Raw genomic sequence first — 57,671 nt, forward strand, 5'->3', positions numbered from 1 at the left:
GGTTTTAGAAACGGATAAATTTACGGTATTCGCTGAAAAGCTGGACCATACCATTCCTTGTGTCGGCTACCGTGTCATCCAGAAAGATTTGGAAGGGACCTTGGACGCAGAGGCTCTGCGCGCGGCGGGTGTACCATTTGGTCCCTTGTTTGGACAGATTAAAAATGGTCAAAATGTGATTCTTGAGGATGGCAGAGAAATTATTGCTAGTGACTATCTTTCTCCACCACGACCTGGTAAGGTGGTGACTATTCTTGGTGATACACGCAAGTGCTATGCTAGTGTACGTTTGGCAGTTAATGCCGATGTGCTGGTTCATGAGGCAACCTACGGCAAGGGAGATGAGCAAATCGCTCGAAAACATGGGCATTCGACCAATATGGAAGCCGCTCAGGTAGCTAAGGATGCAGGTGTCAAGCAACTCTTACTCAACCATATCAGTCCACGCTTTTTGTCCAAGGATATCAGCAAGTTGCGTAATGATGCAAGCAAGGTTTTTGAAAATGTACATATTGTCAAGGATTTAGAGGAAATCGAAGTATGAGAACCATTCTGATAACAGGTGCTTCTGGCGGATTGGTACAGGAAATGGTGCCCTTGCTGAAAGATGATTTTTTGATTTTACTAGGTCGTGATGTCGAAAAAATTGAACAGCTCTATGCTTACCATGAAAAAAAGGCTGTTTTTGATGTGGATATCCGAGATGAAGCAGCTCTGACGGCATTTTTTGATGAACTGGATAATCAGTTTGGTCAGATTGATATTTTAGTCAACAACGCTGGCTATGCCATTTATGATGATTTTGAGAATTTCTCCAGCCGGCAGGTGCAAGCTATGTTTGACATCAATACCTTTGCCCTGATGACCTTATGTCGTTTGGCAGGTAAGCGGATGAAGGCCAGACGGAGTGGGCAGATTATCAATATCATTTCCATGTCAGGTTTGATCGCTTCAGCCAAGTCCTCTGTTTATTCGGCGACCAAGTTTGCGGCCATGGGCTTTTCCAATACCATTCGTTTGGAGTTGGCTCCCTACGGTGTCACAGTTACTACGGTCAACCCAGGGCCTATTGCGACCAGCTTTTTCGACCAAGCAGATCCAGACGGAAGCTATCAAGAGAGCGTCAAGGCTTTCTTACTACAGCCAGATTATGTTGCCAAGAAGATTGTTTCAGCTATGGGGACGAAGAAACGAGACATCAATCTGCCTTGGTCACTAGCAGCTGCTCATAAACTCTATACACTCTTTCCGAGGCTGGCTGATTATTTGGCAAGTACTGTTTTTAATTTGAAATGAGCAGATTTTGATAAACTGTATAACCTAGTTGGGTTCACTCCCATTCTAGGTTTTTTGATCTAATCGGTTGACATTTTTTGACTACAAGTGTAAACTATAATTGTAAATCGATTACAAATGTAGAAAGAAATAGGAGTTGCCTTATGAACCATTCAAAAGAAAATAAGCAGGAACACCAGCATGCGATGCATTCTGAGGAAGTTGGTCAGACCCATCATGATTCCCACCAGCAGGAGCATTCCCATGAAGAGGGGGCTCACGCCAATCATCATTCTGACCATCACAAGCATCATGAAGGAGGCTCTGACGTCAGTCATCATTCTCATCATACTCATGATGCTCATCAGCATCACCAAGGGCATGACCATGACATGATGGAGCATGGTGGGCACATGATGCACATGGGGGATATGAATACAAAACTCAAAGTCGCAGTGGCAGTCATGATTCCCCTACTGGCCATTTCTCCAATTGCAGGTTTCACTCTTTTACGTTTTCCGGGTGTTGAACTTGTCCAGCTGATACTAGGTTCTATTATCTTCTTCTACTCAGGTACGCCTTTCTTTAACGGAGCGAGAGGGGAATTACGAGCTAAAAAACCTGCAATGATGACCTTGATTTCCATGGGGATTATTGTTTCCTATCTTTACTCAGTTTATGCAACAATTTTAGCGCTATTGGGACAAGAAAGCATGAACTTTTGGTTTGAGTTGTCTACGCTGATTGTCATTATGCTGATTGGGCACATTATTGAAATGAAGGCGGTTATGGGAGCAGGGGATGCCCTGAAAGACTTGGCCTCTCTCATTCCGAAAAAAGCCCATCTCAAGGATGGGACAGATGTTGCTGTAGAGGACTTGCAGATTGGGGATTTCCTCCTAGTCAAGGAAAATGAAAAAATTCCGGCTGACGGTAAGATTTTGAGTGTTGCTCATATTGATGAATCCATGATTACTGGGGAATCTCGAGCTGTCAAAAAAGAGGCGGGGGATAGGGTATTCGGTGGTTCGCTCAATCAAAACACGCCCTTTGAAATGGAAGTGACCACTCTTGGTAAGGACAGCTTTTTGGCGGAGGTGACCGAAATGGTCCGTCAAGCGCAAAACCAGAAATCCAAGCTTGAAAATATGGCTGACCGCGTAGCCTCTTGGCTCTTCTATGCAGCTTTAATTGTGGGGATTTTGGCCTTTATTTATTGGACCATGACGGCTAATCTTGCCTTTGCCTTGATGATGGCAGTTTCTGTTTTTGTCATTGCCTGTCCGCATGCCCTTGGTTTAGCCATCCCTCTTGTTGTGGCGCGTTTGACCACGATTTCTTCAAAAAATGGTCTTTTGGTTCAGAACCGAACAGCTCTTGAACAGGTTAACCAGATTCGGTTTGCCTTGATGGATAAGACCGGAACCTTGACCGACGGAAAATTTCAAGTTCGACACAGTCAAGATTTGGTTGAGGGAGCGGATGTGCTGGCCAAAATGGCAGCCCTAGAAGTTCATTCAACCCACCCAATTGCCCTTTCCATAGTGGAGGCGGCAGGTCAACATTCCTATCAAGTAGAGCAGGTTGAGAATATCCCTGGTAGTGGGATTCGAGGAGTCTTGGATGGAAGGGTTTATGAAATCATGTCCTACAAAGGTCTGCAGGAAATAGGTTTGTCAGTGGATCAGGACGTGATTGCTCCCTATCTTGATTTGGGTCTAACCGTGAGTTTTTTGGTGACTGATCATGTGGTCTTGGGATTTGTAGCCTTGGGAGACCAGATAAAAGAAGATGCTAAAGATTTTGTAGAAGGCTTGAAAGCGCAGGGCATTAGTCCTGTGATGTTGACGGGAGATAACCCAGCTACTGCACAAAAAGTGGCCAGTCAGTTGGGCATAGAAGATTACCGAGCTGAACTTAAACCAGAGGATAAGGCGAAGCTGGTCAAGGACTATCAGGCACGTGGGGCAGTTCTTTTCATCGGCGATGGGGTCAATGATTCGCCTGCTCTAGCGACGGCAGATTTAGGCTTTGCCATTGGCGCAGGAACTTCTGTTGCCATCCACTCTGCAGATGTAGTCTTGGTTCAATCCAATCCATCAGCGGTCTTGGATATGTTGAGCATTGCCAAGACAACCATCCGCAAAATGAGGCAAAATCTCTGGTTTGGGGCAGGTTACAACATCATCGCCATTCCTTTAGCTGCTGGAATCCTTTATCCAAGCATGGGTATTATGGTGGATCCTTTATTGGCGGCCGTGCTCATGAGTCTATCAACGGTTATTGTCGCTATCAATGCTATGGGTTTACGTTACAAAGGTGACAGAGAGTAGCTTGATACAGCCTGTTCTTGGTATACATTACATGAAGTCAATTTTCTTGACAGGCTTTGTGTAAGGGTTTATAATTTAAAGTATATAAGCTTCAGGAGGAAAAGTCATGCGAAAATATTTATTTCTTGTTTCCTGTTTGTTCCTCGTCTTTTTAGCAGCCTGTCAGGCAGAAAAAAGCCAAGAGGTGAATCTGGAACAGTACAAAACAGACTATGTTGGTGACAATAGCAAGGTCATTCAGTTAGCTGCTTTACAGGATTATCCTGAAGGTTATACTTATGATCGTATCGAAATCAAATCAGACAAGGAACCCTATCAATTAACAGTATTTTTGAAGGTAGAAAAAGCCTCTGACAAAGTGGCAGAGGAGCTCCAGTCAAACAGTCAGTCCCTATTTGACCTGATTGGCAATCTAGAGCAGGTGGCTTTTGTAGATGCGACCAGCCAAGGAGAAATTGCTCATTTTACTAGGAAAGATTGATCAGTTAAGCTGGTCAATTTTTTTATGAATTTTTTTCAATTTCTTTCTTGACAAGTTGCAGATGAAGTTATATAATTAGTACAATTCTAAATAAACTTTAGAATGATTACAATTTGAGGAGTATATAAGATGACAACGAAAGATTTTGGTAAAGCACCATTTGTAACAAATATTGAAGACGCAACCTTGGAAAATACAAACTACCGGACAGCCCTTTGGACTGGGGAACTCTTGCAGGTGACCCTCATGTCGATTCCAGTTGGTGGGGATATTGGCGCGGAAGTGCATGCTGAAAATGATCAATTCTTGCGCGTGGAGCAAGGGAAGGGACGGGTTATCATGGGAACAGATGCGGACAACATTACCCTTGATACAGAAGTAGTTCCAGAATTTGCCATTTTCATTCCAAAAGATACCTACCACAATGTTATCAACATTGGCGATGAGGACTTGAAACTCTATTCTATCTATGGTCCTGCTCACCATGCGCATGGCACTATTCACGAGACTCAGGCTATTGCAATGGCTGCGGAAGAGGCAGAGGAGGCAGGTCGCTAATGCCGATTTTTCAGCTAAATCACGTCGGCTTAGTTCATGCAGACACGACCATTTTGGCGGATGTGACGCTCAGTATAGATGCTGGTCAGCGCCTGACCTTGGTTGGTCCGTCCGGGTCTGGTAAGAGTTCGATTTTAAAACTGCTGGCAGGGTTGACTTCTCCTAGTCAAGGACAAGTCCTCTACCAGTCTCAGGATTTAGCACAAATGGATATGCCTCTCTACCGCAGAGAGGTTTCCTATTGTTTCCAGCAGCCAGTTCTCTTTGGGCAAACGGTGCGGGATAACCTTGCCTTTCCTTTTGACATTCGTCAGCTGGATGTTGATGAAGAAAGCACGGTTCAAGCTCTTGCCAAGGTAGATTTGCCAGCGACATTTTTAGACAAGAAAATCTCCGAATTGTCGGGCGGTGAAAAACAGCGCGTGGCCTTGGTCCGCAATCTTCTCTTTGAGCCCCAGGTGCTCTTACTGGACGAAGTGACGGCTGGATTAGACGCGATAAGCAAAGCCTTGGTGCATGACTTGATTGCCGATTACCACAAGGCAGGACATACCATTGTCGAAGTCACGCATGATGCGGAGGAAATAGCAGCAGCCAGCACCATTATCCAGGTAGAGAAGGGGAGGATTGTCCAATGAACCAAGTAAATGTAAGCAATCTTTCTCTGGCCTTGGTCTTTGGTCTGGTCTTGATTGCGCTTAGCATCAGCCAAAAGGAAAAGCTGGGAATTACCAAAGACATTGTGATGGCTGTCTTGCGGACGGTGGTCCAACTCTTTCTGGTCGGCTATGTCTTGAAGTTTGTCTTTCAAGTATCTAATGGCTGGTTGAGCTTGGTCATGGTCCTAGTCATTCTCTACAATGCTAGTCGTCAGGCCAATAAGCGTAACCCTGTCGTCAACAAGTCCTTCTGGCATCCCTTCTTTGCCCTTCTGATTTCTACTGGATTGACCTTGAGCATTTTGATTTGGTCGGGGGCTATTAAGTTCATTCCCTCGCAGGTCATTCCTATTTCTGGTATGCTAGCTAGTAATGCCATGTCAGCCATCGGCCTGTCCTATCGGGCTATGTATCGTCTCTTTACGGATAATCGTCAGCGGGTCTTGGAGAAATTGAGTTTGGGCGCGTCTGCCAAATTGGCTTCGCAGGACATTTTGCGCGAAAGTATCAAAACGGGAATGCAACCGACTATTGACTCAGCCAAGACGGTTGGTCTGGTCAGCCTACCCGGCATGATGTCTGGTCTGATTTTTGCAGGTGTTGACCCTGTAGCTGCCATTCGTTATCAGATTATGGTCATGTTCATGCTCCTGTCGGCTACCAGTCTGGCCTCCGTTATCGCATCATACGCAGCCTACAAGTCTTATTTTACGGACAAGGCGCAATTGGAATTTGAATAAGAATAAACTGATCTTGAAAAAGGTCAGTTTTTTCTATATCTGCATGATAAATTATGATAAAATAGACTTACATTTACATTGCAAAGGAGACAGTATGACAATCAATTTTAGAGCAGAAGTAGACAAACGCAAGGATGAATTCATGACGGATTTATTCGACCTCTTGCGCATCAATTCGGAGCGCGACGATAGCCAAGCGGATGCCCAACACCCATTCGGACCGGGTCCTGTCCGTGCCTTGGATAAATTTCTAGAAATTGCTGAGCGTGACGGCTATCCGACCAAAAATGTTGACAATTATGCTGGACATTTTGAGTTCGGTGAAGGCGATGAGGTGCTTGGTATCTTCGGGCATTTGGATGTAGTTCCTGCTGGTAGTGGCTGGAATACAGACCCCTACGATCCACAAATCATCGATGGGAAGCTCTTTGCGCGCGGTTCGTCCGACGACAAGGGGCCGACTATGGCTTGCTACTACGGTTTGAAAATCATCAAAGAATTGGGCTTGCCAATCTCTAAGAAAGTCCGCTTCATCGTAGGTACCGACGAAGAGTCGGGCTGGGCGGACATGGATTATTACTTCGCAAACGTTGGTCTCCCTCTGCCAGATTTCGGATTTTCTCCTGATGCCGAGTTCCCGATTATCAACGGTGAAAAGGGCAACATCACAGCTTATTTGCATTTTGCTGGGGAAAATAGCGGAGCTGCTCAGTTGCATAGCTTTACAGGCGGTCTTCGTGAGAACATGGTGCCTGAGTCCGCGACAGCAGTCATCTCTGGTCAGTTAGATAGTCTTGAGGATAAATTGGCAGCCTTCTCAGCGGAATACGGCGTGTCAGCTAGCGCGGAAAATCTGTCTGACGGTCGTGTCCAAGTGACCGTCATCGGAAAATCAGCCCACGGTGCCCACCCAGAAAATGGGGTCAATGGGGCGACCTACTTGGCTAAATTCCTCAACCAGTTTGCCTTTGAAGGTGCAGCCAAGGCTTATTTGGAACTTGCCGGAGAAACTCTATTTGAGGACCACGATGCGAAAAAATTAGGCGTAGCTATCTACGATCAGCAAATGGGTGCCCTGTCCATGAACGCTGGTGTCTTCAAGTTTGATGCAGGCGCAGCAGACAACACCATTGCCCTCAATTTCCGCTATCCAAAAAACACCAGTCCTGAAGTCATCAAGGCTGGCTTGGAGAAATTTGAGGTAGAAAGCGTCAGCCTGTCAGACCACGGTCACACACCGCATTATTGCCCGATTGACGACCCAATGGTAGCCATTCTCCTGTCTGTTTATGAGAAACACACAGGACTGAAAGGTCACGAGCAAGTCATCGGTGGCGGAACCTTTGGTCGCCTGCTAGAGCGTGGCGTTGCCTATGGAGCTATGTTCCCAGGCTACACAGATACCATGCACCAGGCCAATGAATTTGCGGATGTAGAAGACCTCTACCGCGCCGCGGCAATTTACGCAGAGGCCATTTATGAGTTGATTAAATAAGAGATGGAAAGACGGGATTTCCGTCTTTTTTAGGAGACACAATATGCAGCTATCCTCCATTCGTCGGGCTATTATGTCTGACCCTGCCAATCAAGTTTTTACACGTCAAGGGATTGAACCGCTCTTTCATGCGCCTGAGACTGCTCGCATTCTGATTATCGGGCAGGCGCCGGGTTTGAAAACACAAGAAAAAGGTCGACTTTTTGATGATGCTAGTGGCGATAATCTTCGGAATTGGTTGGGGGTGGACCGAGAAACCTTTTATGACTCAGGTCTGTTTGCTATTCTTCCTATGGATTTTTATTATCCTGGTAAGGGTAAGACAGGTGACTTGCCACCGCGCAAGGACTTCGCTGACAAGTGGCATCCGCTCATTTTGCAACATTTGCCTCATATTGATCTGACGCTTTTAATTGGGAGCTATGCTCAGGAAGCTATTTTTGGGAAATCCCAGAGGAACTTGACCGAAAGGGTCCGACATTTTGAGGATTATTTGCCCAGTTATTTTCCTCTGCCCCATCCTTCTCCTAGAAATAATATCTGGAAGGCCAAGCATCCCTGGTTCAAGGAACGTGTCTTACCCAGATTGCAGAGGGACATAAAAAATATTGTTCAACAGTACACAATATGATATAATTGTATATAGAAAATAGATGATTTCTTGTCTTTTTGTGCCGAAGGAGGTGTTGAGATGAGAAAGTATGTGGTATGGCTAGGCGGAATCTTGGTCAGTCTACTAGTTTTGCTGGCCTTATTTCCGCCAATTGTTAGAGCGGACCAGTTGCCAGATCGGCCGCTGGATACGACGGTAGTAGACCAACAAGGCTACCTATCAGCTGATACGATCGCCAGTATTGACCAAAAGAATCAAGAATGGGAGCGTACCGGTCAAAAATTGCAGGTGGGGGTCTATGTGACGGACCATCTGAATGATGACTTAGAAAGTTTTTCCAATGAGCTCTTTCGTCACTGGCAGGTGGGATTTTCTGGGACGGATAACGGGATTTTGCTGGTCATTGCCATAGATGACAGGCAGTTTCGGATAGAGACCTCGGACAATGCAGCCACCGTCATCAGGGATATAGAGGCCAAAGATATTTTAGATTCCTCCAGGGAGTTTTTCCGCCAGGAGGACTATGATGCTGGTGTCACCTACATTGTCAATTCCATCGGCGACCGCTTTTACGGGACAGACCTGGGAGCCCAGCAGCTGGCTAGCTTAGAAAATCAAGAAACTTATAGTGACGATGATGTCGGTTCATTTTTCATCCTCATTATTGTTCTGGTTATTATTTTTATCATTATTGATAAGTCCAGTCGTGGTGGCCGCGGAGGTGGTCCAGGTAGCCTACTTTGGATGTGGGTCGACGATTATCATTACCATCATCACCATCATTCTGACCATTCCTCATCTAGCTTTGGCGGCGGAGGTGGCTGGTCCGGTGGTGGAGGCGGCGGAGGCGGCGCCTCCTCTGGTTGGTAAGAAAAAGAAAGGAAATAGTATGAATAAAAAATGGTTAACCTTCCTCATCCCCCTAGTAGCTTTGCTATTTTTGGGAATAGGAGCAATCGGTCAGTACAATGGTCTGGTGGATAGCCACGCCGAAGTGGAGAACGCCCAGGCCAATGTCCAGACCCAGCTCCAGCGACGTTATGATCTGATTCCCAACGTTGTATCGGCCGTCAAGGGGGCCATGGAGCATGAGAAAGATATTTTTACAGCTATCGCGGATGCGCGTGCCAAGATTGGTTCCAGCCAGCAAGGTTCAGCAGAGTACAATCAGGCTCAGACTCAGCTAGATTCAGCAGTTTCTCGCCTTTTAGTAGTGGCGGAAAATTATCCACAAATCACAGCCAACCAGCAGGTATCGGACTTAATTACCGAGCTTGAAGGCACAGAAAATCGGATTTTAGTGGCCCGCAAGGATTATAATACGGTGGCAACAGCCTACAATAAAAAAATCAGGAAGTTCCCGACCTCTATCTACGCCAATCTTTTTGGCTATGAGAAAGTTAACCTCTTCCAAGCGACTAACGATGCCGCAACAACAGTACCAAGCGTTGATTTACAAGATAAAGAATAGAAGTGAAAAGGAACTCGAGCGAGTTCCTTTTTCTTAGGGGGTAAACCAGACACCAGCTACATATTCAGATGGCAGGCTTGTCTGATTGAGAATTTCAGAATGTTTGAAATTATAAATGATGACTTGATTATCCTTTGTGAACAGTAATCGTTCTTGATCCAACAGTTGAATATGTTTGATTGGGCTGTCGCTATCAGATAAGTTAGGAAAGGAATGGTAGCTCTCTTCTTGAGTTTCTAAGTTATAGAGGGTGAAATGAGGATATTTGCTAATATAACTATCATGTTCAATCAATAGGAGATGCTTGTCTCCCAGATTGTGAATGGTAGAGGGATGCGGATGAGAGAGATGGATTTTCCCGATTTCTTTTGTTTTAGGATCGAAGGTCTGCACATCATAAGAGGTTTCCTGTTGCCCATTACCATGATAATAGGTAAAAATTGGGTGATAGACAAGACCATTTTTCAAGATGCCTTGGTGGACTTGATGACTAAGTGGTACCTCAATCTCGTCTACAATTTTCTCAGATTTCTTGTCAAAAATCAGATAGTAAGCACGGGTTTCTTCAGGTTTATCAATTACATACCTGTGACCGTACAGAACAAGCAAATCGCCAGAATCGGTCATGATGCTAGGCAGGGTAGAAAAATCTTCAGGCAGAGTAAGCTGTCCAGCCTCTTTGCCACTCGTATCAAACCAAGTCAGGTGCCTACCAGCCATATAGAGATGGTGCTCGTCGCTCCCTGCAATGTAATCATGAAACTTGGTGGCTTTCTGGGAAATCGTACCTGTTTCAAAATCCAGCGAAGTGACATTTTCTGCGTAGGATTTTGGGGCGCTGCTTGAGAGCATCAGATAACGATTTTGGAGCTTGTGGCTATTTCCTAGAGGGAAAACAATGCCTCCCATCTCTTGTCGATTCAAGAGCTTGAGGTCATTTCCTTCTAGTTGATAGGTCTCAATCTGATTAGGATAAATAATATACATTGAAGCTGAATCTTGGAGTTCAAACTTGGCATGACCAGAGGTTAATAGTTTCCAGCTGATGACACCTAGCACAAGGAGAAAAACGGTAGATAGCAGAATGATAATTTTTTTCATAGGAAGACCTCCTTTATGACATTATTATAACAAATATTTTGTAAAAAAAACAATCAAAACAAAAATGAAAAAGCAAGAATAAAAAAGAAAAATCCATGTAAATAATTTGCATTACATGAATAGGGATTACTTGCTTATTTGCCTGAATAAATGCCACTAGACTGCTGTTTAGTCAAGCATTTTTCTAGGATGAGCGTTGTGAAAGTGCCATGGAAGCCTTGCAGCTCTTCAGTAAGCACGATCTCCACACCTAAATTTCCTTACTTTCCAAGACAGAATTGACTAAAGAGCTGGGTGATGAGTTCGTCTGGAGCGGCATCGCCTGTGATTTCTCCCAATATTTGCCAACAGCGGGTCAGGTCAACCTGTAACAAGTCGACAGGCATGCCCATTTCCAGTCCGTCATTGACAGCTTGCAGGCTTTGGACGGCTTGTTCAATCAAGGAAATGTGGCGAGAATTGGAGAGGTAGGTGGCATCTTGCTCTACCAGACCAGCATTTTCAAAGAAGAGCTGGTTGATTTTTTCTTCAATCTGGTCGATGTTCTGGTTTTTTAAGACGGAAATGCGGATGACCTCCTCAGGCAGCTGGTCTGCTTCAATCTGTTCTTCCAAGTCGGTCTTGTTGAGCAGGACAATACGGTTGGCCAAATCGGAAATGGCTAGTAGGTTGCGATCTTGCTCAGTCAGGTGTTCGGATGCGTTGAGGACTAGCAGGATGAGGTCGGCCTCCTCAAGGGCTTTTTTGGAGCGTTCCACACCGATTTTTTCAACGATGTCATCTGTTTCACGGATACCAGCGGTATCAATCAGCTTGAGGGGGACGCCTTTGATGTTGACGTATTCTTCGATAACGTCGCGGGTTGTTCCTGCGATGTCTGTAACGATGGCTTTTTCCTCGCGGAGGAGGTTATTGAGCAGGCTGGATTTTCCCACATTGGGACGACCAATAATGGCGGTTGCGATGCCTTCACGCAGGATTTTTCCACGGCGGGCAGTGCGGAGGAGATTTTCTAGAAGAGCTTGGAACTGGAGGGTCTTCTCACGGACCAGCTCTGTCGTCGCCTCCTCCACGTCGTCGTACTCAGGGTAGTCGATGTTGACCTCGACCTGAGCCAGTGTGTTGAGAATCTCCTGGCGGGTGTCGTTGATGAGCTGGGAAAGGGAGCCGTCAAGCTGGCGTACGGCATTGTGCATGGCCTTGTCGGTCTTGGCGCGGATAACATCCATGACGGCTTCGGCCTGGGTCAAATCCACACGACCGTTGAGAAAGGCACGCTTGGTAAATTCACCCGGCTCAGCCATCCGAGCACCTTGGCGAATCAGGAGCTGGAGAATTTCGTTGGTAACGGCGATGCCTCCGTGGGTATTAATTTCAATGACATCTTCGCGCGTGAAGGTCTTTGGGGAACGCATGACACCCAGCATGACCTCGTCAAGCACTTGCCCTGTCGCAGGGTCAATAATGTGGCCGTAGTTGAGGCTGTGGCTAGGAACTGTTGCTAAGTCCTTTCCCTTGAAAACCTTGCTGGCAATGGCAAAAGCATCTGTGCCAGATAGGCGGACAATGCCGATAGCGCCCTCACCCAAGGGAGTCGATATGGCAGTAATGGTGTCAAATTCTTTGGTAATCATAATTTTTACTTTCTAAGAAATTGTATTCATAAGTAAGGTGAACTTATATAAAAGTGCCAAGCTCTGAATGCAGCTTCTAACATTTCCTATGTATCAGTTTATCATGGAAAGCAAAAAATCGCATGAAATTGGAACGTCTATCGGATTTCTAGTATAACATAAAATAGACAATGGCGATATACTGCAGGGCTGAGGCTAGGAGAATAAACAAGTGCCAAATCATGTGAAAATAGGGTCGTTTCTTGGCATAAAAGAGAGCACCGATTGAATAAGATAATCCCCCTGCCAACATGAGGAGCCCGAAAGTCAGATTGGTCTGTTGGAAAATGACCGGCAGGATAAAAATAATGAGCCAGCCCATAATCAGATAGAGTGCCAAACTAAATTTTTCATTGATTTCTTTGGCAAATATTTTGTAGAGAATGCCGAAAATCGTAATGCCCCACTGCAAGCTGATAATCAGATAGCCCAACCAACCACCAACTAAGGAGAGAGCAACAGGTGTGTAGCTGCCCGCAATGGCGATGTAAATCATACTATGGTCAATCATCCGCAAAACATACTTATGGACCGAAGTATAGGGCATGGAATGATAGATAGAAGAAGAGAGAAACATCAAGAATAGACTGCTGACAAAGATGGACATGCCAACCACAGCAGTGACATTGTAATCTTTAAAGGCATGCACCGCGGTAATTGGTAGGAGAACTAGCATCAGAAGAGCCCCGACAGCATGCGTGACGCTGTTAGCGACTTCTTCACCGAATGTTAGGGGAATACTGAGTTTCATTTTGTAATCCATGACTAGCCTCTTTCTAATTCTAAAGCCAGCTGATGCGTCTTGTGGTAGAGTTTCAAGGTCTGGCAAGCATAACGAATGATTTCAGGAGCTGTCTCCATCTCATTTTCATTCATACAATCCACAAAATAATTGTAGAGCCTATCTGAAGAGTAGTGGGACTGTAAGATATTCAGGGTCTGGCTGATTTCTTGGATGGAAAATACATTCTTCAAACAAGTCAGCGCAATCAGTCGAGCCAATTGGTGTTTCTGGTATTTCTTTTTGATAGGCTTTTCCAAATGCTTGTGTTTGACATAATTGTTCACCATAGATGCAGTCAGCCCCTTGTCCTCCTTAGACGGTGAAAACTGCGTAGCCTGATGGACATAGAGCAAGACCTGATCTAGATACAAATCAATCTCTGGCAAGTCTTCCCAATAGGGCAATTGATGATCGCTTTCGTTTTTGTTTAATCTAGTATACATAACTAGATTATATAATCATGAAAATAATTTGTCAATTGAAAAGATAAAAATTCCTCCAGAACCATCTAGTCTGGAGGGATAATCTAGTTTAAGATAGCGTTAGGTCGCACCATTTTATAGAGAGAATAGGCACCGTCTAAGTTCTTTACATCGAAACCATGTTGTTTTAACAAACGTTCAGCAATATAAGAACGGAGACCGCTATGACAGCTGACGATGTAGCGCTCATTTTTATCTAATTCATTCATTCGGTCACGGAGTTGATCGAGTGGAATATGTATATAATCTTTAAAATGACCTTTTCGCACTTCATTATGATTCCGGACATCCAATAAAATAGCACCATTTTCCAACTCTAGCTCCAATTGATGCCACTGGATATTCTCACTCAATCCTTCTGCGATATTGAGGGCTGCGTAGCCAATCATGTTGACCGGATCTTTAGCCGAGCCAAATGGAGGTGCGTAGGTCAACTCAAGTTCTGGTAAATCAAAAATTGTCAAACCAGCCTTAATAGCTGTCGCAATTACATCAATGCGTTTATCAACCCCTTTTTGGCCAACAGCCTGCGCCCCATAAATTTTGCCATCAACTGGTGAAAAAATCAACTTGAGGACAATATCGGTTGCACCCGGATAGTAACCGGCATGATCCTTGCCTGTTGTATGTACGACCGCATGGTTAAATCCAAGCGTCTGAACCGTCCGTTCGTTTAGACCGGTTGAGGCTGCGACTAGGTCAAATACTTTAACGATGGCTGTCCCGATAGACCCTTTATTGATACGTTTTAAACCAGCAATGACATCAGCAACCTGTCTACCTTGTCGATTGGCAGGAGAGGCTAGAGAAATCAAAGCGTCTTGCCCGGTTATCTCTTGCTTAACCACGATAGCATCACCTATCGCATAAATATTTGGTAGATTGGTCTGATAATTTTCATCAACCAAAATACCACCGCGAAGTCCCACTGCGATTCCTGCATCAGCAGCTAATGTTGAATCTGGCTGTACCCCGACAGATAAGATTATCAAGTCAGAAGAAATTGTTTCCCCATTTGCTAAAGATAATACTTGTCCATTGTGGCTGAAACCTGTTACAGACTGACCCGTGAGGACACGAATTCCTTTCGATAGTAGTTCAGCCTCAATAAAGCTAGCCATTTCTTCATCCAAAGGCGGCAAGACATGAGGAGCTTGTTCAATCAGTGTGACGTCCAGTCCCTTGAGTGCCAAATTTTCAGCCATTTCCAAACCAATAAAACCAGCACCGATGACAACTGCTTTCCCATTTTCTACTTTCTTCAGTTGTGTCATGATTTTTTCCAAATCAGGTACATTTCGCAAAGTAAACAAATTGGTTGCATTTTCTATACCCTCTAGGGTAGGAATAAAGGGCTTTGCCCCTGGCGATACAATCAATTTATCATAAGTTTCTTCGACCTGCCCATTTGGAGTTTGGACAGTGACCGTTTGTTTGTCAGGGTGGATGTTAATGACTTCGTGAAAAGGCCGAACATCCAGATTAAATCGCTCTTGTAAACTTTCTGGTGTTTGGAGTAATAGACTGCTTTGATCTGCAATTTCTCCAGAAATGTGATAGGGAAGTCCGCAATTAGCAAAGGAGACGTATGGACCTTTTTCAAATACGATAATTTCGGCACCCTCCATCAGACGACGGAGACGAGTAGCAGCGGACATTCCTCCCGCAACACCACCAATAATTAGAATTTTCATTTATTGAACTCCTTTGATAGGACCGTTCCAGGCATTCATTCCGCCACGAACATTCAGTGCATGGTATCCACTACTAGTCAAATACTCAGTAGCTCGTTGACTGCGCATGCCTGATTGACAAATGACGAGATACTGTTTCGTTTTATCGCCTTTGAAGTTTTCGAGTTGACTCAGTGGGCTATTGATTGCTTGTGCAATATGTCCAGAATTAAATTCATTGACTTCTCTGACATCCAATAATATAGTATTGGGTTCTTGTAAGGCTTGTGGCAGTTCTGCCACAGTAAGACTCTCAGAAGATGAAAAGATTCCTGATAAGATTTGTTTAAGCATGTGTCCTCCTCTTAGATACCCTATAGGGTATTTTAAATATAACAAAGATGAGGATAACTTGTCAAGTTTTTGAATTGACTTTTTTACAAACAATCGGTACCATATAAAATATGAAGACAGATAAAAAAGATATGATGAACCGATTAAAACGCGCAGAAGGTCAACTTCGCGGTATTCAAAAAATGGTTGAAGAAGAACAAGAATGTATAGATATTGTAACGCAGCTTAGTGCAGTCCGATCCAGTATTAATAGCATGATGGGAATTGCCATTGCACAAAAAGTTCAATCCTGTATTGAACATCCTTCTGATGACCCAGAGGAGCAAGAGAGACGATTGCAAGAGGCAATCAAATTGATTATTAAAAAATAGGAACAATAGAATAATCTAACAATATTTCAGAGAATTTCTTAAGAATTTGTTAGTCTCAGAATAAAAATGTTTCAAAATTTTCTATGAATTTCTTCGGAGATTTATTTTTTTTACGAACAAATCAGGTAGAGAGGTAATTAATATGAATAATTTTGATATTTTTAAGTTGAAAAAGGCTGGTCTGACTAATCTCAATATTCACAAAATCTTGGTTTACCAAGAGAAGTACGATAAAAAGCTATCCTTGCGCAACATGGCTGTCGTCTCTGAATGCAAAAATCCCATTCTCTTTATGGAAAATTATAAAAATTTGGACATCAAGGCCTGCCGTGAGGAGTTTAATCGCTTTCCATCCTTTTCGATTTTGGATGACATTTATCCCTTGGCCCTCAAGGAAATTTACAATCCGCCAGTCTTGCTCTTTTACCAAGGAGACCTTGACTTGCTAGATAAACCAAAGTTGGGCGTTGTTGGTACGCGAAATGCCAGTAAAAACGGCATCCAGTCAGTCCAGAAGATTATTAAGGAACTTCAGAATCGCTATGTCATTGTCAGCGGCCTGGCGCGAGGAATTGACACGGCGGCCCATATCGCCAGCCTAAAAAATGGTGGACAGACCATTGCGGTCATCGGTACAGGCTTGGATGTGCAGTATCCCAAGGAAAATAAAGATTTGCAGTCCTATATAGGCAAGCATCATCTGGTCTTAACAGAGTACGGGCCTGGTGAACAGCCGCTCAAGTTTCATTTCCCAGAGCGTAATAGGATTATCGCTGGTTTGGTCGGCGGACTGGTGGTCTGCGAGGCAAAAATGCGGTCGGGTAGCCTGATTACTTGTGAGCGTGCCCTGGAAGAAGGGCGGGAAATATTTGCCATTCCAGGCTCCATTTTAGACGGAAAATCTGACGGATGTCATCATTTGATTCAAGAGGGCGCAAAGTGCGTCACATCGGGCTTGGACATCATTTCTGACTATCAATTTTAAAATAAGTTTTCCTATAGGAAAATAAAAATCTTGACACTAGCTGAAAAATAGTATATTCTTTGTGAGTTAAAAATATTTGTAAGGAATGAGAATGGCTACAAAAACAGTTAGTAAGAAAAAAACAGCGAACAAGAAAAATCTGGTTATCGTAGAGTCGCCTGCCAAGGCCAAGACCATTGAGAAATATCTTGGTAAAAATTACAAGGTAGTTGCCTCGGTCGGACATATCCGTGATTTGAAAAAATCCAGCATGTCCATTGACTTTGACAATAACTACGCACCAGAATACATCAATATTCGTGGTAAAGGGCCGCTCATCAATTCTTTGAAAAAAGAGGCCAAGAATGCCAAACAAGTCTATCTGGCGAGTGACCCGGACCGGGAAGGAGAGGCGATTTCCTGGCATTTGGCCCACATTTTGGGCTTGGATGAGCAGGACAAAAACCGTGTGGTATTCAATGAAATCACCAAGGATGCGGTAAAAAATGCCTTCAAGGAGCCGCGTGCTATCAACCATGACTTGGTCGATGCCCAGCAGGCCCGTCGGGTCTTGGACCGTATCGTAGGGTATTCGATTTCGCCAATCTTATGGAAAAAGGTCAAGAAAGGCTTGTCGGCAGGGCGCGTGCAATCCGTTGCCCTCAAGCTCATCATTGACCGAGAAAATGAAATCAACAATTTCAAGCCGGAAGAATACTGGACCATTGACGCTACCTTCAAAAAAGGAACGAAAAAATTCCAGGCATCATTTTATGGAGTGGACGGCAAGAAAGTCAAAATCGAAAACAATGACCAAGTCAAGGAAGTCTTGGATAGGCTAAAGGGTGATGATTTCTTGGTGGAGCAAGTCGAACGCAAGGAGCGGAGACGCAATGCGCCATTACCGTACACCACTTCCACCATGCAAATGGATGCGGCCAATAAAATCAATTTCCGTACGCGGAAGACCATGATGATTGCCCAGCAGCTTTATGAAGGGGTCAGTCTTGGAACAGGCGGCACGCAGGGTCTTATTACCTACATGCGTACCGATTCGACGCGGATTAGTCCAGTGGCTCAGGAGCAGGCTGCTGCCTTTATCACAGAGCGGTTTGGTCAAAACTATTCTAAGCATGGCAGCAAGTTCAAAAATGCCAGTGGTGCCCAAGATGCCCACGAGGCTATTCGTCCGTCCAATGTCAATCTGACCCCAGAATCCATTGCCAAATATCTGGATAAGGACCAGCTCCGTCTTTATACACTGATTTGGAATCGTTTTGTAGCCAGCCAAATGGCTGCGGCTGTATTTGACACCATGAGCGTTCGTCTAGGGAAAAATGGTGTTCTCTTTGCGGCTAATGGTAGCCAAGTCAAGTTTGACGGTTATATGGCGGTTTACAACGACTCAGACAAGAATAAAATGTTGCCGGATATGGAGCAAGGTGATACGGTTACTCGGACCGCTACCAATCCTGAGCAGCACTTTACGCAGCCACCAGCTCGCTATTCTGAGGCGACACTAATCAAGACCTTGGAAGAAAATGGTGTTGGTCGTCCATCTACCTATGCACCGACCATTGAGACCATCCAAAAACGCTATTATGTTAAACTGGCTACCAAGCGATTTGAGCCGACAGAGCTGGGCGAGATTGTCAATAAATTGATTGTTGAATTTTTCCCAGACATCGTCAACGTCAAATTTACAGCCGAAATGGAGCAGAAATTGGACGACGTTGAGGTTGGAAAAGAGCAGTGGCAGAAGATTATCGATAGCTTCTACCAGCCTTTCAAGATAGAGTTGACCAAGGCTGAGGAGCAAATGGAAAAAATCCAAATCAAGGATGAGCCTGCGGGATTTGACTGTGACGTTTGTGGTCATCCCATGGTCATCAAACTGGGACGATTTGGTAAATTCTACGCATGTAGCAATTTCCCAGATTGCCGCAATACCAAGCAAATCACCAAGGAAATCGGCGTGACCTGTCCAGTCTGTCATCAGGGTCAGGTCATTGAGCGCAAGAGCAAACGCAATCGTCTTTTCTACGGTTGTGACCGTTATCCAGAATGTGAATTTACATCTTGGGATAAGCCGGTCGGTCGCGCCTGTCCAAAATGTGACCATTATCTGGTTGAGAAGAAGGTTCGTGGTGGTGGCAAGCAAGTCGTCTGCCCGAACGGTGATTATGAAGAAGAAAAGATTAAGTAAACTTTTGTAGAAATCAAATGGATGAGCCTGTCGACTTGGTGGTGAAAAGCCTCAAGCCAAGTCTGCATTTTGGTCGTCTATTCAAAGATAAAGCAAAAATCCTGTAGTTTTGATGATATGCTCCCCATATAGTGGACAGTGAAAAAACAAAAATTTTCACTAGAAACTATAAGGGGAGTGTTATTATGTCCAAAAGAAGTCCAAAATCTGTATCTGAGAAACTAGAAATAGTTCTCATTCACTTGGAAGAAAGGAAATCACTTAGTTGGTTAACTAGAAACCAAGGCATTTCTAAAGACACCCTATCGAACTGGGTTCGGAAGTACAAAGAAGCTGGTGTTTAGAGGCTAGAGTAGAGTCGTCGCTGGACGAAATATAATAAGGAACTAAAGGAACAAGCTGTTTCCGACTATCTCAATGGCCAAGGAAGTTTAAGAAGTCTCAGTGAAAAGTACGATATTTCTGACCCTTATGTTCTCAGATCCTGGCTAAAAAGTTATACTAGTGGTAAAGAACTGAAAGCTACTAGTAAAGGAATGAGACGCATGAAACAAGGACGCAAGACAACATTTGACGAACGGGTTGAGATTGTGAATTCTACTCTTGCCCACGAGAAAGATTACCAAGGGGCTGTTGAGAAGTATGGTGTTTCCTACCAACAGGTCTATTCTTGAGTCAGAAAGTTCCAGAAGGAAGGTTCTAACGGTCTCCTAGATCGTCGTGGGAAAGGCCTGGAAAGCAAGCCTAATCTGACTCCAGAAGAAGAGTTACGCCTTAAAATCAAGCAACAGGAAGAGCGGATTAAGTATCTTGAAATGGAGAACGGCCTGCTAAAAATGGTAGAAGAAATCAAACGACGAAATCGACGGTAAGACTTGGTCGCCACTTGGAAACTTTTCAAACAATTAAAGAATATGCGGATGAGCATGAAGAGGCTTCTATCAGCCGCTTGTGCCGTATTCTAAAGATATCTCGCTCAGGCTACTACAAGTGGTTGCGTCATCAAGAAACTCCTTCTGAACAAGAAAATACAAGATTGATAGATGTCATAAAGGAAGTTCATAGCCAACATAATGGTATTGTCGCTTATGTGGTTGGTCAGTTTAGTGATAATGAGTTGGTGTTAGAGACGCTTCGTAAATCTCGAAAAGCTAATCCTGATGCGACACCATTGATTCACAGCGACCGAGGTTCGCAGTATACTTCGAAAGATTATTACTGTTTAACTACCCAGTATCAGATGACACGCTCTATGTCTCGTGTTGGTAAGTGTATTGACAATGTACCAATTGAGAGTATCTTTGGGCACTTTAAGACGGAGTGCTATGATTTGAAGAAATATAAGACTTTTGAGGAGCTAGTTTTAGATATTGATGCCTACATCTATTTTTACAATCATCAACGTTTTCAAGAGCATAACAATGGCCTTGCTCCTATTGAAATGAGGAACAAGGCCGTCGTCTAATCTTTTATTATTTCATTGTCCACTTGACAGGGAGCTGTTCATGAGAACCACAGGATTTTTCATTTTATTCAGGAGAATAAATTTGGACGAGTTGACCAATTGGTCTGATGTCGTCGTCCTCAGACAAGGGAATATCATCATAGTCGGGATTAAGGGATTCGAGATAGGTTCCCTTATTTTTTTTGACAAAATTTTCGCCGTTGACCGAAAAAATTCCTACAGTGTTGAGCTCGACTTGGTGAGAGAGACGGATAAAGAGATAGTCACCGCTGGCAATGTAGGGCGCCATTGAATCTCCGACCACCTCAGCAATAGCATCGTATTCCTGTGGAGCAGGAATAGTATCAGCAGAAAAAGTGACTAGGTTATCAAAGTCGCTGTCCTGCCAATAACCGCTACCAGCAGACACCTTGCCTTGGACAGGAAGTTGGACGGTTTCTAAGTAGTCAGACAGCTTGACAACCTCACCTGACGGTGCATCTGAATCTGCCATGGTAGCTACCTGCTCAAAGCCAAAGTGAATCCATTTATCACGGTAGTCACCTACCAATATTTGGTCTAGTTCTTGCACCTGATTTGACATTTTGTAATGGAATTGGGCAAATTGTCCAGGTGTCAGGGTCAGGGCAATATCCTGGTCCTGGTCCAATTGGGCAATCAGTTCATGCACTGGGATGCCCATCCCAATCGCAATCTTTTCCAGAGTTTCCATGGTTGGTAGAAGGGGCTTCTTAGTCTTTGGATGCTGATTTTTTTCCAGCATAGAAATGTAACCCTTTGTTAGGCCGGATTTTTCCGCAAATTTATCCATTGATAGTTTTTCGTTTGTCCGGTAGTTTTTTAAAATGTCACCTAGAATCATGGCTCTCCTCCTTGATTGTTTAACTTATTTTACCATATCTTGAATAAAATATCAAGTTTTATGTTTAATACGTTTGACAAAAATCAAAAATAATGGTAAGATGATGAAAACAGAAGGATTGGAGGATAGACAAATGGAAGTTCGGAGGACTGAGATTCAGTGGGAAACCTTGTATCGGGTGTGGGAGAATTATGCTGAGCATTTTGGACTAGATACGGGTGATGTGTGTGTTGACAGCTTGTCTGAGGGTACGGCTGGCCTCATGACCATGCGCTTGCTGGCTAAATACCAGGGGAATCCAGAGGTGAGGGCTGCGATTTGGTTAGCTTCCTTTTGCCGAGATGTAATGCAGGATTATTCCTATTTGTTAAATAGCAGAGCCTATCAGTTAGTCAATCAGATATATTTTCCTGCCTTTGATTTATTCAAAGAGGATGGGCTTGCCTGGAGCAGTCATCTGAGTCGCTTGCAGCCAAAATTATTTATATCTTATCGGATATTAGAAGGGCTTGATTTGACAAACTACCAGTCTATTGTGGAGTTGGCCATGTTGCAGGCCAGTTTAACCAATCAATTTTACAATCGTTCCCTGTTGAGTCGTGTATAAGGAGAAATCAAATGAAACATCAGACTGAGTACCAGTGGGTATTGAAAAGCATGGTTGAGTATGAGAGGCGCTATGGTATTACTATCTTGCAGGAGCTGTGGTCTATGGGAGTTCGAGATGGTGAGGAAGTCAGTCGTTTGGTAGATGGTGTCATGGAAGCAACTCGAACTAAGGAAATGGTTTTGGATGTATCAGCCCTGGTCGGGCAATTTCGCTTGCAGATTGAACGGATGCGCTATCTTTATCAGACCAATCTTGGGCAGGAGGAAAGATTGGCAAGCTAGTTGGATATGAAAAGCACCTGAGAGTGCGTCCTCAAGTGCCTTGTAGGTGAATCCTATTCTGCCAGGAATCTATTTTCTTTTCTGTCAAATTTGTGCCCGCAGTACCGACAGTAGTAGTAGGTTCGGTCAGCTTCGTAGAGGGTAGCAAACCAAGCTCCTCGACTACCATTCAATAGGTGGCCCATCATAGCTGCAGTTCGAGAGTAGCGCTTTCTAGCCGGCTTGTAGGCTTGAATAGATGTGGACGAACATTCTGGACATCGGCTGGGCAGGTGGTGCTTATCATCTTCTGTCGTCGGGTGGAGCCTCCTGTATATACTGTAGGCAATGATTAGGGTAATAAGTCCAATAGGACCAATGTATTCTAGGAGATTTTTCATGTATCTTAAAATGTCTTCCAGGATTAGATTTGGCTGGGTGGTCATTCTAAGTGCGCAACTGACTTAAATATTGGTCATACTTTTCTAGAGGCACTACACCTAAGAGGCAGAGTGTTCCAATTAAGATTCCACGAAGCAGTTGCTGCTGGTTGCCTTTGGACAGCCAAACAGTGACAAATGCCGCTAACAATAGCAGAAGAAGGAAGAGGAGTTTTCTCCAAGGCTTTGGTTGAAAAAATGTTGGAGATTTAGGAGTAGCTTTCTTAGAGAAACGGACACTGTAACGAATTAAGATTCCTAAACTAATTGAAATGGAAATATACAATGAGTAGGGCATTAAGTAGATGGCTATGAAACTGTGCACTAGAAAAAGGAATAGGAGCTGACTCCAAATAGGTATGGTTAGCAATAATTTTTTCATAGTTACCCGTCCTTCCACAATGATTGACCATCACATTTTGTGTAGAAATATGTCATAGTTTTCTATGATAGTGACATTGTTTAAGAGGGTTCAAGTATAAACAAGGCTGATAGGTTATCCAGTCTTGAAATTGACTATATCATTCTCCAGAATTATTAGTTATTTGCCTTTTTGGAGGCATGAAAATGTGGGTTTCACTAAGATAAGTATAGCAAAAATTTGCTTGTTTTTCAAGGGAAATCTGGTCGAATCTCCTTTGAGGATTTAGTATAAAACCATAAGAAATTGTTATAGGATTATATGTCGTTTACCAGACATTTTTTTAGATTTATGTTAATATAGATTTGGAAGAGGATGTTATGCAAAGATGATATTCTTTTGCAAAATATAGAAAGGGGGCAAAATATGAGCAATCGTAAAGAACAAGAGGAACTCAAGTACCTCGAATCTAAGAAAGTTCTATTAGAGGCCCAGCTAGAGAACCTTCGTGACCGTAAAGGTCAGGTGGGTAAAGAAATTTCTCTGGTCTCTTCCAAACTTAATTCAGTCAATCAGAGGATCCAGGCATTGAAAGGCCGAAGCGATTTGATTGTTTCGGAACATGCAATGCTGCGTTATTTGGAGCGAGTTGAGCAGCTTGATGTTGCTATCTTGAATCGAATAATAGCTGAAGACGAGGAATTACAGAGCGTTGTAAAAACCCTTGGAAATGGGATTTTCCCAGTCAAGGGTAGGGGATTTAAACTTGTCATAAAAGACAACGTAGTTGAAACAATTACCCTTGATGATTAGTTGACTGAAATAGGTATTACCCGATAATCCATGATTATTGGGTATTTTTTCTTGTTTCTTAGAATGGTATAGTCTATAACTATAGCCTTGGATTAAAAATTTCTATTGGTCAAGCCTGTGAAAATAGAGTACAATGTTCAAAAAGAACAAAGGAGATCCCTTATGACTAGAGAATTTTCGTTTGAGACCTTGCAATTGCATGCGGGACAGGAAGTAGATGCGGCTTCAAAATCTCGTGCTGTACCAATCTATCAAACAACCTCTTATGTATTTGATGATGCCCAGGAGGCGGAAGACTTATTTGCTCTTCGCAAATTGGGAAATATCTATACTCGAATTACTAACCCTACAGTAGCAACCTTTGAGAATCGGATTGCAGCGCTAGAAGGTGGTGTTGGAGCTCTGGCTACTTCATCTGGTATGGCGGCTATCACCTATACTATATTAGCTTTGGCTCATGCCGGTAATCATATCGTAGCAGCAACAACTCTCTATGGTGGTACCTTTAATCTTTTCAAAGAAACTTTGCCACGCTATGGAATCACAACCACCTTTGTTGATATTGATGACTTCGAGGCAGTAGAAGCAGCGATTCAAGATAACACCAAACTAGTTTTTATTGAGACCTTGGGTAATCCGGTTATCAATGTTCCTGACCTTGAAAAATTGGCGGACATTGCACATAGAAATCAGATTCCACTGGTATCGGATAATACGTTTGCAACGCCATATCTCATCAATGTCTTCTCACATGGTGTAGATATTGCAGTACATTCAGCGACTAAATTTATCGGTGGACATGGTACAACAATTGGTGGTGTCATTGTTGACTCTGGTAAATTTGACTGGGCAGCATCTGGGAAGTTCCCGCAATTTGTTGAGGAAGATCCTAGCTATCACAATATCAGCTATACCCGTGATTTGGGTGCAGCAGCCTTCATTGTGGCGGTTCGTGTTCAATTGCTCCGTGACACGGGTGCAGCCCTAGCTCCATTCAACGCCTTCTTGTTGTTGCAAGGGTTAGAAACTCTTTCTCTTCGCGTTGAGCGTCATGTGTCCAATGCAGAAAAAGTCGTTGATTTCTTGCTCAATCATCCTAAGGTAGAATCCGTCAATTATCCTTCGCTGGACAATAGCCCTTACAAGGCACTGGCGGATAAGTATTTGCCAAAAGGAGTGGGGTCCATCTTCTCCTTCCAGGTAAAAGGCGGAGCCGAAGAAGCGCGTAAAGTCATTGATAGTTTGGAAATCTTCTCTAATTTGGCCAACGTTGCTGATGCTAAATCTTTGGTGGTCCACCCAGCTACTACCACACATGCTCAATTGCCAGAAGAAGCTCAGCTCGCAGCAGGTGTCACTCCAAATCAAATCCGTCTTTCAATTGGTCTCGAGAATGTAAATGACTTGATTGAAGACTTGAAGATAGCCCTAGACAGCTTATCATAAAATAGAATCGACTTGGACGATGGTTCAAGTCTTTTTTCGTAGCAAAATTCTGCCAAAATGCTTTTTTTTTTGCTAGAATGAAGATAAGTAAATAATGTTAGGAGTGATCTCGTGGAACAATTTGATTTGTTGGTTATCGGATTTGGTAAGGCAGGTAAGACCCTGGCTGGGAAGATGGCCTCACTTGGTAAAAAGGTAGCTCTTGTCGAGGAAAATCCTGCCATGTTTGGTGGAACCTGTATCAATATTGGCTGTATCCCAACCAAGACCCTCTTGGTAGCAGCAGACAAGAACTGGACTTTTGACCAGGTCATGGAGCAAAAGGAAACTATCACAACTCGTCTGCGCAATAAGAACGAGATGGTGCTGAAAGGCAGCGGTACGACTCTTATCCAAGGTTCTGCGCGTTTTACGGCTGATAAGGTGGTTGAGGTTGTGGCTGGTGATGAGCGTTTGGAAGTGACAGCTGAGACTATTGTCATTAATACTGGCGCAACATCACGTGTCCTTCCAATTCCTGGTTTGACGGAAACTGCCCATGTCTACGATAGCACGGGCATCCAGAATCTGGAAACTCGTCCTGAAACCTTGGCAGTGATCGGCGGTGGCAACATCGGTCTGGAATTTGCAGTGCTTTACAACAAACTGGGCTCCAGCGTGACGGTATTTGAAGCTGGCTCTGCTATTCTTTCAAGAGATGAGGAAGGGGTGGCAACTATGGCCAAGGGCTATATGGAAGAGGCGGGCATCCGCTTTGTGTTGGACGCAAAAATCGAGCAGGTAGCTAGCCAGGGCGAGCAAGTGGCTCTCACGGTCAACGGTGAAACCCAGGTCTTTGATGCGGTTCTCTATGCGACAGGGCGCGTGCCAAATACGGCTGATCTGGGCTTGGAAAATACGGCCATTGAGACCTTGCCAAATGGTGCTGTTAAGGTGGATGACTACTGTGAAACCACGGTTCCCGGTGTCTATGCCGTGGGCGATGTCAATGGCGGTCCACAATTCACTTACACTTCGCTAGACGACTTCCGTATCGTCTTTGGCAAGTTGACAGGGACTGGCACCTACAGCCTCAGTCAGCGCAAGTCAGTACCGACTAGCATCTTTATCGACCCAGTCCTTTCGCGTGTCGGTCTGACGGAGAAGGAAGCTCTGGCAGCAGGTTTTGAAGTGGTTGCCAATGAATTGCCAGTAGCCAATATGCCACGTGGCCATGTCAACAATGACCTTCGTGGTATCTTCAAGGTGGTCGTGGACAAGAAGACCAATCTGGTTCTTGGGGCAACGCTCTTTGGCCGCAATTCGGAAGAACTGATTAACCTGATTGCTATGGCCATTGACAACAAGATTCCATATACCTACTTCAAGACTCAAATCTTCACTCACCCAACTATGGCTGAGAACTTGAATGATGTTTTTAACTTCTAAGAACACAAACATTCAACCGTCCAAAGGGGCGGTTTTTCCATTTTCATGCTACAATAGTTCTATCAAACCTAGGAGGTTGTTTATGAAATTGAAACAGAAGTTGGCCTTGACTGCCGTTTTGGTACTTAGCCTGGTTAGCCTGTCTGCCTGTCAGTCGGTTTCCAATTGGTTCAAGAATGCCAAGGAAGAATGGATTGGTCTGGAAATGACAGTCCGCACTTTCGATGAAAATTCCCAGCTAATCGATGAAATGTCTGGTAAGTCCCTATCGATTTCGCGGAATCCTGACTTTGATTCTGTTGATGCCGAAGGCTTTTCCAATGCGGATTCGTCTGTTTTGAAAGTCACCCTCGGCAAGTACGAGATCGACCACGTAGGCTCATCGCTGATTGCAGCAGAAGAAGGGCTGGAGGACGTTTTTTCCAAGTTCCAGGACACAGTCGACATTGATGAGACGGGTCGAAATATTCCCCTGGTCAACCGCATGGTCAACCGCCTCAAAAACGAGTTTACTGGCAAGGAAAAAGTGGTCCTCATCCGCTCGCAGAACGGCACCCCTCTGGCTACCTATGCTGGTGATAAGGTCTCTCTCTATGCGTCCGATGCGCCCAAGACATCCGAGCTCCTCATTGACGGCAAGCGACTGATTATCTACCGCTGCGACTACACTATCTACGATCGTGAGCTTTTGGAGCAATAATGATTACCATTCGGAACGCAGAGATTGCAGATTCGGGAGCCCTGGTGGCCATCTACGCTCCCTATGTCGAGCAGACAGCCATTACCTTCGAGACCCAGGTGCCGACAGTCAGTGAGTTTGAGGCCCGTATCCGCAAGGTCCGAGAAAAATTTCCCTATCTTATCGCAGAAGAAGGGGGAAGGATTGTGGGCTATGCCTACGCAGGGACCTACTATGCTAGGGCAGCCTATGATTGGACAGTGGAATTATCCGTCTATCTGGACCAGTCTGCTAGAGGGAAGGGCATCGGAAGTTTGCTCTATGACCGCCTGGAGGAGGAGTTAATTGCTAGAGGATTTAAGAATTTCCTGGCCTGTATCGCCCTGCCCAATCCTGCTTCAATTGCCCTTCATGAAAAGCGGGGCTATGAGCAGGTGGCTCATTTCAAAAAAGTTGGCTATAAGTTTGACAAATGGCACGATATTATCTGGTTGCAGAAGAGTTTGGTCGAGGACAGTGAATGAAGATTGAGGAATTAGAAAAACGCCTGCGAGCAGTCGCGGACCCTAATCAGGTTCCAGCCATGGAGGCCTATATGAAGGACCATTTTCGATTTTTAGGTGTTCGGGCCCAGGTTCGCCGGCAGACAGCCAAGGAATTTTTTAAGGAATGTCAATCGGTGGGCCTTGACTGGGATTTTGTCCAAGCCTGTTGGAATCAGCCTTATCGGGAATTCCAGTATGTGGCTATTGACTACCTGGTGACCAAGAAATAGGACTTGCAGCTGGAGGATTTACCCAAGCTCAAAGAGTTGGCCCAGACCAAGTCCTGGTGGGATACGGTGGACGGTCTGGACAAGTTGGTTGGAAAGATTATCCTGGACCATCCAAAAGCTAGTCAGGTCATGCTGGATTGGAGTGTCCATGAGGATTTCTGGCTGAGACGATTGGCCATTGACCACCAGTTGTTGAGGAAGGACAAGACTGATACGGATTTGTTAGAAAAAATCCTGATAAACAATCTCAATCAGAAAGAATTTTTCATCAATAAGGCGATTGGTTGGGCTCTGCGGGATTATTCCAAGACGAATCCAGAATGGGTCAGGGCATTTATTGCTCAGCACAGAAGTCAGATGGCGGGTCTATCCATTCGCGAGGGGTCCAAGTATATCCAGAATGAATGCCTTGCATTTTTCTGAAAATCTGCTAAAATAATACCATGCGATGAGCCGAGTAGTGACTTTGTCACATTCGACGCTAGGGAGGTCTTCATTAGATTGAAACGCAGGAGCGGACCTTGGTTAGATGCTGTGAACCTTCTAACCTCATCGGAAACGATGCCCTTGCCCACCCTTGAGGTGGGCTTTTTTTGGTATAATGGAAAAAGAACCTGTATTCACAGTTCGGCACTTTTATCTAAGGCTAGTTTTCTACTACTCATCGTTAGTTTTTTAGAAATACAGTCAGTATTCCTTCAAAAAACGGTCCTAATTATCAAAAAACTATCTCTTACCTAAATGTACCTTACTTGTGAGTCCAGATTATAAAGAACAGTTCATAGACGCCAGAATTGTGTGAGGAAACCATGAAGTTATATTATTCAGACATCAGCAATGATATTACCAAGAAGTTGACCGCTTTAGCACTGGAAGAGTCCCATCGGGTTCAACGGGTATTTTACATTGCGCCCAACTCCTTGTCCTTTGAAAAGGAAAAAAAGGTCCTATCCTACCTGCCGAGAAAGGCTAGTTTATCAATCCTGGTGACCCGCTTTGCGCAAATGGCCCGTTATTTTATCTACCATGAAGAGAACAGCAAAAAAGCGTTGGATGATTTGGGCTTGTCCATGATGGTCTATCGAGTTTTAGCACAGTTTGAAGATGGTGATTTGCAGGTCTATGGCCGCTTGAAGAAGGACCCGGCATTTATTGAGCAGGTGGTCAATCTTTACAAGGAATTGCAAACCTCCAACATGCCCCTTTCTGCCTTGGAAAATCTGGAGACTTCTGCCAAGCAGGCAGATATTATCAAGATTTTGTCAGCCTTGCAGGACGTTCTCATGGACGAGGATTATGAAAATGAGACCAAGTTGGCGCAATTCAGATGGAAAGTAGAGTCAGGTCAATTGGATGACCAGCTCAGCCAGGTGGTCCTGATTGTGGACGGTTTTACGCGTTTTTCAGCTGAAGAGGAAGCCCTAATTGCCAGCCTTCATGGGCGTGTAGCGGAAATACACATTGCCAGCTATGCCAGCAAAAAAGCCTACCAGGAAACTCATCTTGAGGGGAATGTTTTTCAAGCCAGTGTTGAATTTCTCCGTCACTTGGCTTTTAGCTACCAGACCAAGCCCATTTTCATGGACGGAGTTGATCAAGGCAAGTTGACAAGGGATGATGGCGATGTTCCGAGGCCATCCCTTGCAAAACTCTCCAAAAATATTGAAAGCCAGTTTGATTATTCCAAACCTGCCTATGAGCTGACTGAAGAGGATTTGTCAGCTATTGAAATCTGGGAGGCTACCAATCAAAAGGAGGAGGTTGAAGCGGTTGCTCGTTCCATTCGTAAAAGATTGTTTGAGGGGACTCGCTATAAGGATATCCTAGTCCTGCTAGGTGATATGGATAGCTACCAACTTCAGATTGGCAAGATTTTTGATAAATATGAAATCCCCCACTATTTTGGCAGGGCTGAGGAAATGAGCCACCATCCGCTGGTGCATTTTGTGGAGTCCCTGGAGCGTCTAAAACGCTATAATTTTCGGGCGGAGGACCTGATTAACTTGCTGAAATCTGGTCTCTATGGCCAGCTGGAGCAGGGGCACCTGGACCGCTTCCACGCTTATATTACCTTTGCGGATCTCAAGGGCCAGGCTAAGTTTTCTCGTGATTTTACGGTCAATAGCAGAGCGAATTATGATTTGGAGGTTTTGAACCAGCTACGAGAGAGCATTATGGCACCTCTGACACAGTTTTTCAAGGCTCGTCCGCAATCAGGCCAATCCCTCCTAGAAAAATTCATGGAGTTTGCCCGTAGCATCAACTTGGCTGAAAATATGGCTGCCTTGTCAGAGGGACTGAGCCAGCTGCAAATTGAAAAAGAGGAAGAGGTTTGGAAGGCTTTCTGCCATATTCTGGAAGTTTTTCAACACTTGTTTGCCAAGGAAACCCTGTCGGTCGAAGATTTCCTTTCCCTACTCAAGGCGGGTATGCAATCTAGTCATTACCGGACCGTGCCAGCTACGGTGGATGTAGTGTCTGTCAAGTCCTATGATTTGATTGAACCGCATACGGCCAAGTATGTCTATGCCCTGGGGTTGAGCCAGTCGAATTTCCCAAAAGTTGCCAAGAATACAGGTATTTTGACCGACGAGGAGAAGGCCAGGATGAATGAACGTTCGGACTCCCTATCCCAGTTCCACATTCCTAGTCGGGAAAATGGCAAGAAAAACCATGCTACCTTTATGTCCTTGCTGCATTCGGCGACTGAGCATCTGGTCTTATCAGCTCCGCAATTGTACAATGAAGGTCAGGAATTAGTCTCTCCTTATCTGAAGCTATTGACGGGCTTGGGTGTGAAATCCATTGAAAAAGGTCGGAGGAAGACCCTTCTGCCAACGGATGTCGGGCATTTTAATGGTCTCCTATCCCAAGTAATTAAGCTCAATCCTGAGGAATTGGCTACAGAAGAGGATACTGATATCAAGAACTTTTGGTCGGCGGCTGTCCGTTATCTTGATAAGAAGTTAAAGCAAAAGGGCGTTACCATTCCGACAATTTCCAGCCAATTGCGCAGTCAGAAGCTGGCCAAGAAAACTCTGGCAACCCTCTATCCAGTTGACCAGCCCTTGAGGTTGTCGGTGTCTAGTTTGACGGACTTCTACAAGAATGAATACCTCTTTTTCATTAAGCATGTCCTGCGTTTGAAGGAGCAGGATTCTATTCGACCGGATGCTCGTAGCCATGGGAATTTCCTCCATCGGATTTTTGAGCGCGTGACCATGGACCACAGCAGTGCCTTCTTCGATGAAAAGTTGGAGCAGGCCATTGCAGCAACCCGTCAGGAAAAGGATTTCCAGGCCCTATACGGTGAGAATGCCGATAGTCGTTATTCGGAGCAAATTTTGTTGGACGTAGCGCGTGCAAGTTCCCTCGTTTTAAGAGGCGATAATCCTGTGCGAGTCTTGGCCAATGAAGCAGTGTTTGGTCAAAACGAGCAAGCCCATTTAGAACTAGAAGGTGGTCGTAAGCTACAAATTATCGGTAAGATTGACCGCCTGGATCAGCTGCTATCAGACCAGGCTTTGGGTGTGGTTGACTACAAGTCCAGTGCCAATAGCTTTAAGATTGACAGATTTTACAATGGCCTTAGTCCCCAGCTCATTACCTATCTGTCGGCCATTAGTCAGATGAAGGATGCTGGGCAGACAGATAAGGTATTTGGTGCCATGTATCTGCATTTGCTGGATCCCATTGTCAAATTAGCCGATACTAAGGGGCAGGACCAGGTTCTTGCCGAAGCATACAAATCCTTGGTTTATAAGGGCTTATTTATCGAAGAGGAGAGCAATCGTCTCAGCCAGCTCTATCATAAGACTAAGTCCAGTCTTTATAGTCGCGAGGAATTAGGGCTTCTAATGGCCCATAATGAGAAATTGTATCGCCAGGCAGCCAGCCGCATTTTAGAGGGGAAATTTGCCATCAATCCCTATACAGAAGATGGACGTTCCGTTGCAGGTGACCAGCTCAAGGCCATTACCGGATTTGAAGCAGACCGGCATCTGAGCCAGGCTCGTGTCTTGGTCAAGGGTGGTAGGCGAGAAGACTGGTTAGAGCGAATGAAAGGAGGGAGCCAATCGTGAGCTTTCAAGCATTTTTAACCGAAGAAGAAATCAAAGAGATTCAGGCCCAGGAACTGGCTTCCGAAAAAGACCAGAAGCGAACTCCAGAGCAGATTGAGGCCATTTACAGCCATGGGCAGAATATTTTGGTGTCCGCATCAGCGGGCTCAGGAAAAACCTTTGTCATGGTCGAGCGGATTTTGGACAAGCTCAAACGGGGTGTCCATATCGACCAGCTCTTTATCTCCACCTTCACGGTCAAGGCGGCCGGTGAATTGAAGGAGCGGATTGAGAAAAGGCTCAACACGGAAATCAAAGAGACGGTGGATGAGGACATTCGCAGGCATTTGACGGCTCAATTGGCTGAATTGGGCAATGCGGATATCGGAACCATGGACTCTTTTACCCAGAAATTGGTCACGATTTATGGCTATGAGCTGGGCGTGGCGCCCAATTTCCGTATAATGACAGATAAGAATGAGCAGGATTTGCTGAAAAATGAAGTGTTCGGTGATCTCTTTGCAGATTATCTGTCTGGAAAAGATGGCAAGTCGTTTGAGCAATTGGTTCGGAATTTCTCCGGCAACCGCAAGGATAATAAGAATTTTCGGGAATTGGTCTACCAGATCTATGACTTTAGCCAGGCAACTAGCGCACCAGACAAGTGGCTGCGGCAAAATTTGCTCAAGGGCTATCAAGTTTATAAGGACTGGGAGAGCCTGCCTAGCTCTAGCCTAACAGGTTTGCTAGCAGCCATGCTTCAGGCTGCTGATGACTTGCAGGACTTGACTGATTTGCCGGATTACAAGCAAAAAACAGCCAAGGGAGAGGATACGGCGGCCTACAAGAAGCACCAATTGATTTTCCAAAGTCTGCGCGAATGGGCCCAGGAATTTGACAGGAATATGGATGCGGCCCGCCTGCTGGAATTGACTGGCAAATTAGTGGACATCCTCCCTTCGTCCAGCGATGTCACAGTGGCTGGGGTCAAGCACCCTATCTTTAAGCAGCTCAAATCCCACTTGCAGAATCTCCAGTTTTTAGAGACAATTTTTGCCTACCAGCCCCATGTCTTGCCACTTATGAGGATTTTGCAGGAATTTGTTTGCGATTTCTCTTATCAATATTTGCAGGCCAAGATGCAGGAAAATGCTTTTGAGTTTTCTGATATCAGCCATTTAGCCATCGGTATTTTAGAAAGCAATGCGCAGATTCGCCAGCATTTCCAAGAAAAGTACCATGAGGTCATGGTGGACGAGTATCAGGATAACAACCACACCCAGGAGCGGATGTTGGACCTCTTGTCAAATGGGCACAATCGCTTTATGGTGGGAGATATCAAGCAGTCCATCTACCGTTTCCGTCAGGCGGATCCTCAGATTTTCCAAGATAAGTTCGAGCTCTACCAGGCCAATCCAGAGGCTGGCAAACTGATCCTGCTCAAGGAAAATTTCCGTAGCCGGGTAGAGGTCATCGATGCGACCAATGCTATTTTCACGCGCCTCATGGACAAGGAAGTGGGGCAAATCAAGTATGATGAGACCCATAGCCTGGTTGCTGGTAGTGAGGAGCAAGGGAAACAAGAACTCATCCTGCCCAATAATGAGATGGAGTATTTGATTTACAATACGGATATATCTGACGAGGAGCAGGAGGAGCAATCCTTTACAGCTGGCGAGGTGGAGCTGGTGGCCAAGGAAATCATTCGCCTGCATAAGCAGGAAGGAGTAGCTTTTTCAAAGATTACGCTACTGGTGCCAAGTCGGACCCGCAACGATGCTATCTTGACCAGTTTTGAAAAGCATGGTATCCCCTTGGTAGCGGATGGTGGTATGGCTTCCTATCTCAAGTCGCTGGAGGTCATGGTCATGCTGGATACCCTGCGGACCATTAACCAGCCACTCAATGATTATGCCCTGGTAGCCCTGCTCAAATCCCCTATGTTCGCATTTGATGAGGACCAGTTGGCTCGTCTGGCTCTCCAGTCAGAGTCTGGATTTTTCTACGACAAGATTCAGCTGGCTCTATCGGGTCAATCGGAGAATGCAGACTTGATTGAGCAGGATTTACTGGAAAAAGTTCAGAAGTTTGATGCCGTCTTGTCAGACTGGAGAAAATTTGCCAAGCTTCATTCCATTCACGACCTGATTTGGAAGATTTTCAATGACCGCTTTTACTATGATTATGTGGGTGCTCTGCCCAATGGTCAGAAGCGGCAGGCCAATCTTTATGCCCTGGGCTTGCGGGCCAATCAGTTTGAAAAGACAGGATTTAAGGGCTTGTCACGCTTCATCAGCATGATTGATAAGGTCCTAGCCAGCGACAATGACCTGGCCGAGGTAGAAGTGGCTGTTCCCAAGGATGCTGTCCAGCTCATGACGGTCCATAAGTCCAAGGGCTTGGAGTTCCAGTATGTCTTTCTCATGAATATGGACAAGAAGTTCAATGCCATGGAAAGTCGGGCGCCTTATATTCTCAGTCGGGAAAATGGCCTGGGCATCCAGTTTATCGCAGATATGAAAGACCAGTTTGATACGCCGCTCCTGCATGTGCGCGTGCAAATGGACACCCTTCCCTATCAGATAAATAGCCAGGAGCTGAAAATTGCCAACCTATCGGAGCAAATGCGCTTGCTCTATGTAGCCATGACCCGTGCGGAGAAAAAACTCTATCTAGTGGGCAAGGGCAGTCAGGAAAAATTAGCTACTCGCTACGATGGCAAGCGTCAAGATGGCGTTCTTGCAAGGGCCAGCAGAGAGAGCATGACCTCTTTCCAAGACTGGGTGCTAGCCATTGAGGCGGCCTTTCCAGACCAAGACCTGCATTTCAAGAAGCGCTTTATCCAAGACACTGATTTGGTATTTACTGATGAGGATAAGTTGGAAATGCCTGACAAGCAGACCAATCCTGGGGGCAAAGACCAGCGACAGTCTAAAGCTATTTCAGATACTATCAAGCAACTAAAAGGTGTCGAAGAGCTCAATCAGCGTTACAAGCCAGCTATTGATTTGCCGACCTTGCGAACGCCAAGTCAGATTAAAAAACTCTATGAGCCGGTCTTATCTGAAGAGGCCCTGGATGTGATTGAACCGAGACAGACAGAGCATTCCTTTAGCTTACCGAATTTCACTAAACACAAGCAGGTGACGGGTGCTGATATGGGGTCTGCCATCCATGAGCTCATGCAGGCTATTGATTTATCATGGCTGGTGACAGAGGATACGGTTAAAGAAGCTCTTGCCCGTGTGCAGGCTGATCAGGCTGTCAAGGACAGGATTGATACTCAGAAGATTTTGGACTTTTTTGATACAGATTTGGGACGGGAAATCTTGTCCAATACTGACAAGCTACACCGAGAGGCACCTTTTGCCAGTATCCAAAAAGATGCAACTTCTAAAGAGGAATTTGTCCTGCGTGGAATTATAGACGGCTACATCCTTTATGAGGACCATATCGTTCTGTTTGATTACAAGACCGATAAATACAAGCATCCGGAACAATTACGAGGACGTTACCGGCAACAAATGGCCCTCTACGCTGCCAGCTTGAGACAGGCCTATGCGATTGACCGAGTGGATTCATACTTAATTCTTTTGGGCGGAAATCAGATAGAGGTTTTGTCCCTCTGAAACCTGTAAAATGGAGGTGATTTATGGAACGTATATTTTTCATTATTAAACCAGATGCTGTCCAGCATGGGCTGGTGGGGCAGATGATTTCCCGCATCGAGCACCGTGGCTTTACCATTTCTGATTTGAAAATGATGACGGCGACGGAAGACTTGATTGCCGCCCACTATGACCATTTGACGGACAAACCATTTTTCCCGCAATTGGTGGACTATATGACCAGTGGACTGCTGATTGCTGGTATCGGGTTATTTGTGATATTATTGATGATGAATTGGTTGTACTTGTGGTGACTGTTGGCTATCGTCGTGATGTTTATTAAGTTTGACAGCAGCAAAAACTCTTCTGGGGTTTTTGCTTTTTTTATTCCACATTTTTCGGTAAAATAAGGAAAAGTAAAAAAGGAGTAAACACATGGGTTTGTTTTCAGGTTTGATGGGCAATGCCTCGCAGATGAATAATGACAAGGTAGAGCAAGAGTTGGCAGATATCCTTTTGGATGCGGAACAGGTAGAAATGGCCTTTAGTTTGGTTCGCGACCTAATTGTCTTTACCGAGTATCGGTTGATTTTGGTGGATAAGCAAGGTATGTCGGGCAAAAAAGTGTCCTACAAGTCCATTCCCTATCGTTCCATTTCTCGCTTTACGGTCGAAACCTCTGGACATTTTGACCTGGATGCGGAGTTGAAAATATGGATTTCTTCAGCAGCAGAGCCAGCAGAGACTCTGCAATTTAAGAGCGACAAGTCCGTCATTGCTATTCAAAAGGCCTTGGCGTCTGCTGTTTTAGGTAAATAGATAAATGTAGAAAGTGATTTTTGGGTCACTTTCTATTTTTTTATAAAAAATTTAACATTTTCCAGATTTTTTGAGAAATTTTGCGAATTGATAGGTGAAGGGATATTTTGTAATGGTCTGATTATGACAAATGTTACAAAAATATTTCAAAATATTACGTTTTTGTTTTTATTTTTACAAAACCTATGTTATAATAAAAATATATGTAAGTGAAAATAATTACAAAGGAGGATTAGAAAAATGAATAAACGTTGGTACACTAAGCAAGAGAATCGTTTCTCCATTCGCAAATATTCTGTTGGTGCAGCTTCTGTCTTGCTTGCAACCCTTTCTTTTATGTCTAGCCAAATTGCAGCTGCTGATGAGATTCAGTCAACGCCGCCTAGTGAAGAAAATCCAGTTCTTGTTAGTCCTCCGATTGTGACTAGAGAGGTAGTTGAAATTATTTCGGAGACTACAAGTGCCAGCGTGGCTACAAGCAGCCTAGGGACACAGACGGAGGCTACTGTGACTGAAGTTCCGACTGTTCAAGTACCAGTGCTTCCTAAGCAAGGGACTTATACATTTACTGAAAAGACTGGAATCAAAAATGAACCTGCTATAGCTAGCCCGGATCAATTTTATTATGATAAGGGGCAAAAGGTCATCTATGATAAGGTTATGACAGCGGATGATTATCAGTGGATTTCCTATGTTTCCTTCAGTGGTACTCGTCGTTACGCCCCTATCAATAAGCTAACAAAAACAGAACCAACGCCTACATTAGTTACTGATAAGCCTGTTGAAACTCCGGCAACCAACCAAACTCAAACCGCAGAGACTTCCCTCAAATTAGCTCCTCAAGGTAGCTACACCTTTACCGAGCGTGTAGGTGTCAAACGCGAAGCCAAAATGACCAGTCCAGATGTTGCTTTTTATGATAAGGGTATGAAGGTCAACTATGACAAGGTCATCACCGCTGACAGTCATCAGTGGTTGAGTTACATTTCCTTCGGTGGCGGCCGTTCTTATATTCCAGTGGCTAAAGTTGCACCTGTAAGCACTCCAACCGTTCACAAACCTGCTGAAACTGCCACACCTGTATCAGAACTCCCTAAAGCTGGTACTTATCGTTTTACTCAAGATATGCCTATCCGCAATCAGCCTAAAATGAGTAGCCCAGCGGAATATTTTTATCAAAAAGGTGAGAAAGTCAATTACGATTCAACACTGGTAGCGGATGACCATAATTGGATTTCTTATGTTTCTTACAATGGAACTCGTCGTTACATTGCCATTTCAAAAGTCGCTACACCAGTCACTCCGGTGGTTCAAACTCCACCAACAACCCAAACTGAAACCGCAGAAGCGTTTCTCAAACTGGCTCCACAAGGTAGTTACACCTTTACCGAGCGTGCGGGTGTTAAACGTGAAGCCAAATTGTCTAGCCCAGATGTAGCTTTTTATGATAAGGGTATGAAGGTCAATTATGACAAGATTATCACCGCCGATAATCATCAGTGGTTGAGCTACATTTCCTTCAGCGGCGGTCGTTATTATATTCCAGTGGCTAAGGTTGCACCTGTAACCACTCCAACCGTTCACAAACCTGTTGAAAGTCCAAAACCAGACAAACCAACTGTCACCCCAGTAACATCCCAAACTGAAACCTCAGAAGCGTCTCTCAAATTGGCAGCACAAGGTAGCTACACCTTTACCGAGCGTGTGGGTGTTAAACGTGAAGCCAAATTGTCTAGCCCAGATGTAGCCTTCTATGATAAGGGTATGAAAGTTAACTACGATAAAGTTATCACCGCCGATAATCATCAGTGGCTAAGCTACATTTCCTTCAGCGGCGGTCGTTCTTATATTCCAGTGGCTAAGGTTGCACCTGTAACTGTTGAAAGTCCAAAACCAGACAAACCAACTGTCACCCCAGCAACAACCCAAACTGAAACCGCAGAAGCGTCTCTCAAGCTAGCTCCGCAAGGCACCTACACCTTTACTGAGCGTGTTGGAGTAAAACGCGAAGCCAAAATGACCAGTCCAGATGTTGCCTTTTACAACAAGGGCATGAAGGTCAACTATGACAAGGTTATCACCGCCAATAATCATCAGTGGTTGAGCTACATTTCCTTCAGCGGCGGTCGTTCTTATATCCCAGTGGCTAAGCTGACTGATAAGGCTGACAAACCAGCAGTTTCAAATCTTTCGACTGAGACACAGGCAAATCAAGCCAAGCTTACCTTCAACGGTCAATACTACAGCGTTGATGGCAAGTACGGTCCAGTTATCATTGTCAATAAACAGCATGGGCTGGCTTCCACCTATAACCCAGGTGAGAATCCGACTGCTCGTAACGCTTATCAGAACTTACGCAATGACATGATTCGCCAAGGATTCAACGTTGGCAAGGCCTACAGTGGCTTCCGTAGCTATGAGACCCAGCAGTCTCTCTATCTGAACTATGTTCAACGTGATGGGCAGGCTGCGGCAGATCGTTACTCAGCTCGCCCAGGTCACAGTGAGCACCAGACTGGCTTAGCCTTTGACCTGACTGATGCTTCAGGCGCTTTATTGACAAATAGCAGAGCAGAGCAGTGGCTCAAGGACAATGCCCACAAGTATGGCTTCGTTGTTCGCTACCTACCAGGAAAAGAAGCAGTGACAGGCTACATGTCTGAGCCATGGCATCTCCGTTACGTTGGTAAGGAAGCCAAGGATATTTACCAATCTGGTCTGACTCTTGAGGAATATTACGGTATTCCAGGGGGAGATTATCAGAAGAAACAAACTGTCCAAGCTAATCAAGCTAACAGTGGTACTACAAATGTCGCTGCTCAGCCATTGCCAGCAAAAGGAACCTACCGTTTTACCAAGGGAGCAGTTGTCCGAAACGCAGCAAAATCTACGAGCCCAGCTCTTTACACCTTCGCAGCCGGTGAAAGCATCAATTACGACCGTGTGGTGAAAGAAGACGGTAAAACCTGGTTATCCTATATTGCCTATAGTGGAAATCGTCGCTATGTTCAAATTGCTTAAATGAGCTAGAACCTTTTCCAAAACTCACTTGTTCAGCATAATTCAAGTGAGTTTTTTCATCTCTTTTTACAAATGAGGCTTTTCTATGCTATACTAGTAAGGGTAAATTCGAGACGGAGGAATCATGAAAAAGGTTATTAGTTTAGTATTGTTGGTTTGTTGGTGCTTCACCCCCCTACAGTCTGTTTTGGCTGCAGAGTCAATTGTAGACATTGCCAAGGCGGCAGGTTATCCAGCTAGTGAAGAGACTGCGCCAAAGAGCTCTATTGTTATCAATGCAGACAATGGTCAGATTTTATGGGACGACAATGGAGATTTAGTGCGCGATCCAGCAAGCACGAGCAAGGTAATGGTGGTGTATTTGACTCTAGAAGCCATTAGTCAGGGAAAAATTACCCTAGACACAGAAGTGGTTGCGACAGAGCAAGACCAGGCTATTGCCCAAATCTATGCCTTGAGTAATAATAATATCCTTGCAGGTGTTAGTTACAAAGTCAGAGAGTTGCTGACTATGGCCCTGGTTCCCTCGTCCAATGTGGCGACACTGATGTTGGCACATTTGATTTTTGAAGGGGATGACGCTGGATTCCTTACATTGATGAATGATACGGCCCAGGCTCTGGGAATGAAGAATACGGTATTTTACAACGCGACGGGGGCTATTACAGAGGCCTATGAAGGTTTATATGCTCCGGAGGGAGTTGATCAAAGCCTGGCCAATGAATCAACCGCTAAGGATTTGGCTATTCTTGGCTATCATATGATTAAACGCCACCCAGAGGTTCTGGAATTCACAAATGCGACCAAGGTGACAGTCAAAGAAGGTACTCCGAATGAGGAATCGTTTGAGGCCTATAACCACTCTCTGCCTGGTGATCCTATGGGAATTGAAGGGGTAGACGGTCTGAAAACGGGCTCTAGCCCAAGTGCTGGTTACAATTCGATTGTCACTGCTAAACGGGGTGATACCCGCCTGATTACGGTAGTTCTAGGAGCGAGCGAGTGGGGCGATCCAGAGGGTGAATTTGTTCGTCATTATTATGTCAATGGCCTCTTGGAAAAAAGCTTCGCAGACTACAAACAAGCAACGGTTCTTGAACCTGGGAAACACACTGTAAATGGTGAGGAAATCCGTATTGAACAGCCCTTGACCGGTTTGGTTAAGGAGGGGGAAGAGCCAAGTCTGACGATTGAGAACAATAAGGTCATGCTTGCCAATTCTATTGATTCAAGTAAGGGAGTGGACATTGTCGAAGAAAAACCTGTGGTAGATACGGTTCTTGAAACGACTAGTTCCCTCATTTCCTCTCCGCTAATGCCTTATATCCTCTTGGGACTGGGAATTTTCTTTGGTCTGTTGGTGCTCCTTTTTATCATTTCACGCATCAAGAAAAAACGCCGGAGGGTGCGTGCTGGTGGCCGACGAGGGTCTAGATAGTAAATATGATATCGAGGGGGCTAAGTAAGCCTCCTTTTTCATCTACATGGTATAATATTCCTATGACAGTTATTGAACAGATTGAAACAGTAAAAAAAGATAAATTGGGCTTACTGACGGTGCTCTGCGGTGAGGACGTGGGTCAATACCAGATAGCCAAGGACCGCCTGCTGCAACAGTTGGAGTTTGATCCGGCGGACTTGACCTATGCTTATTTTGATATGTCTGAGGCGGATTACAGCCAGGTGGATTTAGATTTGGTGTCCCTACCCTTTTTCTCGGATGAGAAAGTGGTCATTTTGGATTATTTTGCGGATATTACGTCTGATAAAAAGCGCTATTTGACGGATGATGAGCTCAAGCTTTTTGAGGGGTATTTGGAAAATCCGGTTGAGACGACGCGTTTGGTCATCCTAGCCCCTGGTAAGCTAGATAGCAAGCGCCGTTTGGTGAAAATTCTCAAACGAGATGGACTGATTCTGGAGGCCAATCCTCTCAAGGAAAATGATTTGAAGGCTCATTTTCAGAAAGAAATTGGTCGCCTGGGGCTCAATCTAGATGCCCAGACCTATCACTATCTCTTGGTCAAATCCAATTTTGAATTTGCTGAAGTCAGTAAAAATCTAGTCTTTCTCCAATCCTATAAGGGGCAGGAGCAGATTTCACAGGCGGACATTGATGCGGCTATTCCTAAGACCCTGCAGGATAATATTTTCGACCTGACCCAGCTGGTCCTCCAGTCTAAGATGGATGAGGCAAGGAGCCTGGTGCGGGACTTACGCTTGCAAGGGGAGGATGAGATTAAACTGATTGCGATTATGCTGACCCAGTTTCGAACCTATCTGCAGGTGCAAATCATGCAGGAGCAGGGGCGGAGTGAGCAGCAGATGGTGGCGGAATTGTCTGAGATTTCGGGGCGCAAGGTCAATCCTTATCAGATTAAGTTTGCCCTGCGTGACTCAAGGCATCTGTCGGTAGGCTTTCTCAAGAAGGTGGTGCGCTTGCTGATTGAGACGGATTACCAGATAAAGACTGGAGCCATGGACAAGGATTACCTGTTTGACTTGGCCCTGCTTAAAATCGCTACGAGTTGATTTGAGGCAATGGAGATGATAAAACTTGAAAAAAAGAAGTTATAAGTTATAATAAAAATATAAAAGGAGTTAGCTCCAACTAACTCCTGCGAAAATCCGTTTAAGACGGTTATTTCTTTTTATCTGTAAGCAGGTTTAGCGCTATGACAAGTGTTAATAGGTTGATGGTAAAACCGCCAAACTCTAGCATCACTTGCAAAGCCTCTGCTGTGGACAAAAGTTGTTACTCATTTCTAATAGGATTTTATTGGCTATGTGCATAGGCATCACCGTCCTTTCAAAAATAATTAAAGGGGATTGTAGAAGCAGTCCCTATCTCCCGCCATCACAATTGTAATAACGGGTAGAAAATAGTTATTGATGTTTTACTATCTAATATACTGTCTCACTCTGCTCAAAATCGCTACGTCGTGATTTTCAGACAAATAAATTGAAAAGGCTGCCAGAAAGCGGTAAAATAAAACTATCAAATTGATAGGAGAATTCGATTATGGCAATTATTTTACCAGACCTACCTTACGCTTACGACGCTTTGGAGCCACACATTGATGCAGAGACAATGACGCTTCACCATGACAAGCACCATGCGACTTATGTGGCAAATGCCAATGCAGCGCTTGAGAAGCATCCTGAAATCGGCGAAGACTTGGAAGCTCTTCTTTCAGATGTTGAGTCTATTCCAGCGGACATCCGTCAAGCTTTGATCAACAATGGTGGTGGTCACCTCAACCACGCGCTTTTCTGGGAATTGCTTTCGCCAGAAAAAACAGAAATTTCAGCAGAATTGGCAGCGGACATCGATGCAACATTTGGTTCATTTGATGACTTCAAAGAAGCTTTCACAACTGCAGCAACAACTCGTTTTGGTTCAGGTTGGGCTTTCTTGGTTGTTAACAAAGAAGGCAAGTTGGAAGTTATTTCAACAGCCAACCAAGATACACCGATCATGCAAGGTTTGAAGCCAATCTTGGCCTTGGATGTTTGGGAACATGCCTACTACCTCAACTACCGCAACGTTCGTCCAAACTACATCAAAGCATTCTTTGAAGTCATTAACTGGGACAAAGTAAACGAGCTTTATAAAGCGGCTAAATAACAGACAGAACAAGTGGGGAAACCTGCTTGTTTTTTGTTGTATGATAGTTCATGCTCCTAGAAACAAAATATCGAATGAAATAAGAAATTCACCTCCATTTTCATAATATTTCTGATTTTTTCACTACAATTTCACATAAAGCGAACATTTATCGTTATTTTTATAAAAAACGTTGTTTTATCTTGCCTTTTGCTTAGAATAGGATTATGATAATTATATAAAAATAATATAAGAACAAGGAGTCATTCTGATGAAGAATATTCGTTTGAAGTCTAGTATCTTGGCCTTGGTAGCTGGTTTTAGTGTGGCAGCTACGCAAACCACCCTGGCAGATGAGTTGGCTGTGCAAATCATGGGTGTCAACGATTTCCACGGTGCATTGGATACAACTGGTACAGCTCGTTTGGAGGGGGAAACTGTCCGTAACGCTGGTACAGCGGCCTTGCTAGATACCTACATGGATGATGCTCAAGTAGAATTTGAAGCAGAAGCAACAGCTAAAGAAATTCCAGCGGAATCTATCCGTGTTCAGGCTGGTGATATGGTTGGTGCCAGTCCAGCCAACTCAGGCCTCTTGCAGGATGAGCCAACTGTCAAAGTCTTCAATGAAATTGGCGTTGAATACGGAACCTTGGGTAACCACGAGTTTGACGAAGGTTTGGCAGAATTCGACCGTATCGTGACTGGTCAGGCCCCAGAAGCTGGAAAATTCAACCCAATCGTGGATAGTTATGACCGCCAGGCTTCTACGCAGGAAATTGTCATCGCAAACGTGGTAGATAAGGCAACAGGCGAAATTCCATTTGGCTGGAAACCATATGCTATCAAGACCATTCCTGTTAATGACAAAGTTGCCAATATCGGCTTTATCGGTGTGGTAACAACAGAAATTCCAAACCTTGTCTTGAAGGCAAACTACGAACAATATGACTTCCTTGACGAGGCAGAAACCATTGCCAAATATTCTAAGGAATTGAACGACCAAGGTGTCAAGGCGATTGTTGTTCTTGCCCACGTTCCCGCTACAAGTAAGGAAGGTGTGGCAGCTGGTGCAGCAGCGGATATGCTGGAAAAACTCAATAGCCTCTACCTAGAAAACTCAGTGGACCTTGTCTTTGCGGGTCATAACCATGTCGCAGTAAATGGCACAGCGGGCAATACCTTGATTGTCCAAGCAACTTCACAAGGTAAGGCCTTTGCGGATGTTCGTGCTATTTATGAGACAGACATCGCAGACTTTGTGGCTATTCCAACGGCGACTATCAAGGCAGTAGCACCTGACCAAAAAACACCGTCCGCAACCATCCAGGCCATTGTCGATGAGGCAAATACCATCGTCAAACAAGTGACAGACAAGAAAATTGCGACTGCGGCGTCTACAACTGCCATTTCTCGTGATGTTAATAAATTCAATGAAAGTGCAGTCGGAAATCTGGTGACAACTGCCCAGCTGGAAATCGCTAGAAAATCTGGCTACAATGTTGATTTCGCCTTTACAAATAACGGTGGTATCCGTGCAGACTTGGCTGTTCAAGAAGATGGTACAGTGACGTGGGGTGCTGCACAGGCTGTTCAGCCATTTGGTAACATCTTGCAAGTGGTGGAAATGACTGGTGAGCAAATCTATACTGCCCTCAATGAGCAGTATGATGACACGGAAAAATATTTCTTGCAAATCTCTGGCTTGAAATATACCTACACCCATGCGGATAATCCTACAGATGAAGTGCCATACAAGGTTGTCAAAGCCTACACAGCTGATGGGCAAGAATTGGACCCAGCTAAGACCTATACCCTGGTTATCAACGACTTCCTCTTTGGTGGTGGCGATGATTTCTCTATCTTCAAGGAAGCAAAATTGATTGGGGCCATCAATCCAGATACAGAAGTCTTTGTTGAATACCTCTCAGACTTGGAAAAAGCTGGTCAGAAAATCACTGCTCAAATCGATGGTCGTAAGCAATTTATCGAGAAAGAAGAGCCAGCTCCAATTGAGGAAGAAACTTCACCGTCAGACCAAACTCCTCAAGGGGAAACAGAGAAGCCAACCCCAGAAGACCCAACTAATCCAAAACCAGAACAAAAACCAACTCGACCAACTGACCCAATCCTAGACCCAACCACAGAACAAAAACCAACTCGACCAACCGACCCAATCCTAGACCCAACCACAGAACCAAAGCCAACTCTATCTAGCAAGGAAGAGAAAACATTGCCAAACACTGGTCAATCTGACTTGACAGCTCTCCTTATCAGCTTGGGTGGATTGGTATCACTGGGTACAGCTGTTTCAATTAAGCGCAAAGAAGTTCAATAAGCTCCTTACACTTGATAGCAAGCGGGATTCAATCCTGCTTGCTTTTTGTGTATTCCTTTTCAAAATTAAAGATATTTTGATATAATGAATATAGGAGTCGCTAAAAATTAAGCTAAATGACACCGGTGTAACCACGTGGGTGTTCAATAGCCGTAGAGAAATAGGATGAGGAGTGCCATGATTACAACTGACCAGTATATGTACCTGAAAAATCATCCAAGCTTTAATCAGCTGTCCGTGGAGCATTTTGATCAGCTGGCCAAGGAAATCCGGTTTCGGAAGATTCCCAAGGGTCAGGTCATTTTCTATGCGGAAGACAAGCGTGACTATCTCTTTGTCATCGGCAAGGGTTATGCTCGGATTTAGCAGTATGATGAGACGGACACTTACAGCTACCTAGATTACATTCGGCAGGGCGGTTCATTTCCTTTTGGAGATATGTTTCAGGACAAGACCTACCATTATACGGCCATTGCCATCACGGACTTGGAGTACTTTATTATTCCTATGGCTCTTTATGAAAAGTATTCCATGCGCAATCCGAGGCAATTGGTCTATATCAACAGAAAATTGTCCAATATCCTGCGTTTTCAGGAGCTGCGTTTGCGCAATGCCATGGTGTCAAAGGCCAGTAGTCGAGTGGTTCAGGTCCTAGCCTTACTTTACTGGGATATGTGCCGGCGAGAGTCCTTGGAGGATTTACAGTTTGACATTAGTATCCAAGAGATTGCCCGCCTGGAGGCTACGACTAGGGAAACTGCTAGCCATGTCTGCAAGGAATTAAAGGAAGCTGATAAAATCGCTTACGGCCACAAGCGCCTGACCTACAAGGATGTTCCTTTCTTTCTCAAAAGTTTAAATTAGTTGATTCTCCTTCATAGACAAGTCCGTTGGGCTTGTCTTTTAGTTTTTATAAACCATTACATAAAAATAAGAAAATTTCAGTCATATTGCTTGAAAAAAATGAGGGGCAGGTTATACTGGAATAAGTGCATAGTTTAGATGTCCAAACATCCATTCTCCTGTAAATAAATTAGGAGGATGTTTTTTTATGAAACGAAAAAAATCATTCGATTGATACGCAACGAAGCAGAGATTCTCTATTCGTAAGTACCATTTCGGTGTAGCCAGTGTCTTGCTGGGTGTGGCTCTTGCGACCGTTGCGGGTGCAGAGACAGCTTCAGCAAAGTAGACTCTGCTGCAACCAACGCTGAGCTTGTAACAGCTACAGCAGAAACTCCAGTGGCTGAACCAGCTACAACTGACACAGTGACACCTGATTCAGTTGTTGAATCAGTACCAGCAGAAGTGACTGCGGAACCTGTAGTTGAAGCGACATCAGCAGTACCAACTGTTGCGAAACTACAGTTGTAGAACCTGCCCCAGTTGTGGAAGAGGTTGCCCCTGTCGTAGTACGTACAGCTCAAATTGCTTACAAGGTTGTCCAAACAGATATTGAGATAAATACGTCTTACAAGGTTGGTCAAGTAATGAATGCCTCTGTACCAACTACGGAAGCAGTAGCGAGCACAGAAGTTTCTTACACAATCGATCCTTCATAAGTAAGCTCAGGCTATGAACTTGCGGATGGCCAATTGACGACTGTTACCAAGACTATCGTTGAAGGTCAAAACAGCACAAACATCCTTGCTTTCTCAATCGTTAATAAAAAAGAAGAGCTGGCTGGATCAGCAACGACAGGCGAAGCAGCTGCGGATGGCACAACTGGCTTCCGTGCGATGACTGTTCCTGCAGATTCAACATTACCAGGTGAAGGTGGCGATGTCCCAGTTATTCCACACGTTCCAGGTTGTGTTCCGGTTGATCCAGGTACGAATGAGCCGTTGAAACCAGTAAATCCAGAAGATCCATCTAAAGGCTTCATTCCACCGGTTCCAAGCAATCCAGGTGAAGATACACATATTCCTTATGTACCAGTTAAGGATGATGGTCAACCAGGTGAGCCAGGCACTGATGATAAGCCAGGTGGACCAAATGGTGGCGATAACAACCCAGGCGGTAACAACCCAGGTGCCGACACTCCAGCACAACCATTTTCAGCTGGACAATTGCCAAACACTGGTGAATCTTCATCAGAAGCAGGTGTTCTCGGAGCAGCAATGCTGGTTGCAGCCCTTGGCCTTGCAGGCAAACGCCGTCGTCGCGAAGACTAGGCAACAACTTCCCATCTTAGCATGGGGATCATTGAGTAGAGGCAGTCAGCCCTATCTGCTGAGGGCCTCTCCTCTTGATTATATTAAGCTTCTTATGATGTGATTGGAAACGTCCTCCCTCTTAACCAATCGCATCTGTAGGAGATAGACTCTATTGTCAAAACTGACAGGAGAGTTTTTTGTTACTTTTAACAAAAAAATAAATATTGATTAAATCGCTAAAATAGTAGAAATATTGATTATTTGGCCGCATTTTTGCATAAAAATCTACCATGTCTCCTGAAAATGAGAAATTCCTCTCATATTGATTGCTAAAAACTTCATGATTGTATCCGCTTTCTTTGATAAAGTATAGGTGAACAGGCGAGGAAATACTTACTCAACCTTGCCACAAAGAAAAAAATATACAATAGGAGGTACTGAGATGTCTACACATCCAATTCACGTTTTTTCAGAGATTGGTAAACTGAAAAAAGTTATGTTGCACCGGCCAGGTAAGGAACTTGAAAACTTGATGCCGGACTATTTGGAGCGCTTCCTCTTCGATGATATTCCATTCTTAGAGGAAGCTCAGAAGGAGCACGATGCTTTTGCTCAAGCCCTGCGCGATGAAGGAGTAGAGGTTCTCTATCTGGAGCAATTGGCAGCGGAATCCTTGATTAGCCAAGAAGTTAAGGAACAATTCATTGATGAATACCTGAATGAAGCAAATATCCGCGGACGTGCAACCAAAAAAGCCATTCGCAAGATGCTCTTGGCGATTGAGGACAATCGTGAGTTGATTGAAAAGACCATGGCAGGTGTGCAGAAGTGTGAAGTGCCAGCGATGCCTGAGGAAGAAACTGGTTTGACAGACTTGGTAGAATCCAGCTATCCATTTGCCATTGACCCAATACCAAACCTTTATTTCACTCGTGACCCATTTGCGACTATTGGTAATGCAGTGTCTCTTAATCACATGTATGCGGAGACTCGTAACCGTGAAACGCTTTATGGAAAATATATTTTCACCTACCATCCTGACTATGCAGGTAAGGTGCCATTGGTTTACAATCGTGATGAAACCACTCGTATCGAGGGTGGTGACGAGCTTGTCTTGTCTAAAGACTTGTTGGCGGTTGGTATTTCTCAGCGGACAGATGCGGCTTCGATTGAAAAACTGCTCATCAATATCTTTGAACGTGGCGTTGGCTTCAAGAAAGTGATTGCCTTTGAATTTGCCAATAGCCGTAAGTTCATGCACCTGGATACGGTCTTCACCATGGTGGACTATGATAAATTTACCATTCACCCTGAGATTGAAGGAACCCTGCGTGTCTTTTCTGTGACTTATGAAAATGAAACCCTGCACATCGAAGAAGAGCATGGTGATTTAGCGGAAGTATTGGCAAGCAATCTGGGTCTTGAAAAGGTTGATTTGATTCGTTGCGGTGGCGGTGACTTGGTTGCTGCTGGTCGTGAGCAATGGAATGATGGTTCCAATACCTTGACTGTGGCACCTGGTGTGGTTGTTGTTTACAAGCGTAATACCATCACCAATGCGATTTTGGAATCCAAGGGACTTCGCTTGATTAAGGTCAGCGGTAGTGAATTGGTTCGTGGTCGTGGTGGTCCACGTTGTATGTCAATGCCGTTTGAGCGGGAAGATATTTAAGATGAAGAATGAAAAACTTGTGGTCGGCTCGCAGGCCTGGGAACGGGCATGTTCCATCTATGTACGATTCCAAGTTTTTGTCCTGGAGCGCTCGATTCATCTCGAAGATGAATTTGATGGCCATGATCAAGAAGGACGTGTCTATGCGAATCTCTTGATTGGTGAAGAACCTGTCTCAACTGGTCGCTTTCTTCCAATAGGTTCAGGGAGAGCACGGTTGACACGGATTGCTACCTTGGCCAGTCATTGGGGTAAGGGCTATGCTAGAAGTATCATCATGGCCCTGGAAGACTATGCCAGAGAGGCAGGTATTCACCACTTGGATATCCATTCGGAGCTGATGGCTAAGACCTTTTATGAGTCTTTGGGATATGTGGCCAGTTCAGAGCTTTACCAGGAAGATGGGGAATGGTGCCAGACCCTGTCAAAACGATTAGACAATGATTAGAATCTATATTCACAGCTCGGCACCTGAGCTAAGGCTAGTTTTTTACGAAATACAGCCAGTATTCCAGCAAAAAACTATCTCTTATCTACATTTACCTCACTTGTGAATACAGCTTTTTAGAAGAGGAAAGATAAATGACAAATATTTTCAAAGGAAGACATTTCCTAGCAGAAAAAGATTTTACACGTGCAGAATTGGAATGGTTGATTGATTTTGCGGCACACTTGAAGGATTTGAAACAGCGCAATATTCCGCATCGTTATTTGGAAGGGAAAAATATTGCTCTCTTGTTTGAAAAAACGTCCACTCGTACCCGTGCGGCCTTTACAGTAGCTTCCATTGACCTGGGTGCTCATCCAGAATATCTGGGTGCCAACGACATTCAATTGGGCAAGAAAGAGTCAACTGAGGACACCGCAAAAGTTTTGGGCCGGATGTTTGACGGGATTGAATTCCGTGGCTTTAGCCAAAAAATGGTCGAAGAATTGGCAGAATTCTCTGGCGTACCTGTCTGGAATGGCTTGACCGATGCTTGGCATCCAACACAGATGTTGGCCGATTATTTGACCGTCAAGGAAAACTTCGGTAAGTTGGAAGGCGTGACTTTGGTTTACTGTGGCGATGGCCGCAATAACGTTGCTAATTCTCTCTTGGTGACTGGTGCTATTCTGGGTGTTAATGTGCATATTTTCTCACCAAAAGAACTTTTCCCAGATGAAACAGTCGTGGAATTGGCGCAAGGATTTGCCAAGGAAAGTGGCGCGCGTATCCTGATTACGGATGATGCGGACGAAGCAGTTAAGGGCGCAGATGTCCTTTATACGGACGTTTGGGTGTCTATGGGTGAAGAAGCTAAGTTTGAAGAACGGGTGAAAATGCTCAAACCTTACCAAGTTAATATGGATTTGGTGAAAAGAGCTGGCAACGAAAATCTCATCTTCTTGCATTGCTTGCCTGCCTTCCACGATACCAATACCGTTTATGGCAAGGATGTGGCTGAGAAATTTGGCGTAGAAGAAATGGAAGTGACAGACGAAGTTTTCCGCAGCAAATACGCTCGTCATTTTGACCAGGCTGAAAACCGCATGCACACAATCAAAGCAGTCATGGCTGCGACCTTGGGTGATCCATTTGTGCCAAGAGTGTAATATAGAAGTATAAAATTGCTTGCTTGCCAATCTCCGAGATATTGGAGGTTGAGAAGTAGGTTGATGAAATGACAGCAGCAGTGGGTGGGCTGGCTTTTGACGAGTCAGTCCTCCCTTTAAGAGAATCGTGGAAACGGTTTCCTGAATAAAAGAGAGGAGTGATCTTGCTCTATGGCAAATCGTAAAATTGTCGTGGCTTTGGGTGGAAATGCCATTCTATCATCCGATCCATCAGCCCAAGCACAGAAGCAGGCCTTGGTTGACACAGCCAAGCACCTGGTTAAGTTGATAAAAAATGGTGATGACTTAATCATCACACACGGAAATGGTCCGCAGGTAGGCAATCTGCTGTTGCAAAATTTGGCGGCTGATTCTGAGAAAAACCCTGCCTTTCCACTGGATAGCCTGGTGGCCATGACCGAAGGCTCTATCGGCTTTTGGTTGCAAAATGCCCTGGAAAATGAGTTGGTCAAGGAAGGCATTAAGAAGGATGTCGCTTCAGTAGTGACCCAGGTCATTGTTGACAAGGCAGACCCTGCTTTTGAGAATCTGACCAAGCCAATCGGTCCCTTCTATACAGAAGAGGAAGCCAAGGCTGAAGCGGAAAAAACAGGAGCAACCTTTAAGGAAGATGCTGGTCGTGGTTGGCGCAAGGTCGTTGCCTCACCAAAACCAATTGGTATCAAGGAAATCGGCACCATCCGTACCCTCTTGGATGCAGGGGAAGTGATTATTGCTGCAGGTGGCGGTGGTATTCCGGTCATTGAGGAGGCTGATGGCACCTTGACAGGGGTAGAGGCTGTTATTGATAAGGATTTTGCCTCTCAATGTCTGGCTGAACTGGTCGATGCAGATCTCTTTATCGTCCTGACAGGTGTGGACTATGTCTATGTCAACTTTAACAAACCAAATCAAGAGAAGTTGGAGCGCGTGACGGTGGCAGAATTGGAAGAATACATCAAACAAGGCCAATTTGCACCAGGTTCTATGCTGCCTAAGGTAGAGGCGACGATTGCCTTTGTCAATCATAAGCCAAGCTCCCAAGCAGTTATCACCTCTCTTGAAAATCTCGGTGCCTTGATTGAATCAGAAAGTGGCACCATCATTGTCAAAAGTTAAGCAGTAAATGAAAAGGAAGAGAGCCTAGCCAAGGGTAATTGTGAGGACTTGATTTCGGACTATGTTATAATAACAAGGATTGATTCTGGAAATCGGACCTGCTTGTCCGAGCTTCTGGATAGAGAAAAGGGGAAGAAAGATGGACATTCAAGCCTTTGGTGTAGAAGAATGGCTCAATGAGTGGGAAACTCAAGCCAAATATGATATTGCAGGTAGTTCGATTGCTTCAATGACCTTGGAAGAGGTCTTGGCTTTGGGAGATGGCCAGGCGGTAATGGGGGATTTATTGCAAGCCAAGATGAACTACGGCTGGATAGAAGGTTCACCTGCCTTTAAGGAAGAAGTTGCCAAGTTATACGAGACAGTCAGTGTCGACTCGATTCTTCAAACCAATGGTGCGACAGGGGCCAACCACTTGGCCATCTACGCCTTGATCCAGCCAGGAGATCATGTGATTTCTCTCTATCCGTCCTACCAACAGTTGTATGATATTCCTCGTTCTTTTGGGGCGGAGGTAGACTTGTGGCGGATTGATGAGAAGCGTGATTGGTTGCCTGACTTGGAGGACTTGAAGTCCCTCCTTCGGCCAAATACCAAGATGATTTGTATCAATAATGCCAACAATCCGACGGGATCTGTTATGACTAGGGAATTTTTGGAGAAAGTGGTTGAACTGGCTCGGAGTGTGGGTGCCTATATCTTGTCAGATGAGGTCTATCAACCCTTGGAAGAAGGGATGGATGTGCCTGCCATCGTTGATTTGTACGAAAAGGGCATTTCGACCAATAGCCTGTCTAAGACCTATTCCATTCCTGGGATTCGGGTCGGTTGGGTGGCAGCCAACAAGGAATTGTCGGATTTGTTTCGCAAATATCGAGATTACACCATGATTTGTGCTGGTGTGATTGATGATGCCTTGGCGACTCATGTATTGAAAAATAAGGCAGCCATCCTGGAGCGCAATCGCCGTCTGGTAGAAGGCAATCTGCGGATTCTCCAGGATTGGGTAGAACATGAGCCCCATGTGCAACTGGTCTTTCCAAAACAGGTATCAACTTCCTTTATTCGATTGGATATTCCAGAAGATACGGAGAGTTTCTGCCTCCGTATCTTGCAGGAGGAGGGGGTCTTGCTGGTACCGGGCAATCGCTTTGATATGCCGGGCTATGCGCGACTGGGCTATTGTACCCATCGGTCGATTCTCCAAGAAGGCTTAAAGCGCCTGTCTGCCTTCCTGCGTCAGTTTGACGACCTGGATTAACTTTATTCATTTACTTGCTCAAACCTCTTTTGATAAAAGGCTTGGCGATTAGCTTAGAAATCTATTTTCTAAGTCTAAGATTGTTCCAGCCTGTGTATTTGTATGTAGGAATCTGTATTCACAGAGCAGTGCATTTGGCTATGACTGGTTTTCTGTCAATCATCCTAGTTTTTTCAGAATATCTTGTATTCTTGAAGAAATTATCTTGATAAGAAAAACTTTCTGGTCTAAATGTTCCTTGCTTGTGAATAGAGCTTCTAAGTGTTTTTCCTGTGAAAAACAATCATGTAAAAATATATTAGGAGGTTTTTTGCCATGAGCGAAAAAGTAAAAAAAGGCTTTAAAATGCCTTCATCTTACACTATACTCATGCTCATTATTGCCGCGATGGCAGTGATGACCTGGATTATTCCTGCGGGTCAATATCAGGTTGATGATGCGGGAAACTTTATCACAGGCACCTATGAAGCTGTGGACTCAAATCCGCAGGGTATTTGGGATGTCTTTATGGCTCCGGTTCGGGCTATGCTGGGCCACGGAGCAACATCAGCTGCCATTAATGTCTCCTTCTTCATCTTGATGGTGGGGGCTTTCCTGGGAGTTGTGAATGAAACTGGAGCGCTGGACGTAGGGATTGCCTCTATCGTGAAGCACTTCAAGGGCCGTGAAAAATGGTTGATTTACATCCTTATGTTCCTCTTTGCCCTGGGTGGTTCGACCTATGGTATGGGTGAGGAAACCATGGCCTTCTTCCCTCTGTTAATTCCGGTTATGATGGCGGTTGGCTATGATAGTCTGACTGGTGTTGCCATTATCCTCTTGGGTTCACAGATTGGCTGTTTGGCTTCAACGGTCAACCCATTTGCGACTGGTGTGGCATCAGCGGCAGCAGGGGTTTCCATCGCAGATGGTATGATCTGGCGGATTGTATTTTTCATCGTTATCCTCGGTTTAGGCATGTTCTTTGTGGCATCTTATGCGGAAAAAGTGAAAAAGGATCCTACCAAATCACTGGTCTACAACCAGCGTGAAGCAGACATGGAGCATTTCAATGTTAATGCCGACCGTGAGGTCAATAATACCTTGACACCTGCCCAAAAACGCGTGCTGATCCTCTTCTTCCTAACCTTTGTCTTCATGATTTTGAGTTTCATTCCTTGGGAAGACTTGGGCGTGAATTTCTTTACAGATATCAAAGAATGGCTGATTTCCATTCCAGTTCTTGGTCAAATTGTGGGGATTACGACCTATCCATTTGGATGGTGGTACTTCCCAGAAGGTGCTATGCTCTTTGGTGTAGCCGGTGTTATGATTGGTGTTGTCTACGGAATGGAAGAAGAACGCCTGGTCAAATCCTTCTTGAATGGTGCAGCCGACCTGCTCAGCGTTGCCTTGATTTGTGCGGTGGCGCGTGGTATCCAGGTCATTATGAACGATGGTATGATTACAGCTACCATCCTCAACTGGGGTGAAGTTGGTCTGCAAGGCCTATCTCCTCAAGTCTTTATCATCCTGACCTATCTCTTCTATCTGCCAATGTCCTTCTTGATTCCATCAACTTCAGGTTTGGCAGGAGCTTCTATGGGTATCATGGCTCCTTTGGGCGAATTTGTCAATGTGCCTGCTAGCTTGATTATCACAGCCTTCCAGGCAGCGTCTGGTGTCCTTAACCTGGTAGCACCGACATCTGGTATTGTAATGGGTGCCCTGGCTCTAGGACGTATCGAAATTGGTATCTGGTACAAATACGTTGGTAAATTGATTGCCGCTATCATTGTGGCTTCCATCCTCATTCTGGCAGTAGCAACCTTCTTTTAGACTAGGCAATATAGCCAACTACCCATGAATGTTTTCCGACTATCGGATAGAATGGAGGTATTGAGGTGACAAGGAATTTTATCAGAGAGGAAGACAAGCAGGCTTGTCTAGCGGCCATTCAAGATTTGGTCGCCTTCCCCTCTATTTTACAAGAACATCAAACCAAGACACCATTTGGTCAACCGATTCAGGATGCCTTAGAATTTACCCTGGACTTCTGTCGTCAGCTAGGCTTTTCAACCTATCTGGACCCGGCAGGTTATTACGGCTATGCTGAGGTGGGGCAGGGTCAGGAACTTTTAGCCATTCTCTGTCATTTGGATGTGGTGCCGGCTGGTGACCTGACCAAGTGGAAGACGCCCCCTTTTGAGGCTGTGATAAAGGACGGTCTCATGATTGGGCGGGGGGTGCAGGATGACAAGGGACCATCCATGGCTGCGCTCTTTGCGGTCAAGGCCCTGATGGATGCTGGTGTGACCTTTACCAAACGTGTGCGTTTTATCTTCGGAACGGATGAGGAAACGCTCTGGCGTTGTCTCCATCGCTACAATCAGCTGGAAGAAGAGGCCACAATGGGCTTTGCACCGGATTCATCCTTCCCGCTAACCTATGCTGAAAAGGGGCTCTTGCAGGCCAAACTCCATGGTCCAGGTCAGGGAGATTTGCACCTGGAGGCTGGGACGGCCTACAATGTCGTACCGGCTAAGGCTTGCTATTCTGGCCATCTCCTGGACAGCGTTATTGCTGAGTTGAAGCAATTGGGCTTTGATTATGAAATGGATGACGACAGGGTTGTCGTACTCGGTCTGTCCAAACACGCCAAGGATGCGGCCCAGGGTGTCAATGCCATTGTGCGCTTGGCCAAGGCTCTGGATAAGTTTGAGCAGCACCCAGCTTTGGACTTCATTGCCAATACGATTGGAGAGGACGCGACGGCTCAGGGCTTATTTGGAGATGTAAGTGATGAGCCGTCTGGTGCTCTGAGTTTCAATATTGCGGGTCTGACCATCGATTCCCACCGGTCTGAAATTCGTCTGGATATTCGCATTCCAGTCCTGGCAGATAAGGACCAGCTGGTGGAGACTCTGTCTGTTAAGGCAGCAGCTTTGGGTTTGACCTATGAGGAATTTGACTATCTCCCATCCCTTTATGTCCCTCTGGACAGCCAGCTAGTGACTACGCTGATGGCTGTTTATCAGGAAAAAACAGGTGATTTAGACAGTCAGCCCATCTCATCTGGAGGAGCAACCTTCGCTCGGACCATGCCAAATTGTGTGGCCTTTGGGGCTTGCTTCCCATCAACGCCACAAACTGAGCATCAAGAAAATGAACGAATGCCCCTGGGAGACTTGTATAAGACCATGGACATCTATGCTGAGGCGGTCTATCGCCTAGCAGGTTCTGATCAATAGAAGTTGGAAAGGTATCAGCTTCTAGTAGCTGATTGGAATTCCACTTCCAAATTGTGTTCTTATCAAAACCTGTGTCTGCTGGCTCTATGTGGATACAGGTTATTTTTTGCACTGATTTCAGAATGGAGGAAATCATGAAGAAAAAGTTATCGGCTATACTGTTGCTTTTGTGCAGTAGTCTATGGATTGGTCAGCCAATCGTGTCAGCCTGCACGGGTTTTGTCATCGGTAAGGACCTGACCACAGATGGTTCCTGGCTTTATGGACGGACAGAAGACCTGGAACCAAATCACAATAAGACCTTCCGCGTTTATCCACGGACGGAAAATGAGCAAGGGGCCAAGTGGGAAGACCAGTCTAATGGTTTTACCTATCCTTTGCCAGCAGTATCTCACAAATACACAGCGGTACCCGATGTTACTCCGGAGTACGGTGTCTACGACGAGGCTGGTTTTAATGAACATGGCCTGTCCATTTCAGCGACCGTTTCTGCAACGGCAAATGATGATATTCTAAAATTGGATCCCTATGTAGAAGATGGATTGGCAGAATCTTCCATGACCAGTATTGTTCTCCAATATGCTAAAACGGCCCGTGAAGCTGTAGACCTGGTCGCAAAAATTGTGACTGAAAAGGGCTCAGCAGAAGGGAATATTGTCCTCTTTGCGGACAAGGAAGGCATCTGGTATATGGAAATCTTGTCTGGTCACCAGTATGTAGCAATCAAATTCCCAGCAGATAAGTTTGCTGTCTTTCCAAATACCTTCTATCTAGGTCATATTGATTTTTCGGATAAGGAGGGCGTGATTAC

The 57,671-nt window shown here is 44.8% G+C and carries 51 protein-coding genes and 4 pseudogenes (2 of these 55 cut by a window edge); 45 read left to right on the forward strand and 10 right to left on the reverse strand.

Annotated elements, in window-relative coordinates:
- The 11 genes from rnz to ACHBIE_RS01890 form a co-directional block, all read left to right on the forward strand.
- Positions 1–544, forward strand: partial view of a ribonuclease Z gene (gene rnz, locus ACHBIE_RS01840; protein ID WP_394732589.1) — the 3' portion only. It extends 386 nt beyond the left edge of the window; the window shows 544 of its 930 coding nt (coding positions 387–930); its start codon lies beyond the left edge, outside the window; its stop codon occupies positions 542–544.
- Positions 541–1,296 (forward strand): SDR family NAD(P)-dependent oxidoreductase, encoded by a 756-nt coding sequence (locus tag ACHBIE_RS01845; RefSeq protein WP_394732590.1) that lies wholly within the window; start codon positions 541–543, stop codon positions 1,294–1,296. The genes rnz and ACHBIE_RS01845 overlap by 4 nt, the downstream gene beginning before the upstream one ends.
- A 143-nt stretch (positions 1,297–1,439) precedes the next feature.
- On the forward strand, positions 1,440–3,608 hold the full coding sequence (locus tag ACHBIE_RS01850; RefSeq protein WP_394732591.1) for a copper-translocating P-type ATPase: 2,169 nt from the start codon (positions 1,440–1,442) through the stop codon (positions 3,606–3,608).
- A gap of 106 nt (positions 3,609–3,714) precedes the next feature.
- Positions 3,715–4,089 (forward strand): DUF4825 domain-containing protein, encoded by a 375-nt coding sequence (locus ACHBIE_RS01855; RefSeq protein WP_105122774.1) that lies wholly within the window; start codon positions 3,715–3,717, stop codon positions 4,087–4,089.
- 129 nt (positions 4,090–4,218) lie between these two features.
- The gene (locus ACHBIE_RS01860) at positions 4,219–4,647 is read left to right on the forward strand and encodes a cupin domain-containing protein (protein WP_105122775.1); all 429 of its coding nucleotides are present in this window, start codon (positions 4,219–4,221) and stop codon (positions 4,645–4,647) included.
- Positions 4,647–5,285, forward strand: a complete 639-nt coding sequence (locus ACHBIE_RS01865) for an ATP-binding cassette domain-containing protein (RefSeq protein ID WP_105122776.1) — start codon at positions 4,647–4,649, stop codon at positions 5,283–5,285. The genes ACHBIE_RS01860 and ACHBIE_RS01865 overlap by 1 nt, the downstream gene beginning before the upstream one ends.
- Positions 5,282–6,046 (forward strand): ABC transporter permease, encoded by a 765-nt coding sequence (locus tag ACHBIE_RS01870; RefSeq protein WP_257104339.1) that lies wholly within the window; start codon positions 5,282–5,284, stop codon positions 6,044–6,046. Before ACHBIE_RS01865 ends, ACHBIE_RS01870 begins: the two co-directional genes overlap by 4 nt.
- A 94-nt stretch (positions 6,047–6,140) precedes the next feature.
- Entirely contained in the window at positions 6,141–7,541 is a 1,401-nt protein-coding gene (gene pepV, locus ACHBIE_RS01875; protein ID WP_394732592.1) for a dipeptidase PepV, read from the forward strand.
- 43 nt (positions 7,542–7,584) lie between these two features.
- Positions 7,585–8,172, forward strand: a complete 588-nt coding sequence (locus ACHBIE_RS01880) for a uracil-DNA glycosylase family protein (protein ID WP_105122779.1) — start codon at positions 7,585–7,587, stop codon at positions 8,170–8,172.
- 60 nt (positions 8,173–8,232) lie between these two features.
- The gene (locus ACHBIE_RS01885; protein WP_105122780.1) at positions 8,233–9,024 is read left to right on the forward strand and encodes a YgcG family protein; all 792 of its coding nucleotides are present in this window, start codon (positions 8,233–8,235) and stop codon (positions 9,022–9,024) included.
- Positions 9,025–9,043: 19 nt separating this feature from the next.
- Entirely contained in the window at positions 9,044–9,625 is a 582-nt protein-coding gene (locus tag ACHBIE_RS01890) for a LemA family protein (protein ID WP_105122781.1), read from the forward strand.
- Between the two features lie 33 nt (positions 9,626–9,658).
- On the opposite strand, the gene ACHBIE_RS01895 is transcribed toward ACHBIE_RS01890, so the two are convergent.
- From ACHBIE_RS01895 to ACHBIE_RS01920, 6 genes are all read right to left on the reverse strand, one after another.
- Positions 9,659–10,726, reverse strand: a complete 1,068-nt coding sequence (locus ACHBIE_RS01895; protein WP_105122782.1) for a hypothetical protein — start codon at positions 10,724–10,726, stop codon at positions 9,659–9,661.
- 260 nt (positions 10,727–10,986) lie between these two features.
- Positions 10,987–12,360, reverse strand: a complete 1,374-nt coding sequence (gene mnmE / locus ACHBIE_RS01900) for a tRNA uridine-5-carboxymethylaminomethyl(34) synthesis GTPase MnmE (protein WP_394732593.1) — start codon at positions 12,358–12,360, stop codon at positions 10,987–10,989.
- A gap of 148 nt (positions 12,361–12,508) precedes the next feature.
- Entirely contained in the window at positions 12,509–13,162 is a 654-nt protein-coding gene (locus ACHBIE_RS01905; protein ID WP_105122784.1) for a hemolysin III family protein, read from the reverse strand.
- A gap of 2 nt (positions 13,163–13,164) precedes the next feature.
- On the reverse strand, positions 13,165–13,626 hold the full coding sequence (locus ACHBIE_RS01910) for a DUF1836 domain-containing protein (RefSeq protein WP_105122785.1): 462 nt from the start codon (positions 13,624–13,626) through the stop codon (positions 13,165–13,167).
- 83 nt (positions 13,627–13,709) lie between these two features.
- Positions 13,710–15,359: an FAD-dependent oxidoreductase gene (locus ACHBIE_RS01915; protein ID WP_105122786.1), complete on the reverse strand. Its 1,650-nt coding sequence runs from the start codon at positions 15,357–15,359 to the stop codon at positions 13,710–13,712.
- Positions 15,360–15,692: a rhodanese-like domain-containing protein gene (locus tag ACHBIE_RS01920; RefSeq protein ID WP_105122787.1), complete on the reverse strand. Its 333-nt coding sequence runs from the start codon at positions 15,690–15,692 to the stop codon at positions 15,360–15,362.
- 110 nt (positions 15,693–15,802) lie between these two features.
- Here ACHBIE_RS01920 and ACHBIE_RS01925 point away from each other — a divergent pair, with 110 nt between their 5' ends.
- The 4 genes and pseudogenes from ACHBIE_RS01925 (at position 15,803) to ACHBIE_RS01940 (ending at position 20,698) form a co-directional block, all read left to right on the forward strand.
- Entirely contained in the window at positions 15,803–16,063 is a 261-nt protein-coding gene (locus ACHBIE_RS01925; RefSeq protein ID WP_105122788.1) for a metal-sensitive transcriptional regulator, read from the forward strand.
- A 142-nt stretch (positions 16,064–16,205) separates the two neighbouring features.
- Positions 16,206–17,048: a DNA-processing protein DprA gene (gene dprA, locus ACHBIE_RS01930; protein WP_105110582.1), complete on the forward strand. Its 843-nt coding sequence runs from the start codon at positions 16,206–16,208 to the stop codon at positions 17,046–17,048.
- A gap of 91 nt (positions 17,049–17,139) precedes the next feature.
- Entirely contained in the window at positions 17,140–19,233 is a 2,094-nt protein-coding gene (gene topA, locus ACHBIE_RS01935; RefSeq protein WP_394732594.1) for a type I DNA topoisomerase, read from the forward strand.
- 185 nt (positions 19,234–19,418) lie between these two features.
- Positions 19,419–20,698: pseudogene (locus ACHBIE_RS01940) on the forward strand (helix-turn-helix domain-containing protein).
- Between the two features lie 64 nt (positions 20,699–20,762).
- Here ACHBIE_RS01940 and ACHBIE_RS01945 read toward each other — a convergent pair.
- Positions 20,763–21,560, reverse strand: a complete 798-nt coding sequence (locus tag ACHBIE_RS01945) for an XRE family transcriptional regulator (RefSeq protein ID WP_105122790.1) — start codon at positions 21,558–21,560, stop codon at positions 20,763–20,765.
- A 100-nt stretch (positions 21,561–21,660) separates the two neighbouring features.
- Here ACHBIE_RS01945 and ACHBIE_RS01950 point away from each other — a divergent pair, with 100 nt between their 5' ends.
- Both ACHBIE_RS01950 and ACHBIE_RS01955 read left to right on the forward strand, forming a co-directional pair.
- Positions 21,661–22,167, forward strand: coding sequence for a hypothetical protein (locus tag ACHBIE_RS01950; RefSeq protein ID WP_394732595.1), 507 nt, complete (start codon positions 21,661–21,663; stop codon positions 22,165–22,167).
- Between the two features lie 11 nt (positions 22,168–22,178).
- The gene (locus tag ACHBIE_RS01955) at positions 22,179–22,451 is read left to right on the forward strand and encodes a hypothetical protein (RefSeq protein WP_105110579.1); all 273 of its coding nucleotides are present in this window, start codon (positions 22,179–22,181) and stop codon (positions 22,449–22,451) included.
- A gap of 53 nt (positions 22,452–22,504) precedes the next feature.
- Here ACHBIE_RS01955 and ACHBIE_RS01960 read toward each other — a convergent pair whose 3' ends face one another.
- Both ACHBIE_RS01960 and ACHBIE_RS01965 read right to left on the reverse strand, forming a co-directional pair.
- Positions 22,505–22,831 carry a hypothetical protein gene (locus ACHBIE_RS01960; protein ID WP_105110578.1) on the reverse strand — a complete coding sequence of 109 codons (327 nt, stop codon included), beginning with the start codon at positions 22,829–22,831 and terminating at the stop codon, positions 22,505–22,507.
- Positions 22,832–22,877: 46 nt separating this feature from the next.
- Entirely contained in the window at positions 22,878–23,252 is a 375-nt protein-coding gene (locus ACHBIE_RS01965; protein ID WP_105122792.1) for a hypothetical protein, read from the reverse strand.
- 405 nt (positions 23,253–23,657) lie between these two features.
- On the opposite strand from ACHBIE_RS01965, the gene ACHBIE_RS01970 reads away from it, so the two are divergent.
- The 13 genes and pseudogenes from ACHBIE_RS01970 (at position 23,658) to holA (ending at position 42,413) form a co-directional block, all read left to right on the forward strand.
- The gene (locus tag ACHBIE_RS01970) at positions 23,658–24,044 is read left to right on the forward strand and encodes a hypothetical protein (protein WP_125265615.1); all 387 of its coding nucleotides are present in this window, start codon (positions 23,658–23,660) and stop codon (positions 24,042–24,044) included.
- Positions 24,045–24,206: 162 nt separating this feature from the next.
- The gene (locus ACHBIE_RS01975) at positions 24,207–25,490 is read left to right on the forward strand and encodes an O-acetylhomoserine aminocarboxypropyltransferase/cysteine synthase family protein (RefSeq protein WP_105122793.1); all 1,284 of its coding nucleotides are present in this window, start codon (positions 24,207–24,209) and stop codon (positions 25,488–25,490) included.
- A 111-nt stretch (positions 25,491–25,601) separates the two neighbouring features.
- Entirely contained in the window at positions 25,602–26,918 is a 1,317-nt protein-coding gene (locus ACHBIE_RS01980) for an FAD-containing oxidoreductase (protein ID WP_394732596.1), read from the forward strand.
- An 82-nt stretch (positions 26,919–27,000) separates the two neighbouring features.
- On the forward strand, positions 27,001–27,618 hold the full coding sequence (locus tag ACHBIE_RS01985; protein ID WP_105122795.1) for a DUF5052 family protein: 618 nt from the start codon (positions 27,001–27,003) through the stop codon (positions 27,616–27,618).
- Positions 27,618–28,121 carry a GNAT family N-acetyltransferase gene (locus ACHBIE_RS01990; RefSeq protein ID WP_105122796.1) on the forward strand — a complete coding sequence of 168 codons (504 nt, stop codon included), beginning with the start codon at positions 27,618–27,620 and terminating at the stop codon, positions 28,119–28,121. Before ACHBIE_RS01985 ends, ACHBIE_RS01990 begins: the two co-directional genes overlap by 1 nt.
- Positions 28,118–28,795: pseudogene (locus ACHBIE_RS01995) on the forward strand (DNA alkylation repair protein). The gene ACHBIE_RS01990 and the pseudogene ACHBIE_RS01995 overlap by 4 nt, the downstream one beginning before the upstream one ends.
- 386 nt (positions 28,796–29,181) lie before the next feature.
- Positions 29,182–32,454: an ATP-dependent nuclease subunit B gene (gene rexB / locus ACHBIE_RS02000; RefSeq protein WP_394732597.1), complete on the forward strand. Its 3,273-nt coding sequence runs from the start codon at positions 29,182–29,184 to the stop codon at positions 32,452–32,454.
- Positions 32,451–36,062 (forward strand): helicase-exonuclease AddAB subunit AddA, encoded by a 3,612-nt coding sequence (gene addA / locus ACHBIE_RS02005; protein ID WP_394732598.1) that lies wholly within the window; start codon positions 32,451–32,453, stop codon positions 36,060–36,062. Before rexB ends, addA begins: the two co-directional genes overlap by 4 nt.
- 23 nt (positions 36,063–36,085) lie before the next feature.
- Positions 36,086–36,355 carry a nucleoside-diphosphate kinase gene (locus ACHBIE_RS02010; protein WP_394732599.1) on the forward strand — a complete coding sequence of 90 codons (270 nt, stop codon included), beginning with the start codon at positions 36,086–36,088 and terminating at the stop codon, positions 36,353–36,355.
- Positions 36,356–36,476: 121 nt separating this feature from the next.
- Positions 36,477–36,860 carry a PH domain-containing protein gene (locus ACHBIE_RS02015; protein ID WP_024397275.1) on the forward strand — a complete coding sequence of 128 codons (384 nt, stop codon included), beginning with the start codon at positions 36,477–36,479 and terminating at the stop codon, positions 36,858–36,860.
- Positions 36,861–37,100: 240 nt separating this feature from the next.
- Positions 37,101–39,881 carry an LD-carboxypeptidase LdcB/DacB gene (gene ldcB / locus ACHBIE_RS02020; RefSeq protein ID WP_394732600.1) on the forward strand — a complete coding sequence of 927 codons (2,781 nt, stop codon included), beginning with the start codon at positions 37,101–37,103 and terminating at the stop codon, positions 39,879–39,881.
- Positions 39,882–40,005: 124 nt separating this feature from the next.
- Complete coding sequence (locus tag ACHBIE_RS02025; RefSeq protein WP_394732601.1) at positions 40,006–41,319, forward strand: serine hydrolase; 1,314 nt, start codon at positions 40,006–40,008, stop codon at positions 41,317–41,319.
- Positions 41,320–41,381: 62 nt separating this feature from the next.
- A complete protein-coding gene (holA, locus tag ACHBIE_RS02030) occupies positions 41,382–42,413 on the forward strand; it encodes a DNA polymerase III subunit delta (RefSeq protein WP_394732602.1) in 1,032 nt (343 codons plus the stop codon).
- 109 nt (positions 42,414–42,522) lie between these two features.
- On the opposite strand, the gene ACHBIE_RS02035 is transcribed toward holA, so the two are convergent.
- Complete coding sequence (locus ACHBIE_RS02035; RefSeq protein WP_209306925.1) at positions 42,523–42,630, reverse strand: putative holin-like toxin; 108 nt, start codon at positions 42,628–42,630, stop codon at positions 42,523–42,525.
- 273 nt (positions 42,631–42,903) lie between these two features.
- Between ACHBIE_RS02035 and sodA the strand changes: the two genes are divergently transcribed.
- From sodA to ACHBIE_RS02110, 15 genes and pseudogenes are all read left to right on the forward strand, one after another.
- Positions 42,904–43,509, forward strand: coding sequence for a superoxide dismutase SodA (sodA, locus tag ACHBIE_RS02040; RefSeq protein ID WP_105160439.1), 606 nt, complete (start codon positions 42,904–42,906; stop codon positions 43,507–43,509).
- A 247-nt stretch (positions 43,510–43,756) separates the two neighbouring features.
- A complete protein-coding gene (locus tag ACHBIE_RS02045; protein WP_394732627.1) occupies positions 43,757–45,826 on the forward strand; it encodes a 5'-nucleotidase C-terminal domain-containing protein in 2,070 nt (689 codons plus the stop codon).
- A 177-nt stretch (positions 45,827–46,003) separates the two neighbouring features.
- Positions 46,004–46,690, forward strand: a pseudogene (locus ACHBIE_RS02050) (Crp/Fnr family transcriptional regulator).
- A gap of 223 nt (positions 46,691–46,913) precedes the next feature.
- Positions 46,914–47,018 (forward strand): annotated as a pseudogene (locus tag ACHBIE_RS02055) (YSIRK-type signal peptide-containing protein); the annotation flags it as partial.
- 50 nt (positions 47,019–47,068) lie between these two features.
- Positions 47,069–47,200 (forward strand): hypothetical protein, encoded by a 132-nt coding sequence (locus ACHBIE_RS02060; protein ID WP_269088497.1) that lies wholly within the window; start codon positions 47,069–47,071, stop codon positions 47,198–47,200.
- Positions 47,201–47,214: 14 nt separating this feature from the next.
- On the forward strand, positions 47,215–47,388 hold the full coding sequence (locus tag ACHBIE_RS02065) for a hypothetical protein (RefSeq protein WP_161943368.1): 174 nt from the start codon (positions 47,215–47,217) through the stop codon (positions 47,386–47,388).
- A gap of 33 nt (positions 47,389–47,421) precedes the next feature.
- The gene (locus ACHBIE_RS02070; protein WP_330835977.1) at positions 47,422–48,000 is read left to right on the forward strand and encodes an LPXTG cell wall anchor domain-containing protein; all 579 of its coding nucleotides are present in this window, start codon (positions 47,422–47,424) and stop codon (positions 47,998–48,000) included.
- A 424-nt stretch (positions 48,001–48,424) separates the two neighbouring features.
- Positions 48,425–49,654 carry an arginine deiminase gene (gene arcA, locus ACHBIE_RS02075; protein ID WP_394732603.1) on the forward strand — a complete coding sequence of 410 codons (1,230 nt, stop codon included), beginning with the start codon at positions 48,425–48,427 and terminating at the stop codon, positions 49,652–49,654.
- A 1-nt stretch (position 49,655) separates the two neighbouring features.
- On the forward strand, positions 49,656–50,102 hold the full coding sequence (locus tag ACHBIE_RS02080) for a GNAT family N-acetyltransferase (protein ID WP_394732604.1): 447 nt from the start codon (positions 49,656–49,658) through the stop codon (positions 50,100–50,102).
- A 134-nt stretch (positions 50,103–50,236) separates the two neighbouring features.
- Entirely contained in the window at positions 50,237–51,250 is a 1,014-nt protein-coding gene (argF, locus tag ACHBIE_RS02085; RefSeq protein WP_105122807.1) for an ornithine carbamoyltransferase, read from the forward strand.
- 171 nt (positions 51,251–51,421) lie between these two features.
- On the forward strand, positions 51,422–52,369 hold the full coding sequence (gene arcC, locus ACHBIE_RS02090) for a carbamate kinase (RefSeq protein ID WP_105122808.1): 948 nt from the start codon (positions 51,422–51,424) through the stop codon (positions 52,367–52,369).
- Positions 52,370–52,508: 139 nt separating this feature from the next.
- Positions 52,509–53,630 (forward strand): aminotransferase, encoded by a 1,122-nt coding sequence (locus ACHBIE_RS02095; RefSeq protein WP_105122809.1) that lies wholly within the window; start codon positions 52,509–52,511, stop codon positions 53,628–53,630.
- Positions 53,631–53,945: 315 nt separating this feature from the next.
- Positions 53,946–55,448 (forward strand): YfcC family protein, encoded by a 1,503-nt coding sequence (locus ACHBIE_RS02100; RefSeq protein ID WP_105122810.1) that lies wholly within the window; start codon positions 53,946–53,948, stop codon positions 55,446–55,448.
- A 65-nt stretch (positions 55,449–55,513) separates the two neighbouring features.
- Positions 55,514–56,860 (forward strand): dipeptidase, encoded by a 1,347-nt coding sequence (locus tag ACHBIE_RS02105; RefSeq protein ID WP_105122811.1) that lies wholly within the window; start codon positions 55,514–55,516, stop codon positions 56,858–56,860.
- A 134-nt stretch (positions 56,861–56,994) separates the two neighbouring features.
- Positions 56,995–57,671, forward strand: partial view of a C69 family dipeptidase gene (locus ACHBIE_RS02110; RefSeq protein WP_105122812.1) — the start only. 940 nt of this gene lie beyond the right edge of the window; the window shows 677 of its 1,617 coding nt (coding positions 1–677); its start codon is at positions 56,995–56,997; its stop codon lies beyond the right edge, outside the window.

It is taken from the genome of Streptococcus sp. A23, assembly GCF_043674155.1.
In the GTDB taxonomy this organism is placed as follows: Bacteria; Bacillota; Bacilli; order Lactobacillales; family Streptococcaceae; genus Streptococcus; species Streptococcus suis_V.

Bases quoted from the DNA above. Each gene is read 5' to 3' on its own strand.
- ACHBIE_RS01845 (WP_394732590.1), top strand. From the start codon at position 541: ATGAGAACCATTCTGATAACAGGTGCTTCTGGCGGATTGGTACAGGAA.
- ACHBIE_RS01850 (WP_394732591.1), top strand. From the start codon at position 1,440: ATGAACCATTCAAAAGAAAATAAGCAGGAACACCAGCATGCGATGCAT.
- ACHBIE_RS01855 (WP_105122774.1), top strand. From the start codon at position 3,715: ATGCGAAAATATTTATTTCTTGTTTCCTGTTTGTTCCTCGTCTTTTTA.
- ACHBIE_RS01860 (WP_105122775.1), top strand. From the start codon at position 4,219: ATGACAACGAAAGATTTTGGTAAAGCACCATTTGTAACAAATATTGAA.
- ACHBIE_RS01865 (WP_105122776.1), top strand. From the start codon at position 4,647: ATGCCGATTTTTCAGCTAAATCACGTCGGCTTAGTTCATGCAGACACG.
- ACHBIE_RS01870 (WP_257104339.1), top strand. From the start codon at position 5,282: ATGAACCAAGTAAATGTAAGCAATCTTTCTCTGGCCTTGGTCTTTGGT.
- pepV (WP_394732592.1), top strand. From the start codon at position 6,141: ATGACAATCAATTTTAGAGCAGAAGTAGACAAACGCAAGGATGAATTC.
- ACHBIE_RS01880 (WP_105122779.1), top strand. From the start codon at position 7,585: ATGCAGCTATCCTCCATTCGTCGGGCTATTATGTCTGACCCTGCCAAT.
- ACHBIE_RS01885 (WP_105122780.1), top strand. From the start codon at position 8,233: ATGAGAAAGTATGTGGTATGGCTAGGCGGAATCTTGGTCAGTCTACTA.
- ACHBIE_RS01890 (WP_105122781.1), top strand. From the start codon at position 9,044: ATGAATAAAAAATGGTTAACCTTCCTCATCCCCCTAGTAGCTTTGCTA.
- ACHBIE_RS01895 (WP_105122782.1), bottom strand. From the start codon at position 10,726: ATGAAAAAAATTATCATTCTGCTATCTACCGTTTTTCTCCTTGTGCTA.
- mnmE (WP_394732593.1), bottom strand. From the start codon at position 12,360: ATGATTACCAAAGAATTTGACACCATTACTGCCATATCGACTCCCTTG.
- ACHBIE_RS01905 (WP_105122784.1), bottom strand. From the start codon at position 13,162: ATGGATTACAAAATGAAACTCAGTATTCCCCTAACATTCGGTGAAGAA.
- ACHBIE_RS01910 (WP_105122785.1), bottom strand. From the start codon at position 13,626: ATGTATACTAGATTAAACAAAAACGAAAGCGATCATCAATTGCCCTAT.
- ACHBIE_RS01915 (WP_105122786.1), bottom strand. From the start codon at position 15,359: ATGAAAATTCTAATTATTGGTGGTGTTGCGGGAGGAATGTCCGCTGCT.
- ACHBIE_RS01920 (WP_105122787.1), bottom strand. From the start codon at position 15,692: ATGCTTAAACAAATCTTATCAGGAATCTTTTCATCTTCTGAGAGTCTT.
- ACHBIE_RS01925 (WP_105122788.1), top strand. From the start codon at position 15,803: ATGAAGACAGATAAAAAAGATATGATGAACCGATTAAAACGCGCAGAA.
- dprA (WP_105110582.1), top strand. From the start codon at position 16,206: ATGAATAATTTTGATATTTTTAAGTTGAAAAAGGCTGGTCTGACTAAT.
- topA (WP_394732594.1), top strand. From the start codon at position 17,140: ATGGCTACAAAAACAGTTAGTAAGAAAAAAACAGCGAACAAGAAAAAT.
- ACHBIE_RS01945 (WP_105122790.1), bottom strand. From the start codon at position 21,560: ATGATTCTAGGTGACATTTTAAAAAACTACCGGACAAACGAAAAACTA.
- ACHBIE_RS01950 (WP_394732595.1), top strand. From the start codon at position 21,661: ATGATGAAAACAGAAGGATTGGAGGATAGACAAATGGAAGTTCGGAGG.
- ACHBIE_RS01955 (WP_105110579.1), top strand. From the start codon at position 22,179: ATGAAACATCAGACTGAGTACCAGTGGGTATTGAAAAGCATGGTTGAG.
- ACHBIE_RS01960 (WP_105110578.1), bottom strand. From the start codon at position 22,831: ATGAAAAATCTCCTAGAATACATTGGTCCTATTGGACTTATTACCCTA.
- ACHBIE_RS01965 (WP_105122792.1), bottom strand. From the start codon at position 23,252: ATGAAAAAATTATTGCTAACCATACCTATTTGGAGTCAGCTCCTATTC.
- ACHBIE_RS01970 (WP_125265615.1), top strand. From the start codon at position 23,658: ATGAGCAATCGTAAAGAACAAGAGGAACTCAAGTACCTCGAATCTAAG.
- ACHBIE_RS01975 (WP_105122793.1), top strand. From the start codon at position 24,207: ATGACTAGAGAATTTTCGTTTGAGACCTTGCAATTGCATGCGGGACAG.
- ACHBIE_RS01985 (WP_105122795.1), top strand. From the start codon at position 27,001: ATGAAATTGAAACAGAAGTTGGCCTTGACTGCCGTTTTGGTACTTAGC.
- ACHBIE_RS01990 (WP_105122796.1), top strand. From the start codon at position 27,618: ATGATTACCATTCGGAACGCAGAGATTGCAGATTCGGGAGCCCTGGTG.
- rexB (WP_394732597.1), top strand. From the start codon at position 29,182: ATGAAGTTATATTATTCAGACATCAGCAATGATATTACCAAGAAGTTG.
- ACHBIE_RS02010 (WP_394732599.1), top strand. From the start codon at position 36,086: ATGGAACGTATATTTTTCATTATTAAACCAGATGCTGTCCAGCATGGG.
- ACHBIE_RS02015 (WP_024397275.1), top strand. From the start codon at position 36,477: ATGGGTTTGTTTTCAGGTTTGATGGGCAATGCCTCGCAGATGAATAAT.
- ldcB (WP_394732600.1), top strand. From the start codon at position 37,101: ATGAATAAACGTTGGTACACTAAGCAAGAGAATCGTTTCTCCATTCGC.
- ACHBIE_RS02025 (WP_394732601.1), top strand. From the start codon at position 40,006: ATGAAAAAGGTTATTAGTTTAGTATTGTTGGTTTGTTGGTGCTTCACC.
- holA (WP_394732602.1), top strand. From the start codon at position 41,382: ATGACAGTTATTGAACAGATTGAAACAGTAAAAAAAGATAAATTGGGC.
- sodA (WP_105160439.1), top strand. From the start codon at position 42,904: ATGGCAATTATTTTACCAGACCTACCTTACGCTTACGACGCTTTGGAG.
- arcA (WP_394732603.1), top strand. From the start codon at position 48,425: ATGTCTACACATCCAATTCACGTTTTTTCAGAGATTGGTAAACTGAAA.
- ACHBIE_RS02080 (WP_394732604.1), top strand. From the start codon at position 49,656: ATGAAGAATGAAAAACTTGTGGTCGGCTCGCAGGCCTGGGAACGGGCA.
- argF (WP_105122807.1), top strand. From the start codon at position 50,237: ATGACAAATATTTTCAAAGGAAGACATTTCCTAGCAGAAAAAGATTTT.
- arcC (WP_105122808.1), top strand. From the start codon at position 51,422: ATGGCAAATCGTAAAATTGTCGTGGCTTTGGGTGGAAATGCCATTCTA.
- ACHBIE_RS02095 (WP_105122809.1), top strand. From the start codon at position 52,509: ATGGACATTCAAGCCTTTGGTGTAGAAGAATGGCTCAATGAGTGGGAA.
- ACHBIE_RS02100 (WP_105122810.1), top strand. From the start codon at position 53,946: ATGAGCGAAAAAGTAAAAAAAGGCTTTAAAATGCCTTCATCTTACACT.